The organism is Actinomadura sp. 9N215, assembly GCF_044326345.1.
Classification (GTDB): domain Bacteria; phylum Actinomycetota; class Actinomycetes; order Streptosporangiales; family Streptosporangiaceae; genus Spirillospora.
Genome location: NZ_JBIRBA010000016.1, coordinates 1 through 55370 on the forward strand (window position 1 = coordinate 1; position 55370 = coordinate 55370).

Annotated in this window: 54 protein-coding genes, 1 rRNA gene and 1 pseudogene; 25 read left to right on the forward strand and 31 right to left on the reverse strand. The window is 72.0% G+C overall.

The window, feature by feature from the left end:
- The first annotated feature begins 196 nt into the window (after window positions 1–196).
- Window positions 197–313, forward strand: a 5S ribosomal RNA gene (gene rrf, locus ACH34T_RS24910).
- Window positions 314–369: 56 nt separating this feature from the next.
- Here rrf and ACH34T_RS24915 read toward each other — a convergent pair.
- A complete protein-coding gene (locus ACH34T_RS24915; protein WP_396023325.1) occupies window positions 370–735 on the reverse strand; it encodes a MerR family transcriptional regulator in 366 nt (121 codons plus the stop codon).
- A gap of 169 nt (window positions 736–904) precedes the next feature.
- Here ACH34T_RS24915 and ACH34T_RS24920 point away from each other — a divergent pair, with 169 nt between their 5' ends.
- Window positions 905–2347 carry an MFS transporter gene (locus ACH34T_RS24920; RefSeq protein WP_396023326.1) on the forward strand — a complete coding sequence of 481 codons (1443 nt, stop codon included), beginning with the start codon at window positions 905–907 and terminating at the stop codon, window positions 2345–2347.
- A 7-nt stretch (window positions 2348–2354) separates the two neighbouring features.
- Here the strand turns inward: ACH34T_RS24920 and ACH34T_RS24925 are convergent, their stop codons facing one another.
- From ACH34T_RS24925 to ACH34T_RS24945, 5 genes are all read right to left on the reverse strand, one after another.
- On the reverse strand, window positions 2355–4007 hold the full coding sequence (locus tag ACH34T_RS24925) for a DNA repair helicase XPB (RefSeq protein WP_396023327.1): 1653 nt from the start codon (window positions 4005–4007) through the stop codon (window positions 2355–2357).
- Between the two features lie 312 nt (window positions 4008–4319).
- Window positions 4320–4694, reverse strand: coding sequence for a hypothetical protein (locus ACH34T_RS24930; RefSeq protein ID WP_396023328.1), 375 nt, complete (start codon window positions 4692–4694; stop codon window positions 4320–4322).
- A gap of 144 nt (window positions 4695–4838) precedes the next feature.
- The gene (locus ACH34T_RS24935) at window positions 4839–5306 is read right to left on the reverse strand and encodes a hypothetical protein (protein ID WP_396023329.1); all 468 of its coding nucleotides are present in this window, start codon (window positions 5304–5306) and stop codon (window positions 4839–4841) included.
- Window positions 5307–5405: 99 nt separating this feature from the next.
- On the reverse strand, window positions 5406–7901 hold the full coding sequence (locus tag ACH34T_RS24940; RefSeq protein WP_396023330.1) for a helicase-associated domain-containing protein: 2496 nt from the start codon (window positions 7899–7901) through the stop codon (window positions 5406–5408).
- Between the two features lie 223 nt (window positions 7902–8124).
- Entirely contained in the window at window positions 8125–8742 is a 618-nt protein-coding gene (locus ACH34T_RS24945) for a TetR/AcrR family transcriptional regulator (protein ID WP_396023331.1), read from the reverse strand.
- 320 nt (window positions 8743–9062) lie between these two features.
- On the opposite strand from ACH34T_RS24945, the gene ACH34T_RS24950 reads away from it, so the two are divergent.
- Window positions 9063–9545 (forward strand): GNAT family N-acetyltransferase, encoded by a 483-nt coding sequence (locus ACH34T_RS24950; protein WP_396023332.1) that lies wholly within the window; start codon window positions 9063–9065, stop codon window positions 9543–9545.
- A gap of 105 nt (window positions 9546–9650) precedes the next feature.
- On the opposite strand, the gene ACH34T_RS24955 is transcribed toward ACH34T_RS24950, so the two are convergent.
- Entirely contained in the window at window positions 9651–10031 is a 381-nt protein-coding gene (locus ACH34T_RS24955; protein ID WP_396023333.1) for a hypothetical protein, read from the reverse strand.
- 310 nt (window positions 10032–10341) lie between these two features.
- Here ACH34T_RS24955 and ACH34T_RS24960 point away from each other — a divergent pair, with 310 nt between their 5' ends.
- Together ACH34T_RS24960 and ACH34T_RS24965 are read left to right on the forward strand one after the other, a co-directional pair.
- Complete coding sequence (locus ACH34T_RS24960; protein WP_396023334.1) at window positions 10342–10965, forward strand: HAD family hydrolase; 624 nt, start codon at window positions 10342–10344, stop codon at window positions 10963–10965.
- Window positions 10966–11143: 178 nt separating this feature from the next.
- Complete coding sequence (locus ACH34T_RS24965) at window positions 11144–11542, forward strand: cold-shock protein (RefSeq protein ID WP_396023335.1); 399 nt, start codon at window positions 11144–11146, stop codon at window positions 11540–11542.
- Between the two features lie 71 nt (window positions 11543–11613).
- Here the strand turns inward: ACH34T_RS24965 and ACH34T_RS24970 are convergent, their stop codons facing one another.
- Entirely contained in the window at window positions 11614–12924 is a 1311-nt protein-coding gene (locus tag ACH34T_RS24970) for an MFS transporter (RefSeq protein ID WP_396023336.1), read from the reverse strand.
- 385 nt (window positions 12925–13309) lie between these two features.
- Between ACH34T_RS24970 and ACH34T_RS24975 the strand changes: the two are divergent.
- Window positions 13310–14035 (forward strand): annotated as a pseudogene (locus ACH34T_RS24975) (DUF3027 domain-containing protein); the annotation flags it as partial.
- A 284-nt stretch (window positions 14036–14319) separates the two neighbouring features.
- Window positions 14320–17340: a sacsin N-terminal ATP-binding-like domain-containing protein gene (locus ACH34T_RS24980; RefSeq protein ID WP_396023337.1), complete on the forward strand. Its 3021-nt coding sequence runs from the start codon at window positions 14320–14322 to the stop codon at window positions 17338–17340.
- Between the two features lie 8 nt (window positions 17341–17348).
- Here the strand turns inward: ACH34T_RS24980 and ACH34T_RS24985 are convergent, their stop codons facing one another.
- Together ACH34T_RS24985 and ACH34T_RS24990 are read right to left on the reverse strand one after the other, a co-directional pair.
- Window positions 17349–17711 (reverse strand): DUF2530 domain-containing protein, encoded by a 363-nt coding sequence (locus tag ACH34T_RS24985; RefSeq protein ID WP_396023338.1) that lies wholly within the window; start codon window positions 17709–17711, stop codon window positions 17349–17351.
- Window positions 17712–17762: 51 nt separating this feature from the next.
- A complete protein-coding gene (locus tag ACH34T_RS24990) occupies window positions 17763–18338 on the reverse strand; it encodes a TetR-like C-terminal domain-containing protein (protein WP_396023339.1) in 576 nt (191 codons plus the stop codon).
- Window positions 18339–18429: 91 nt separating this feature from the next.
- Between ACH34T_RS24990 and ACH34T_RS24995 the strand changes: the two genes are divergently transcribed.
- Genes ACH34T_RS24995 through thpR form a run of 3 tightly spaced genes read left to right on the forward strand, consistent with a single transcriptional unit; the run spans window position 18430 to window position 21377 of the window.
- Window positions 18430–18912, forward strand: coding sequence for a MarR family winged helix-turn-helix transcriptional regulator (locus ACH34T_RS24995; protein WP_396023340.1), 483 nt, complete (start codon window positions 18430–18432; stop codon window positions 18910–18912).
- 56 nt (window positions 18913–18968) lie between these two features.
- Complete coding sequence (locus ACH34T_RS25000) at window positions 18969–20693, forward strand: MFS transporter (protein WP_396023341.1); 1725 nt, start codon at window positions 18969–18971, stop codon at window positions 20691–20693.
- Between the two features lie 60 nt (window positions 20694–20753).
- Window positions 20754–21377, forward strand: a complete 624-nt coding sequence (thpR, locus tag ACH34T_RS25005) for an RNA 2',3'-cyclic phosphodiesterase (RefSeq protein WP_396023342.1) — start codon at window positions 20754–20756, stop codon at window positions 21375–21377.
- Here thpR and ACH34T_RS25010 read toward each other — a convergent pair.
- Together ACH34T_RS25010 and ACH34T_RS25015 are read right to left on the reverse strand one after the other, a co-directional pair.
- Window positions 21314–23446, reverse strand: a complete 2133-nt coding sequence (locus ACH34T_RS25010; protein ID WP_396023343.1) for a hypothetical protein — start codon at window positions 23444–23446, stop codon at window positions 21314–21316. The two genes, thpR and ACH34T_RS25010, sit on opposite strands and share 64 nt — an antisense overlap.
- A 195-nt stretch (window positions 23447–23641) precedes the next feature.
- Window positions 23642–24745 carry a hypothetical protein gene (locus ACH34T_RS25015; protein WP_396023344.1) on the reverse strand — a complete coding sequence of 368 codons (1104 nt, stop codon included), beginning with the start codon at window positions 24743–24745 and terminating at the stop codon, window positions 23642–23644.
- 205 nt (window positions 24746–24950) lie between these two features.
- Between ACH34T_RS25015 and ACH34T_RS25020 the strand changes: the two genes are divergently transcribed.
- Window positions 24951–25925 (forward strand): hypothetical protein, encoded by a 975-nt coding sequence (locus tag ACH34T_RS25020; RefSeq protein ID WP_396023345.1) that lies wholly within the window; start codon window positions 24951–24953, stop codon window positions 25923–25925.
- Between the two features lie 29 nt (window positions 25926–25954).
- Here the strand turns inward: ACH34T_RS25020 and serC are convergent, their stop codons facing one another.
- The 3 genes from serC to ACH34T_RS25035 all read right to left on the reverse strand — a co-directional run bounded on the left by serC (window position 25955) and on the right by ACH34T_RS25035 (window position 28766).
- Entirely contained in the window at window positions 25955–27091 is a 1137-nt protein-coding gene (serC, locus tag ACH34T_RS25025) for a phosphoserine transaminase (RefSeq protein ID WP_396023346.1), read from the reverse strand.
- A 10-nt stretch (window positions 27092–27101) separates the two neighbouring features.
- Window positions 27102–27491 (reverse strand): hypothetical protein, encoded by a 390-nt coding sequence (locus tag ACH34T_RS25030; RefSeq protein WP_396023347.1) that lies wholly within the window; start codon window positions 27489–27491, stop codon window positions 27102–27104.
- 162 nt (window positions 27492–27653) lie between these two features.
- On the reverse strand, window positions 27654–28766 hold the full coding sequence (locus ACH34T_RS25035; protein ID WP_396023348.1) for a citrate synthase 2: 1113 nt from the start codon (window positions 28764–28766) through the stop codon (window positions 27654–27656).
- A 201-nt stretch (window positions 28767–28967) separates the two neighbouring features.
- On the opposite strand from ACH34T_RS25035, the gene pdxH reads away from it, so the two are divergent.
- Window positions 28968–29606 (forward strand): pyridoxamine 5'-phosphate oxidase, encoded by a 639-nt coding sequence (pdxH, locus tag ACH34T_RS25040; protein WP_396023349.1) that lies wholly within the window; start codon window positions 28968–28970, stop codon window positions 29604–29606.
- Window positions 29607–29694: 88 nt separating this feature from the next.
- Complete coding sequence (locus tag ACH34T_RS25045) at window positions 29695–31020, forward strand: MFS transporter (RefSeq protein WP_396023350.1); 1326 nt, start codon at window positions 29695–29697, stop codon at window positions 31018–31020.
- A 4-nt stretch (window positions 31021–31024) separates the two neighbouring features.
- Here the strand turns inward: ACH34T_RS25045 and ACH34T_RS25050 are convergent, their stop codons facing one another.
- On the reverse strand, window positions 31025–31732 hold the full coding sequence (locus ACH34T_RS25050; RefSeq protein WP_396023351.1) for a UdgX family uracil-DNA binding protein: 708 nt from the start codon (window positions 31730–31732) through the stop codon (window positions 31025–31027).
- A 174-nt stretch (window positions 31733–31906) separates the two neighbouring features.
- On the opposite strand from ACH34T_RS25050, the gene ACH34T_RS25055 reads away from it, so the two are divergent.
- The 3 genes from ACH34T_RS25055 (at window position 31907) to ACH34T_RS25065 (ending at window position 36263) form a co-directional block, all read left to right on the forward strand.
- Window positions 31907–32608, forward strand: coding sequence for a metal-dependent transcriptional regulator (locus ACH34T_RS25055; RefSeq protein WP_396023352.1), 702 nt, complete (start codon window positions 31907–31909; stop codon window positions 32606–32608).
- A gap of 279 nt (window positions 32609–32887) precedes the next feature.
- On the forward strand, window positions 32888–35263 hold the full coding sequence (locus tag ACH34T_RS25060; protein ID WP_396023353.1) for a SpoIIE family protein phosphatase: 2376 nt from the start codon (window positions 32888–32890) through the stop codon (window positions 35261–35263).
- A gap of 4 nt (window positions 35264–35267) precedes the next feature.
- A complete protein-coding gene (locus ACH34T_RS25065) occupies window positions 35268–36263 on the forward strand; it encodes a zinc-dependent alcohol dehydrogenase family protein (protein WP_396023354.1) in 996 nt (331 codons plus the stop codon).
- Between the two features lie 12 nt (window positions 36264–36275).
- Here ACH34T_RS25065 and ACH34T_RS25070 read toward each other — a convergent pair whose 3' ends face one another.
- Entirely contained in the window at window positions 36276–37103 is an 828-nt protein-coding gene (locus ACH34T_RS25070) for a class I SAM-dependent methyltransferase (RefSeq protein WP_396023355.1), read from the reverse strand.
- A gap of 234 nt (window positions 37104–37337) precedes the next feature.
- Complete coding sequence (locus tag ACH34T_RS25075) at window positions 37338–37499, reverse strand: hypothetical protein (RefSeq protein WP_396023356.1); 162 nt, start codon at window positions 37497–37499, stop codon at window positions 37338–37340.
- Window positions 37500–37605: 106 nt separating this feature from the next.
- On the opposite strand from ACH34T_RS25075, the gene ACH34T_RS25080 reads away from it, so the two are divergent.
- The 4 genes from ACH34T_RS25080 (at window position 37606) to ACH34T_RS25095 (ending at window position 42419) form a co-directional block, all read left to right on the forward strand.
- Window positions 37606–38025, forward strand: coding sequence for a hypothetical protein (locus tag ACH34T_RS25080; protein ID WP_396023357.1), 420 nt, complete (start codon window positions 37606–37608; stop codon window positions 38023–38025).
- A 189-nt stretch (window positions 38026–38214) separates the two neighbouring features.
- Window positions 38215–40350, forward strand: a complete 2136-nt coding sequence (locus ACH34T_RS25085) for an MFS transporter (RefSeq protein ID WP_396023358.1) — start codon at window positions 38215–38217, stop codon at window positions 40348–40350.
- A 108-nt stretch (window positions 40351–40458) separates the two neighbouring features.
- On the forward strand, window positions 40459–41604 hold the full coding sequence (locus tag ACH34T_RS25090; RefSeq protein ID WP_396023359.1) for an acetyl-CoA C-acetyltransferase: 1146 nt from the start codon (window positions 40459–40461) through the stop codon (window positions 41602–41604).
- Window positions 41601–42419, forward strand: a complete 819-nt coding sequence (locus tag ACH34T_RS25095; RefSeq protein WP_396023360.1) for an enoyl-CoA hydratase/isomerase family protein — start codon at window positions 41601–41603, stop codon at window positions 42417–42419. The genes ACH34T_RS25090 and ACH34T_RS25095 overlap by 4 nt, the downstream gene beginning before the upstream one ends.
- 4 nt (window positions 42420–42423) lie before the next feature.
- On the opposite strand, the gene ACH34T_RS25100 is transcribed toward ACH34T_RS25095, so the two are convergent.
- From ACH34T_RS25100 to ACH34T_RS25125, 6 genes are all read right to left on the reverse strand, one after another.
- Window positions 42424–42978 carry a YcxB family protein gene (locus ACH34T_RS25100; RefSeq protein WP_396023361.1) on the reverse strand — a complete coding sequence of 185 codons (555 nt, stop codon included), beginning with the start codon at window positions 42976–42978 and terminating at the stop codon, window positions 42424–42426.
- Between the two features lie 123 nt (window positions 42979–43101).
- Entirely contained in the window at window positions 43102–44055 is a 954-nt protein-coding gene (locus ACH34T_RS25105) for a helix-turn-helix domain-containing protein (RefSeq protein WP_396023362.1), read from the reverse strand.
- A 64-nt stretch (window positions 44056–44119) separates the two neighbouring features.
- Window positions 44120–44983, reverse strand: a complete 864-nt coding sequence (locus ACH34T_RS25110; RefSeq protein ID WP_396023363.1) for an SDR family NAD(P)-dependent oxidoreductase — start codon at window positions 44981–44983, stop codon at window positions 44120–44122.
- Window positions 44980–45996: a 2,3-butanediol dehydrogenase gene (locus ACH34T_RS25115; RefSeq protein WP_396023364.1), complete on the reverse strand. Its 1017-nt coding sequence runs from the start codon at window positions 45994–45996 to the stop codon at window positions 44980–44982. The genes ACH34T_RS25110 and ACH34T_RS25115 overlap by 4 nt, the downstream gene beginning before the upstream one ends.
- Window positions 45993–47285 carry an MFS transporter gene (locus tag ACH34T_RS25120; RefSeq protein ID WP_396023365.1) on the reverse strand — a complete coding sequence of 431 codons (1293 nt, stop codon included), beginning with the start codon at window positions 47283–47285 and terminating at the stop codon, window positions 45993–45995. Before ACH34T_RS25120 ends, ACH34T_RS25115 begins: the two co-directional genes overlap by 4 nt.
- Before the next feature lie 3 nt (window positions 47286–47288).
- A complete protein-coding gene (locus tag ACH34T_RS25125) occupies window positions 47289–47822 on the reverse strand; it encodes a 2,4'-dihydroxyacetophenone dioxygenase family protein (RefSeq protein ID WP_396023366.1) in 534 nt (177 codons plus the stop codon).
- Window positions 47823–47958: 136 nt separating this feature from the next.
- On the opposite strand from ACH34T_RS25125, the gene ACH34T_RS25130 reads away from it, so the two are divergent.
- Together ACH34T_RS25130 and ACH34T_RS25135 are read left to right on the forward strand one after the other, a co-directional pair.
- Window positions 47959–48432 carry a GNAT family N-acetyltransferase gene (locus ACH34T_RS25130; RefSeq protein ID WP_396023367.1) on the forward strand — a complete coding sequence of 158 codons (474 nt, stop codon included), beginning with the start codon at window positions 47959–47961 and terminating at the stop codon, window positions 48430–48432.
- A 100-nt stretch (window positions 48433–48532) separates the two neighbouring features.
- Window positions 48533–49087, forward strand: a complete 555-nt coding sequence (locus ACH34T_RS25135) for a TIGR03086 family metal-binding protein (RefSeq protein WP_396023368.1) — start codon at window positions 48533–48535, stop codon at window positions 49085–49087.
- Here ACH34T_RS25135 and ACH34T_RS25140 read toward each other — a convergent pair.
- From ACH34T_RS25140 to ACH34T_RS25160, 5 genes are all read right to left on the reverse strand, one after another.
- Window positions 49068–49856, reverse strand: a complete 789-nt coding sequence (locus ACH34T_RS25140) for a GNAT family N-acetyltransferase (protein ID WP_396023369.1) — start codon at window positions 49854–49856, stop codon at window positions 49068–49070. The genes ACH34T_RS25135 and ACH34T_RS25140 overlap by 20 nt on opposite strands.
- Before the next feature lie 4 nt (window positions 49857–49860).
- Window positions 49861–50358 (reverse strand): SRPBCC family protein, encoded by a 498-nt coding sequence (locus ACH34T_RS25145; RefSeq protein WP_396023370.1) that lies wholly within the window; start codon window positions 50356–50358, stop codon window positions 49861–49863.
- Complete coding sequence (locus tag ACH34T_RS25150) at window positions 50355–50729, reverse strand: ArsR/SmtB family transcription factor (RefSeq protein ID WP_396023371.1); 375 nt, start codon at window positions 50727–50729, stop codon at window positions 50355–50357. Before ACH34T_RS25150 ends, ACH34T_RS25145 begins: the two co-directional genes overlap by 4 nt.
- Before the next feature lie 67 nt (window positions 50730–50796).
- Window positions 50797–51225: a MerR family transcriptional regulator gene (locus ACH34T_RS25155; protein ID WP_396023372.1), complete on the reverse strand. Its 429-nt coding sequence runs from the start codon at window positions 51223–51225 to the stop codon at window positions 50797–50799.
- A gap of 67 nt (window positions 51226–51292) precedes the next feature.
- A complete protein-coding gene (locus ACH34T_RS25160) occupies window positions 51293–52114 on the reverse strand; it encodes an endonuclease/exonuclease/phosphatase family protein (protein WP_396023373.1) in 822 nt (273 codons plus the stop codon).
- A gap of 160 nt (window positions 52115–52274) precedes the next feature.
- On the opposite strand from ACH34T_RS25160, the gene ACH34T_RS25165 reads away from it, so the two are divergent.
- Together ACH34T_RS25165 and ACH34T_RS25170 are read left to right on the forward strand one after the other, a co-directional pair.
- The gene (locus ACH34T_RS25165) at window positions 52275–52907 is read left to right on the forward strand and encodes a class I SAM-dependent methyltransferase (RefSeq protein WP_396023374.1); all 633 of its coding nucleotides are present in this window, start codon (window positions 52275–52277) and stop codon (window positions 52905–52907) included.
- A 42-nt stretch (window positions 52908–52949) separates the two neighbouring features.
- Window positions 52950–53363, forward strand: coding sequence for a DUF4259 domain-containing protein (locus tag ACH34T_RS25170; protein WP_396023375.1), 414 nt, complete (start codon window positions 52950–52952; stop codon window positions 53361–53363).
- 105 nt (window positions 53364–53468) lie between these two features.
- On the opposite strand, the gene ACH34T_RS25175 is transcribed toward ACH34T_RS25170, so the two are convergent.
- A complete protein-coding gene (locus tag ACH34T_RS25175) occupies window positions 53469–53948 on the reverse strand; it encodes a MarR family winged helix-turn-helix transcriptional regulator (protein ID WP_396023376.1) in 480 nt (159 codons plus the stop codon).
- Between the two features lie 120 nt (window positions 53949–54068).
- Here ACH34T_RS25175 and ACH34T_RS25180 point away from each other — a divergent pair, with 120 nt between their 5' ends.
- Window positions 54069–54938, forward strand: coding sequence for an MBL fold metallo-hydrolase (locus tag ACH34T_RS25180; RefSeq protein ID WP_396023377.1), 870 nt, complete (start codon window positions 54069–54071; stop codon window positions 54936–54938).
- Window positions 54939–55004: 66 nt separating this feature from the next.
- Here ACH34T_RS25180 and ACH34T_RS25185 read toward each other — a convergent pair whose 3' ends face one another.
- A complete protein-coding gene (locus tag ACH34T_RS25185; RefSeq protein WP_396023378.1) occupies window positions 55005–55292 on the reverse strand; it encodes a DUF397 domain-containing protein in 288 nt (95 codons plus the stop codon).
- Between the last annotated feature and the right edge of the window lie 78 nt (window positions 55293–55370).

Consider the following 55370-nt stretch of genomic DNA (forward strand, 5'->3'; position numbering starts at 1 on the left):
CGCAAGGTGTGGAGTCGACCGGTACTAATAGGCCGAGTGGCTTGAACACACACAACGTTCAAACCAAACCGCTGCACGAGCTTGTTCGCGTCCCTGTGTGGTTCCCAGAAAACAACCGGAACCCACAACACAACACAACAAACGCAATGCGACGCCCCAAGGATTTGCCCACCCCGGTGGGGTGGTGCGTTGGGCGTTCGGTGGTTTTGGCGGAGGGGAAACACCCGGTCCCATCCCGAACCCGGAAGTTAAGCCCTCCAGCGCCGATGGTACTGCACGGGAGACTGTGTGGGAGAGTAGGACACCGCCGGACACACATTATGGGGAAGGCCCCGCCGACAACGGCGGGGCCTTACTCATTTCTGGGCTTCAGCCATTGCGGTCTGCGGCCGTGTCGATGACCTCGTTCAGGACGTCCCGGGAGCGGACGAGGTCGGTGATCATGCTTTCGATGCGGTCGCGTTCGGCGGTGAGGTCCGTGACCAGCCGCGGAGTGGCGATCTCGGACGGGCCGCCGTCCGCGTCCCGCATGCAGGGGAGCAGGACCGCGATCTTTGAGCTGTGCAGCCCGGCGGCGAAGAGCTCCTGAATGCGAATGACCCGGTCGACGGCACTTTCGGGATAGTCGCGGTGGCCGCCGGGTGTCCGCTCGGACGTCAGCAGGCCCTGCTGTTCGTAGTAGCGGAGGGAGCGTGTGCTGACGCCCGTCCGCTGTGCGAGTTCACCGATCCGCACGACCCCACCTCACATCACGGGCACGGACTTGAACCTGACACCAATGGCAACTTCTACGGTAGCGGCCTGACGTACTCGTTCATATGACCGTTTCGAGGTGCTCATGTCCGTCCAGCCGCCGCCTTTGAACGTGCCGCGCAGGCCTCGCCGCCCGGGGTGGGTTCTGGCCTTGCTTGCGTTCGCGCAGTTCATCATCGCCGCCGATTACAACATCGTCTATGTCGCGTTGCCCGAGCTGGGGCGGGATCTGGAGTTCTCCGGCCAGACCCTTCAGTGGGTCGTCAGCGCGTACGCGGTCGCGCTCGGCGGCTTCATGCTGCTGGGCGGACGTGCCGCGGATCTGCTCGGACGGCGCCGCATGTTCATCGTCGCGCTCGTCCTGTACGCCGTCTCGTCGCTGATCGGCGGGCTAGCCGACGATCCGGGGCTGGTGATCGCGGTACGGGCTGCGCAGGGGGTGGGCGCGGCGCTGCTGTTCCCGTCCACGCTGGCGTTGCTCAGCACCATGTTCGCGGAGGGGCCCGAGCGAAATCGTGCGCTGGCCGTGTGGGCCGCCATGGGGGGCGGTGGCCTTGCCGGTGGTGCTCTGCTCGGCGGTGTGCTCACCGATGCCTTCGGGTGGGAGTCGGTGTTCTATGTCTTTGTTCTTTTGGCTGGTTTGGCGTTTCTGGCGGCGCTTTTGTTGCTGCCGCCGGATGCCGGAGTGGACGTCAAGAGAGGTCGCCGGTTCGATCTGCCTGGGGCGCTGACCGCAACTGCCGGGGTCACGTTGCTGGTCTTTGTGCTTGCGCAAGGTCCGGTGTGGGGATGGACGTCGTCGTCCATTCTCGTGGCGTTGGGGCTGGGGGCCGCGCTGGTGGCCGTGTTCGGGGTGATCGAGGTTCGGAGTCGTGATCCGCTCATGCCGCCGCGGATGTTCGGCAATCGCAGCCTGCTCACGGCGATGGCGATCACGGCGGTGTTCGGGGCGGGACTGGGCGCCCAGTACTACCTGCTGACCGTCTACCTCCAGGACGTCCTCGGCTACGACCCGCTGCGGACGGGCCTTGCGTACCTGCCGCTGACTCTGCTCAACATCGCGGGGACGAAGGTCGCCGAGCGGCTAGTGACCGGTGCGGGCATGCGCGCCGCGCTGTCCGTCGGGCTGGTGGCCGGCGCGGCCGGGATGGTGCTGCTGGGGGCCGCTCTGTCGCCCGATTCGGCGTTTGTCGTCGTGCTGCCCGGCATCATGGTCACCGGGTTCGGGATGGGCATCGTCTGGACGTCGATGTGGATCGCGGCGGGCAACGGCGTCGGGGCGGGGGAGCAGGGTGTCGCGTCCGGGATGGCGTCCGTGACCCATCAGACGGGGCTGGCGGTCGGGACCGCGGTCATGGTCCTCGTCGTCAACGCCGGGACCGGGAGCTTGGGCGATGGCGCTCTGCGGCGGGAACTCGCCGAAGGGCTCGGCACGGCGTACTACATGGCGGCCGCTGTGACCCTACTTGGGGCGCTGATCAGCGTCGTCGCGCTCGGGCGGCGTAGGGCGGGAAGCGCGAGCAGGGTGAGCGGCGTGCGGGCGTCCGGGTCCGGTGGTGAGGTCGAAGGGGCCTGCGTCGGGCGGGCCCTCTAGGAGGGCTCTAGAAGTCGTCGCCGGCGAGGACCGTGTCGGCGTCCACGATGCGGTACGCGTAACCCTGCTCGGCGAGGAAGCGCTGGCGGTGGGCGGCGTAGTCCTGGTCGAGGGTGTCGCGGGCCACGACCGCGTAGAAGCGGGCGCCGTGGCCGGACGCCTTCGGCCGCAGGAGCCGTCCGAGGCGCTGGGCCTCCTCCTGGCGCGAGCCGTAGGCGCCCGACACCTGGACGGCGACGGACGCCTCCGGCAGGTCGATCGAGAAGTTCGCGACCTTCGACACGACCAGGACGTCGAGCTCGCCGGAGCGGAAGGCGTCGAAGAGGCGTTCCCGCTCGCGGACGCGCGTCTCGCCCTTGATGACGGGGGCGTCCAGCAGCGCGCCGAGCTCGTCGAGCTGGTCGATGTACTGGCCGATGACGAGGGTCGGCTCGCCCCTGTGCCGGTCGACCAGCGCCTGGATGAGCTTGGTCTTGGTGTCGGTGGTGGCGCAGAAGCGGTACCGCTCGTCGGGCTCGGCGGTCGCGTAGGCGAGGCGTTCGGCGTCGGTGAGGGTGACGCGGACCTCGACGCAGTCGGCGGGGGCGATCCAGCCCTGCGCCTCCATGTCCTTCCAAGGCGCGTCGTAGCGTTTCGGGCCGATGAGGGAGAACACGTCGCCTTCGCGTCCGTCCTCCCGGACGAGGGTGGCGGTGAGGCCGAGGCGGCGGCGGGCCTGCAGGTCGGCGGTCATGCGGAAGATCGGCGCGGGCAGCAGGTGCACCTCGTCGTAGACGACGAGGCCCCAGTCGCGGGCGTCGAAGAGTTCGAGGTGCGCGTAGGCGCCCTTCCGGCGCGTCGTCATGATCTGGTAGGTGGCGATCGTGACGGGGCGGATCTCCTTCTTCGCGCCGGTGTACTCGCCGATCTCGTCCTCGGTGAGGGACGTGCGGCGGAGGAGTTCCTGCTTCCACTGGTGCGCCGACACGGTGTTGGTGACGAGGATCAGCGTGGTCGCCTCGGCGCGGGCCATGGCGGCGGCGCCGACGATGGTCTTGCCGGCGCCGCACGGCAGGACGACGACGCCGGAGCCGCCGTGCCAGAACGCCTCGGCGGACTCCCGCTGGTAGGAGCGCAGCTCCCAGCCGTCCTCGACGAGGGAGATCGCGTGGGCCTCGCCGTCCACGTAGCCGGCGAGGTCCTCGGCGGGCCAGCCGATCTTCAGCAGCGCCTGCTTGAGGGCGCCGCGCTCGCTCGGATGGACGGCGACGACGTCGTCGCCGACCCGCGCGCCGATCATCCCCTTGATCTTCTTGGCCCGCAGGACCTCCTCCAGCACGGACCGGTCGGACGACGACAGGACCAGCCCGTGCACCGGGTCCTTCTCCAGCCGCAGCCGCCCGTACCGCGCCATCGTGTCGGCGATGTCGACGAGCAGCGCGTGCGGGACGGGATAGCGCGAGAACCTGATCAGCGTGTCGACGACCTGCTCGGCGTCGTGGCCGGCGGCGCGGGCGTTCCACAGCGCGAGCGGCGTCACCCGGTAGGTGTGGACGTGCTCGGGCGCCCGTTCGAGTTCGGCGAACGGGGCGATCTCCTTGCGGCAGGCGGCGGCCAGGTCGTGGTCGACCTCCAGGAGCAGCGTCTTGTCGGACTGGACGATGAGCGGACCGTCGGTCACGGAAAGCAGCCCCCGTCGGGAATCGGTGTTCGGAATCGGGAATCCCCGCTGGTGCACGGTACCCGAGGACGCATGCGGCGGCGTCCTCGTCGTCGGGCGGAGCGCGTCCGGCCCGAGCCGGGCGGAGCGCGTCCGGCCCGAAGGTTCGACGAGTCGTCGGGCGGGTGCACGTCCGGGGCCGACGGGTTCGACGAAGGTTCAACGGCTGCGGGCCGCTGGGTCTTCCCGTCGTCCGTGGCTGTCCGCAGGAGTCATCCGGTGGTGGTCCCGCAAGGGTCGTCCGGTGGCGGATCCGGTGGGAGCCGTGGCTGGTCAGGAGTCTGCGCCGATGGTGAGGAAGAACACGACGACGGCGATTCCGATCACTACGGACAAGGCGAAGAGCGACCAGCTCCAGATGGTCAGCTTCCAGGCGGAGCGCGGATCGGTGGTGATGCGGCGCTGTGCGTGCAAGGCGGTGATGACGCCGGCGACGGCGGCGATGTTGAGGCACAGCACGATCGCGATGGAGTTGCAGACGAGCGCGGCCGTGATGGTGCCGTTGCTCACCGTCCGGGGCGGCACTCCGGGAGGCCCGTAGCCGTAACCGGGTCCGGGTTGCCCGCCCTGGCCGCTCGGGTCCCAGCCTGGCGTCCCGCCTTGGGGGCTCTCCCAGTTCGGCGGCGAGCTCCCTCCGTGCCCGCTCATCGAACCTCCTCGAAACCCGTTTTGTGCGGACATGCTATCGGTGCGAAAGGTCAGCGGGAGACGGTGTTTCGGCGTTCCGGTGGTCGTGTCCAGAGCCCGCTCAGGGCCCGCTCAGAGCCCGTTGAGAGCCCGCTCAGGCCAGGCTCAGATCCCGCCGGACGAGTCGTAGTCGGGGTCGGAGGCGGCGCCGATGAGGATGTAGATCACGAGGAAGATGATCCCGATCGCGATGGCGGCGCCGAAGAGCGACCAGCTCCAGATGGTCAGCTTCCGGGCGGAGCGCGGGTCGGTGGTGTTGCGGCCCAGGGCGATCGCGGCGGTGATGACGCCGGGAATCGCGACGATGTTGCAGCACAGCACGACGGCGATGGAGTTGCAGACGAGCGCGGCGATGGTGGAGCCGTTGCTCGGCGTCCCGTACGGAACACCCGGGGGTCCGTAGCCGTAGCCAGGGCCGTAGCCGGGGGGTGGGTAGCCCTGGCCGGGGCCGTACTGCGGCCCGTACTGAGGTCCGTGCTGGGGACCGTACGCGCCGCCTGGGTCCCAGCCTTGCGATCCACCGCCGTAGGGGTCCTCCCAGCCCGACGGCGGACCCCCTCCGTACCCGCTCATCGGGAGCCTCCTCACGTTCGCCCGGACACGCTATCGGTCCGATGGGTCACTGGTTGGACCGTATGTGAGGTTCGCCGGTTCCGGGCACCTGCCGAACGGTCAGGGTGCCGGGTCGTCGGTGAGTTCGGCGACGCCGGTGATGCGGTGCAGCGCGAAGCGGTGCACGGCGGCGCGGGTCGCGTCGTAGCCGGTCAGGAAGCCGCCCTCGACGCGGACGGGCTCCACGATGCGGCTGGACGCCTGGCCCTGCTGGTCGAGGTAGCCGATCCAGACGCGTCCGCCCCGGTCGACGGCGGTGCGGAGACGGTCGACGGTGGCCATCGCGGGAGAGCGGGGCGGTTCGCCGGGCGGGGCGTCCGCCCGCAGCCGGGCCTGCTCCGCGCCGTGCATGGACGCCTCGTCGCCCGCGCGCAGCGCCCGCACCGCCGCGGAGATCATCGAGGCGTCGGTGCGATCGTCCGGACGGAGCCGGACGATCTCGGCGGTCGGCGGCGGGTCGGCGCGCTGCGCGTCCGGACGGGTCACGATCACGCCGCCGCCCGGGGACTCGGCGACCGGTGCGAGGCCCATGGCCCGCAGGCCGTCGAGGAGGTCGGCGCGCTGCAGCCCGGACGCGAGGACGGTCGGCGCGAGGCGGTGCAGCCGCAGCGGGTCGGAGCGCCGGTCGGCGAGGATCTCGTCGAGCGTGGCGGACGAGTCGGTCCGGACGTAGGACGCGAGCGCGCCGACGCGCAGGTGCCCGTGCCGGCGGGCGACGTCGTCGATCAGGTAGGTGAGCGGCTGTGGCAGCGGCGTCGCCGAGTGGCGGGTCAGCAGGCCGGTGACGTCGGCGGCGGTGCGGCCGGCGTCGAGGGCGCGGCGGATCGACTCGGGGGTGAAGCGGTACACGGTCGCGGCGCCGGTGGACTCGACGTCGGCGGCGAGGGCGAGTTCGCGGGCGAGCTCGGTCACCAGCGGGCCGGGCGCGATCGCGGTGAGGTCGGCCTGGATGAGGATCTCGTCGACCGGGGCGGGCAGGTGCTTCTCCAGGGCGGGCTCAGGGTCGGCGCCGGTGAGCAGGTCGCGGGCGAAGGGGGCCGGTTCGCCGAAGCCGGTGAGGCCGAGGGCGGCGGCCTCGCGCAGCGTCCAGCCGATGATCCGGTCGCGGGTACGGCCGCCGCGGCGGGGGCTGAGCCAGGCGAGCCGGTCGCGGAGGGCGTCCTCGCCGACGGCGCCGCGGCCCGCGGCGACGAGGACGTCCAGGGTCGCGCGGCGGGTGGCCGGGGCGCTGCCGCGCACCATCGCCTCGCTGAGCGCGTTGATGAGCCGGTCGCGGTCGTCGCGCTCCCCGGCGAGGCCGGCGGCCCGGTCGGACTTCAGCCAGCCGCGGGCCAGCTCCGTCCAGCGGCCGGCGGCGTCGCGCATGAGCCACAGGTCGTAGGCGGGGGTCGGGAGCCATTCGCCGTCGAGGTCGCCGCTGCGGGTCAGCAGCCCGGCCGCGTACGCGACCTCGACGAGCAGCGCGGCCTTCCATTCGGGGACGTCCAGCAGCACGGCGGCGGCGCGCAGGTCGCGGACGGCGAGGCCGCCGCTGCGCAGCACGGGCGGCGGCTCCAGGCCCCAGCGTTCGAGCAGTTCCTCGGTGAGCCGGACGGCGTTGAACGCCTCGCCCGCGGCGGCCCGGATCACGACGTCCTCGCCGCGCGGCTCGCCTGGCGCGGGCGTGAGCGGCGGGGGCTCGGCGGGGGCGTCCCGGAAGAGGCGTCCGCCGCGCAGATGCAGCGCGACCTCGCGCGGGAGGGTGACCGTGCGGTCGTCCTCGGCGGCGAGGAGGCCGCGGGCGAGGAGCCGCTCGATCGGGGTGGCCGCCGTGTCGACCCGGACGGGACGGCGCGCGTCGGCGACCCGTCCGACCGGCGGGCCCCAGGCGAGGTGGTCGAGGGCGGCCAGCGCGTCGGGGCCCGCGTCGTCGATCAGCGGGCCGGGATCGCCCAGCAGCTCGGCGAGCCGCCGCAGCAGGCGCGCCGAGTCGGCGAAGCCGCGCGGGGCCTCGCCGTCCAGGTCGGTGATCAGGTCGGCGAGCCGCTCGCGAGTGTACCCGGCGAAGGCCTCCTGGACGGGCGGGCCGAGCCCGGCCGGGTGCGGCAGGGCCTGCCGGACGCCGGGCGCCGGGTTCAGCGTCCCGTTCCCCCAGGCCAGGCCGTACCGGTGCAGCGTCGCGAGGGCGTCCTCGACCTGCGCGGGCGTGGCGCCGAGCGCGCTCGCGAGCGCACCGAGCCCGACCGCCGCGGTGCCGGTCGCGCTGGGCTCGGCGGCCGCGGTGCCGGTGGTGTCGTGCTTGGCGGGCGAGGGTGCGGTGGCGTCGTGCGGCGCGGGTGCGGGTGCGGGTACGTCGGGCCGGGCGGGCGCGGGCTGGACGAGCAGCGCCTCCAGGACGGCGAGCGTGAACCGGTCGAGCCGGTCGAGGGCGCGGGAGATCGCGGCGGGCGTCGCGGCGCGGGCGGCGAGCGCCGTCAGGTCGGCGGGGACGGGGGCGAGCAGCTCAGGGCGTGCGGACAGCAGCGCGCGAAGCTCGTCGTCGCCTCGCTCGCGCAACCAGTCCGCGTACGTTTCCATGCCGTTCCTCAACCTTAGGTGGGCCGAGCAAGCTCGTCGTTCTGATCGGTGGTGGGTGGGGCTGGAGGGGCGTGGGCGGCGCGCCGCCCCGAATCGGGCCCCTCAAGAGTAGGAGCCTGCACGGCACACCATCTAGGACGAACATGCCGTGTGCTGGACGAACGCGTGCCAAGCCGCGAAGGACGCGGACGTTCCGAGCCGTAGGGCAGGGCTCCGGGACGGGTCAGGGTGCGGGGGCGCGCTCCAGGCGGACCAGTCCGAGACCGAGCCGCGCCCAGCTCTCCACGAAGCGCTTCTCGTCGATGCGGGTCGGCGGCTCGTACATCGCCTCGTTCGCCAGCCAGTAGTTCACTACCGCGCCGCCGAGGATCGCCGCGACCGCGGGCCAGTCCTCGTCGGTTCCCTCGAACTCGGGCTGCGCGGCCAGCCAGGTGGCGATCCCGTCGTACAGGGGGTTGACGATTCCCTCGCGCATCTCCGCGACCAGGTTCGGGAACTGGTCGAGGTCGCGGAACAGCACCCGGATGAGGTCCTGCTCCTCGCGCATCTTCGCCAGCCCGGTCTGGCACGTCATCCGCAGCCGCGTCTCCAGCGGACGGTCCTCGTAGACGGTCGCCTGGTCGAGAACGTCGTTGATCTGCTTGCGGGTCCGCTCGATGTGCTCGCGGATGGCGGAGGCGAGGACCTCCTCCTTGGACCGGAAATGCCGGTACAGGCCGCCCGCGCCCGGCGAGAGACCCGCGGCCGCCTCGATCTCCGCCACCGAGGTCGCCGTGTAACCCCGGTCGGCGAACAGCCGGAGCGACTCGGCCACTATCCGCTCGCGCGTGGACATCGACATCTGTCATACCTCCATGGACCCGCCGCACGATTCGAACATACGTGCTAATGTGCGGGTGCCCGGTCGGCGGGAACCACGCTGATCGAGCCTACCGCCGGGTCGCCGGACCGGCGGGAAGTGAGGTCCGCGGAGCCTCGGACGGGGGACGAGGTCCCGATGACGAGGTCCTCCGCAAGGCGGCGCTTTGCGGCGGCGACCTGCGGGCTTGGTCGCGGCGGGGCGTGTTCACAGTGTGTTACGCCTCGTCGCGGCCCCGGGGCCGCTAGAGTTTCGATGCCCGCGCCCCGTCGTCGGAAGGGGCGTCGTCGGAAAGGTCGGCGATGTTCAAGTCTCCGCGGAAGGCGGCCGACGGAGCCTTCCTGCCCGAGGACTTCGTGGTGCCCACGCTGGTGGCCGGCTCCCGGTTCCAGATCCGTCCGATCACCGTGCACGACGTGGTCAAGGACTACGCCGCCGTGATCGGCAGCCTGGACCGGCTCGCCGGCCGGTTCGGTCCCGAGTGGGGCTGGCCGGACAGCGAGTTCACCTTCGAGCAGGCCCTGATCGACGTCGCGTGGCTGCAGAAGCAGGGCCAGCTGCGCCGCTCGTTCAGTTACGTCGTGATCACTCCGGACGGTGACCGCCAGCTCGGCCGCATCCATGTCGCGCCGTCCGACACCCCCGGCGCGGACGCCGTCGTGGTGTTCTGGGTCCGCGCCGACGAGGAGGACTCCGCCCTGGAGAAGGAGCTGGAGGAGTTCGTCCGCGAGTGGGTCGGGACCGCCTGGCCGTTCGACGCGGTCCGCTTCCCCGGGAGAGATTGAGAAGCCCCGTCAGGCGAGGCGGCGCCCGGTCAGGCCAGGGGCGTTCGGTCAGGCCAGGGGCGTTCGGTCAGGCCAGGGGCGTTCGGTCAGGCCAGGGGCGTCCGGTCAGGCCAGGCGGCGGATCAGGGATGTCACGACGCGGCCTATCACCAGGTAGACCAGGGCGGCCAGGCCGTAGTTGACGGCTACCTCGGCCTTGGGGTTCTCGGGCTGGAAGACGTCCTTGAACTGCCAGCCGAGGTCGCCGGCCCGGTCGCCGAACCAGCGGACGAGGTCGTTCGCCGTGTTCGCCTCGAACGCGACGAAGAAGATGTGCACGGCCAGGATCAGGACGACGACCGTGGTGACGGCCGACACAGCGGTGGCGGCGACGCCGACGGCGCGGCGGCGGGCCGCGGCGGCGCCGGACGTGAGCGAACGCCGTTCCCCCGCGGCGCGGCGGCCGCCGCGGGACTCGACGCGGGTCAGGTCGGGGTCGTCTGCCATTGCGGCCTCCTTCAGCGGCCCGTTCACCGAGGGACCTTGCCGGGGCGGACGTCGGGGGTGATCGTCCTTTTGCTCGGGGTGGTGTGTTCGAGTCCCGTGTTTTCCCTGGTCAGATGGTTTGTGATCGAGGGCTCGGGTATATCGCCAGCACGGGCGGCCGTTCCCGGTGGACCGGGCACGCAAGTTCCGGTCACAACAGAACGGTTCCCGCGCGAAAGTTCCCGCGCTCTCCTACTCGGATCCCGTCGCATCGCCACTACCAGGAGAGCGCGGGTACGCGCATGTGTCCAGGCCCCTTAACCTGTGGGACGTGCGCGATCTCCCTGTCCTGGACTCGGTCGGCTTCGACCTCGACCTCACGCTGGCCGATACGCGGGCCGGGATCAGCGCGGTGTACGCCGCCCTCGCCGCGGAGACCGGCGTCGCCATCGACACCGACCTCGTCGTCCGGCGTATCGGACCGCCGCTGGAGGAGGAGCTCGGCTACTGGTTCCCGGCGGACGAGGTGCCCGCGATGGCGGCGCGCTACCGGGCGATCTACGCCGACATCGCGGTCCCGGCGACCGTGCTGATGCCGGGCGCCGCGGCGGCGCTGGACGCGGTGCGCGGCCAGGGCGGACGGGTCATCGTCGTCTCGGGCAAGAACCAGGCCGACACCGAACGGACCGTCCGGTTCCTGGGCCTGGAGGTGGACGTCGTGGTCGGCGGCCTGTTCGGCGCCGACAAGGGCGTCGCGCTGCGCGAGCATGCCGCGGGCGCCTACATCGGCGACCACACCGGCGACGTGGACGCGGCGCGGGCGGCGTCGGCGGTCGCGGTGGCGGTCGCGACGGGCGCGTACGACTCGGCGGCCCTCACGGCGTACGGCGCGGACGTCGTCCTGCCCGATCTGCTGGCGTTCCCCGAATGGCTCGGCGGGTTCCGGACGTCCTGAACCGGCGGTCCGCGTCCTGAACTGCGGCGCGATATTCGGGTGCCGTTGTCGGACGGTCAGGATAGCTTCTGATCGACGGCCTGCACGGGCTTCGCGGCGGGTACCGGTGTGTACATCGGCCCTTGGCGAGGCACTAATCTTGGGGTCGATTCAGGACGATTACCGAACGAGGTCTCCGGTGCCGACTGGCAAGGTCAAGTGGTACGACTCCGACAAGGGGTTCGGCTTCCTCACGCGCGACGACGGCGGTGAGGTCTTCGTGCACTCATCGGCGTTGCCGGGCGGGGTCACGACGCTCAGACCGGGCCAGCGCATCGAGTTCGGTGTGGTCGAAGGGCGTCGCGGTCAGCAGGCGCTCCAGGTGAAGGTGCTGGACACCCTGCCGTCGGTCGAGAAGACCATCGCGAAGCAGCGGCGCAAGAAGCCGGACGAGATGGTCGTCATCACCGAGGACCTCATCAAGCTGCTGGACGGGATCTCCAACATGTACCGGCGCGGGAAGCATCCGGCCCCGGCGGAGGCGAAGAAGATCGCCACCGTGCTGCGGGCCGTCGCCGACGACCTGGCCGCGTCCTAGCAGCGGCTAGGCGCGTCCTGTCTGCGCCTGGCCGCGTCCTAGCCGCCAGGTTCTGCTCTGCGCGGCGGGTGTCAGGTGTGCATCTCTGGGTGCGCGTCCTTGATCGTGGACGGGCGGTGCGGGCGGCGGCGCTCCCGGCGGCGGGTCACGGCCCGTCGCCGCAGCAGCAGGGCCAGCGACACGGCGAGCGCCGCGGACACGATCGCGAGCGCGAGGCGCCCGTCCGCGACGATGGACATGCCGAGGCCGAGCAGCCCGCCGAGCACCCAGACCAGCTGGTGCAGCGTCTCGGAGACCGCGAACGTCGACGACCGCATCTCCTCGCCGATCTCGCGCTGCACGACCGCGTCCATCGACAGCTTCCCGAGCACCTGCCCGAGGCCCGCCGCGAGCGCCACCGCCAGCGCCGCCCACAGCCCGAAGAACGCGGCGCTCACGGCGGCGACGGCGGTCACGGACGCCAGCGTCGCCGAGACGATCAGCTGGGGCGCCCGCGCCTTCATCCAGGCGCCGAGCGACGTGCCGATCAGTCCGCCGGCGCCGGCGGACGCCGCGAGCATCCCGAGCGCGACGTTGTTGGACACGGGGTCGAACCGCTCCTGGCGCAGCAGGAACGCCAGATAGAGGATCAGGAAGCCGGAGAAGGCGCGCAGTACCGCGTTGGCCTGCATCGCCTCCGCGACGACCGGGCCGACGCGCGGAAGCGTCCGCCAGTGCTTGGCCTTCGGCTGCTCGGCGTCCTCCGATTCCGGGTCGGGGGTGCGCGGCGCGGGTTCCGCTTCGGGGACGTCCACGCTCTGCGGCAGCCGCATGGTGAAAACGATGCCCAGCAGGAACACGACCGTGCCGATGCGCAGGACCCAGTCCGCGCCGATGAGCCATGCAAGGCCCGCGCCTACCGGCGCGGTGATGGACGCGGCGATCAGACCCGCGAACGAGGCCCGCGCGTTCGCCGACACCAGCGTGACCTCGTCCGGCAGGACGCGGGGCGTCACCGCGGCGCGCAGTACGCCGAACGCCTTGGACAGCACGAGCACGCCGAACGCGGCTGGCAGGAACGTGACCTGGTCGCCGTGCGGCAGCGCGCTGGCCATCGCCCAGCACAGCAGTGCGCGCATCACGAACGTGCTGGAGATCGCGTACCGGCGGACGTGCCGCGCCCTGTCCAGCGCAGGGCCGATCAAAGGCGCGACCAGCGCGAACGGTGCCATCGTGACGACGAGGTAGAGGGCGACCTGGCCGCGCGCCTGGTTGACGTCCAGGCCGAAGAACAGCGTCCCGGCGAGGGCGACGGTCACCAGGGCGTCACCGGCGGAGTTGACCGCGGACGCCTCGATCAGGCTGCCGAGCCCGCTGCGTCCCGCGCCCTGGGCGTGCGTCATGCGACGCGTCAGCCGTCCTGTGCCCGCCATCGCGGAACGCGCGCCGCGCACCGTCCGCGCCACAGCTCCTGCACCGGCGCGTGCGGATCGCCCGAAACGTGTCCGGTCACCCATGCGCCCTGATCTCTCCCCTGCGTCGTCCAGCTTCCCGCTGGGGCACGACCCCTGATTGAGGGTACGTTCCCCGCTGAGAGAGGGGCTCACCAACGGGTTCCCGGTGGTTGTTTTCCACTGGGTGGACCGGTGGGGGACCCGGCCACGCCGTTCCATGGGCGAGAATTGGTGTGTGAGCTCACAGCCTCAGTCCAGCCCCGCGCGCTCCGCGCCCGCGCAGCCCGCCCCCGGGGCCGCCTCCGGGGTCGCCCCCGGGAGCGCCCGCAGGGGCCGTACGCCCGCCGTCGACACCGCCTGCGCCGAGGCCGTCGACCTCGCCCGCGAGGCCGCGGCGGACACCGCCTGGCCCGGCGACGCGGGCGAGCATCTCGGCCTGCGCGCCGAGGGCGATCGCGTGGTCACGCACTATTTCGAGTGCCTCGACCCCGCCTACACGGGCTGGCGGTGGGCGGTGACCGTGACGCGGGCGTCCCGCGCCAAGGTCGTCACGGTCAGCGAGTGCGTGCTGCTGCCCGGCGACGACGCGCTGCTCGCGCCGCCGTGGGTGCCGTGGCTGGAGCGGCTGCGTCCCGGTGACCTCGGCCCCGGTGACCTGCTGCCGACGGCGCCCGACGACGTCCGGCTGGTGCCCGGCTACACGCAGGTCGACGACTCCACCGATCGCGAGGCGCAGTGGGAGCCGGGGCTCGGCCGCGTCCGGGTCCTGTCCCGGGAGGGACGGGACGAGGCCGCCGCGCGCTGGTACGACGGCGTCGGGGGGCCGCGCGCGCCGATCGCCGCGTCCGCGCCCGCGCAGTGCTCCACCTGCGGGTTCTACGTGACGCTTGCGGGCGAGCTGCGGACGATGTTCGGGGTGTGCGCCAACGAGTACGCGCCCGATGACGGACGCGTCGTCTCCGCCGACCACGGCTGCGGCGCGCACTCGGAGGCGGTGTCCCTTCCGGCCGTGTCCGAGCACAGCCCGCCGGTCATCGACGAACTGGGCTACGAGGTCGTTCCGTCGCCACCGAGAGTGGTTGAGGACGCGGTGTCCTTGGCCGAAGACGAGTCGCCCGCGTCCGTGGACGAAGTGTCTGCTCCTGTGGACGAAGCGCCCGCGTCCCCCGACGAAGAGCCCGCGTCCCTGGACGAAGAGCCCGCGTCCCTGGACGAAGAGCCCGCGTCCCTGGACGAAGAGCCCGCGTCCGTGGACGAAGCGTCTGCTTCTGTGGACGAGGTGGTCGCGTCCGTGGTCGACGACGCGGCGACCTTGGACGAAGAGGCCCTAGGCCACGGCTGACGATGCCGGAGTTCGGGACGCGGGCCCTGCGGGAGCGGGTGCTGCGCGCCTGGAATGAGTCGCCCGCGCGTTTCCGTGAGGACGCCAACACCGAGGAGGATTTCGCCCTCGGCGGCTACCGCGACCGTGTGGTGATCGAGCTTGCGCAGAACGCCGCTGACGCCGCGCTGCGCGCCCCCGTCCCGGGACGTCTCCGGTTGACGCTCCGGTCGTCGGCGTCGGGCTCCGTGCTGACCACCGCCAACACCGGGGCGTCGTTGGACGCGGCGGGCGTGGAGGCGCTGTCGACGTTGCGGGCGTCGTCCAAGCGCGACGACGCCGGTACGGCGGGTGCGGCGGGCATGGCGGGACGGTTCGGGGTCGGATTCGCCGCCGTGGTGGCCGTCAGCGATACGCCCTCCATCGCTTCCGGTGGGGGCGGTGTGATGTGGTCGCGGTCCCGGGCCAGGGAGCTGGTGGAGGGAGTACCGGCGCTCGCAGATGAGCTGGAGCGGCGCGGCGGGCATGTTCCGCTGCTTCGGTTGCCGTTCGCCATGGACGAGCCGCCCGAGATACCGGCGGGGTTCGACACGGTGGTGCGGCTGCCGTTGCGCGAGGACGCGGTCGAGCCCGTCCGGCGGCAGCTTGAGCGTGCCGGGGCGGCGCTGATGCTGGCCTTGCCCGCGCTGGAGAGCGTTGAGCTCGATGTGGACGGGAACGTCCGCGCACTGACCGCTGAGCATCGTCCGCCGGGCGAGGTGGTCGTCAACGGGGCCGTGTGGCGGACGGCCGAGGCGCATGGGGAAATTCCGGCGGCGCTCTTGGAAGACCGTCCCGTGGAGGAACGGGCACGGCCGTTCTGGCAGGTGCGGTGGGCCCTGCCAGAAGACGGGCTACCGGAGGACACCCCCGCCGTTGTGCACGCGCCCACGCCCAGCGACGAGCGGCTGGATCTGCCCGCGTTGCTCATAGCGTCGTTCCCGCTCGCACCAGACCGGCGGCATGTCGCGCCCGGTCCGCTGACCGACTTCCTCGTGGAGCGGGCGGCCGAGACCTATGTGCGGTTGCTGGGCGGGCTTCCGGTCTCGCCGCGCGTGCTCGCGCTGGTGCCCGGGCCGGTAGGGGCCGGGGAACTGGACGCCCGGGTACGGCGCGGCATCCGCGAACGTCTTCCCGACGCCCCGCTTCTGCCGCACCGGACGCGCGGCCGGGACGCGGTCGCCGTGGACGCCCCGGCGGAGTTCGTCGAGCTCCTCGGCGGCGAGGACGGCGTCGTGTCCGGACTGCTGCCGCCGGAGTGGCCCGCGCGGAGCCCGGCGCTCGCCGCGCTCGGGGTGCGGCGGGTCGAGCTGGCGGACGTCATCGATGAGCTGGCCGCTGTGGACCGCGCACCGGCCTGGTGGCATCGGATGTACGGGACCCTCGCCGCGGCCGCGACAGACGCTCTGGGGGCCGTCCCGGTACCGTTGGCGGGCGCGTCACCGGATGCGGCGGCGGGCGGCGGCGTGCGGATCGTGCGCGGTCCGCGGGGCCTGCTGATCGCGGACGGCGTCGATCCCGGGGGCCTGGACGTGCTGGGCCTGCGGTTCGTCCACCCGGACGCGGTGCATCCGCTGCTGGCACGGCTGGGGGCCGTCGAGGCCGGGCCGCGGGCCGTCCTCGCCGACGCCGCCGTGCGAGCGGCGGTCGAGGAATCGTTCGACGCCGAAGACCCCGATGCGATCGCCGAAGCCGTCCTGGGGCTCATCGCGGCCGCGCGGCTCGACCCCGGTGACGAACCCTGGCTGGCCGAGTTGGCCCTGCCCGATGACGACGGTGACTTGTATCCGGCGGGCGAGCTGCTTCTGCCGGAGAGCCCACTGCGGGCGCTCATGGCCGATGACGCGCCGTTCGGGGTGGTCGACGCCGAGCTGCTGGAACGGTGGGGTGCCGAGACGCTCACGGCCGCCGGTGTCTTGGACGGATTCGCTCTCGCCAAGGGCGAGGACGTGAACCTCACAGGGCTCGCCGCCGAAGCAGAGACCCTTGAGCTCGACGACGAGGACCTGTGGGCGGAGGACGTGCTGCGGCGAATCGGCCCGCAAGACCTCCCGCCGCTCGTGCCGGAGTTTCTGGCCGTCCGAGATCTCGAACTGGTCGACGACTCGGCTGGGGCGCTGCGCGTCCTGGCGCAGCCGCCGTGGCGGGCCGCGATCGTCGATCCCGTCCATGTGGCCTTGCATGACGGTCGGCGCGTTGCCGTCCCGTCGTACACGGCGTGGTGGCTGAGCCGTCACCGTGTCCTGGACGGCCGTAGACCCGGCGAATTCCGGCTGAGCGGGGACGAGGCTCTGGCAGGGCTCTACGACGTCGCGCCAGCGGGCTTTGACGAGCGGCTCCTGCTCGCCTTGGGCGTCCGGACGTCGCTGGCCGACCTGCTGGACGAGCCCGAAGGCGCCCAAGAGCTGCTCGACCGGCTCGGTGACCCAGGACGGTCCGTCACCCGTGCGCAGTTGGGCGGGCTGTGGACGGCCCTCGCCGACACCCCGCCGGACATGGCCATCGACCCGCCCGACCACGTCCGGACGGTCGTGGACGGCGGCGTCGAGGTCGTGGACGCCGCCGACGCCCTCGTCCTTGACGCCCCGGACGTCCTCCCGCTCCTCCAGGGCCAGCCGCTCGTCATCGCCGCCCAAGGACGGGACGAACGCCTCGCCGAACTGCTCGACCTGCCCTTGGCCGGGGAGGAGATCCCGGGCGTCGTCCAATCGGAGGGCGAGAAACGTCCGGTACCGGACGCCGTCAGGGCCGTCCTGCCAGATGCCCCAGCCGACTACCTCGCGCATGAACGCCTCGTCGTGGACGGCCAGGACGTGCCGTGGTGGACGAGAGACGGCGAAGTGCACGCGAGCGGAGTGAACGGCCTTGCCCGCGCACTCGCGTGGTCGGCCGGGCGGTGGGCCGACCGGCTCATGGTCGAAGCGGTGCTACGCACCCCCGACGCGCTCCCCGACCTCTTGGCCGAGGCAGACCTGGAGCCCTGGCCCAGCCCTAGAGAGCTCTAACCCCAGCCTTAGTCAGCGGGCCTACCCTCAGCCGCTTCCGCCGCCTCCGTGCCCTCCGCTGAGCGGGCTGGACCCGTCTCGTCCGCGGGCCCGGTGCTCTCGCCGACGGGCTGGGCGTCGGCCTCGTGTTGCTTGGCGCGAGCGGCCTCCTGACCGGCGCGGCGGGCCTGCAGCCGCGGGACGTACCAGACGCCGAACACGCCGCTCGCGAAGCCCGTGACGCACACCCACAGCCACCAGCGGTCCTCGGACGGCAGCCCGACGATGAGCAGCACGACGAACGCCACCGCCCAGGCGCCCGCGCCCGCGGCCGCGATGCGGACGTCATTGGTCTGCATGGGCGGCGGGTCCGGGCGGCGCGGTCGGGTCATGCGATCAGGTTACCGAGCAGGTCACCGAGCGAGTCACCGAGCACGGTCCGCTCACTGGGCGCGGTCAGCGCGGGCGCCCGGCAATCCTCCGATGACCATGGTGATGAGCAGCTCGTAACTGGCCTCCAGATCCTCGGGCAGGCCGAAGCCGCCCGCGGCCTCCAGGACCGCGAAGCCGTGCACGGCCGAACGCAGGCAGCGGGCCGCGTGGACGAGTTCCGAACCCTCCAGGGCGTAGCCGCGCAAGGCCGCGAAGACGATGGCCAGGAGACGCTCGCCCGCCGCGTTGTCTTCCGGCGGGGCGTCCGCGGACTGGTCCATCGCTGCGTACCGTCCTGGATGCTCCACCACGTACGACCGGTAGGCGCGCATCAGGGCGCGGACGGCGTCGTCTCCGGAGCGTCCCAGCGCGGCCTCTCCGAGCCGTTCTGTGAGTTCTTCGAGCACGCGTACGGTGACCAGTTGTCGCAACTCCGCCAGGTTGCGGACATGCTTGTACAGGGAGGGCGTCGCGACCCCGGCCCTTCCCGCCACCGCGGCCAGTGTGAGGGCACCGGGGCCCTCGGCGTCCACGATGGCGACGGCGGCGTCGACGACCGCCGGCGGAGACAGTCCGACACGGGGCATTGCCACCCTCCTCTAATCTAGATAGCTCACAGGCTAATAAGCCTAGCCGCAATGTCAAGGTACGGCGTGGCAGCATGGGAGACCAATGACGATGACAACGCCACCCACCCCAAGCCGTGCCGCGTCCGTGCCCGGGCTCGCCGAGGAACTCCGCATCTCGATCGCCCGGCTGTCGCGCCGGCTGCGCACGCTGCGTCCCGCGGGGGAGACCGGCGAGCTCGGCGCCGGCGGCCGGAGCCCGCTGTCGCTCACGCAGTTCGCCGCGCTGGCCGCGATCGAGCGGCACGGCTCGATGACGCCCCGCGAGCTGGCCGACCACGAGAAGGTGCAGCCGCCCTCGATGACCCGCGTGATCGCCTACCTGGAGGAGCGGGGCCTCGTCGTGCGGAGCCCGCACCCGACGGACGGGCGCCAGGTCGTGCTGAACGCCACCGAGGCGGGCGCCGCGCTGCTGGCCGACGAGCGGCGCCGCAAGGAGGCGTGGCTGGCCAGGAGGCTCGGCGAGCTGACCGAGGGCGAGCGGGAGATCCTCCGCCGAGCCGCGCCGATCATCGACAAGCTCAGCCGCTCCTGACCCGTACGGGCGGATTTGCCGGAATGCCGGGGTCGCGATTATCGTTAGCCCTGTTAATGACTTCCGCTAATGAAACCCCCCGTGAGCCCGAGGGGACCGCGACGCGCGGCCCCCACGGCCGCCGGTCCGCGCGCACCGCCCGGGCCGCGACCGTCCTCCCCCTAACCCCCAAGCCCGCCTCCACGCCCGCCCCCGCGCCCGCCGGGCGGAGCCGCCGCCGTCCCGCCGCCCGCCCGGCCGGACGCGCCAGAGCCGCGAGCCCGTCCCCGTCCACCTGCGAACCCCCTGACGCCGAGACGTCCCCGAAGAAGATCGCCACACCCCCGGCCGCCGCCCCCGCAGACGCCGAGCTTGACGTGCCCGTCGCCCCCGAGGGGCCACGCGCGCCACGTGATCTTGACGACCCCGCCGAACCCCGCGAGCCAGGCGAGCCAGGCGAGGCCGACGGATTCGGTGGGGACGGCGAGCCCGGCGAGCCGCGCACCGGAGGCATGTTCCGGTCGCTGCGGAACCGCAACTACCGGCTGTACGCGGCGGGCCAGGTCGTCTCCAACACCGGGACGTGGATGCAGCGCATCGCGCAGGACTGGCTCGTCCTGGAACTCGCGCACGGCAGCGGCACCGCCCTCGGCATCACCACCGGCCTGCAGTTCCTGCCGATGCTGCTGTTCGGCCTCTGGGGCGGCGTCATCGCCGACCGGTATCCCAAGCGCCGCGTCATGATGCTCGCGCAGGCGTCGATGGGCGTGCTCGCACTCATCCTGGGCCTGCTCGCGGTGACCGGCGCCGCGCAGGTGTGGCACGTGTACGTGCTCGCGTTCGGGCTCGGCATGGCGACCGTCATCGACAACCCGACCCGCCAGTCGTTCGTCGTCGAGATGGTCGGCAATCGCGACCTGCCCAACGCGATCGCGCTGAACAGCGCCTCGTTCAACGGCGCCAGGCTGGTCGGCCCCGCTGTCGCCGGGGTGCTGATCGCGCTGATCGGCACCGGCCCGGTGTTCCTGGTCAACGCGGCGTCGTTCGGCGCCGTCCTGTTCGGCCTCTACGCGATGCGGGCGGACGAACTGCACCCGGCCGACCCCGTCAAGCGCGCCAAGGGGCAGCTCCGCGAGGGCCTGCGCTACGTCCGCGGGCGCCGCGACCTGATGCTGGTCCTGATCCTCATCGGGTTCCTGGCCATGTTCGGCATGAACTTCGCCACCACGGTCGCGCTCGTCGCCAAGGAGGTCTTCCACACGGACGCGTCCGCGTTCGGGCTTGCGTCCAGCATGCTCGCGCTCGGCGCGCTCAGCGGCGCGCTGCTCGCCGCCAGGCGGGTGACCAAGCCGCGGCTGAGATTTCTGGTGGCGGTGGGTCTGCTGTTCGGCGCGCTGGAGGTCGCCACCGGCCTGATGCCGACGTACTGGTCGTTCCTTGTGTTGCTGGTCCCGACCGGCATCGCGATGATGACGATCATGACGGCGGCGAACGCGACCATGCAGCTGACCGTCGCGCCCGAGATGCGCGGACGCGTGATGGGCCTCTACATGTTCGTGTTCCTCGGGACGAACCCGCTGGGCGCGCCCGCGATCGGCTGGCTGTCCGAGCACTTCGGCGCCCGGACGGGCCTCGTCGGCGGCGGCCTGATCTCCGTCGTCGCGGCGTTCGCCGTCGGCGTGCTGGCCGTGCGGAGCGCGCCGGGACGGCTGACCGGAGAGGACGGCGCGATCCGTCCCGCGCTCGCCCGCCTCAGGGGCCGCGCCGCCGCGTCGGCCGGTTCGGGGGCACGTTCCGCCTGACGGCGTGACAACGGGTGCCATCTGCTGAAATGCTGGTCTGGTGGCCCTCCGGACGCTCCCATGAGGCTTTTTGTGGCGCTCGTGCCGCCACCGGACATTCTGGACGAGCTTGAGGAGGCCGTCCGACCGCACCGCGACGCGGTCCCCGAGCTGAGATGGACGCGGCGCGAGCTGCTGCACGTCACGCTCACGTTCCTCGGCGAGGTCGACGACCGCACCCTGGACCGGCTGCTTCCCAGGCTGGAGCGCGCCGTCGCCCGGCACGAGCGGATGTCGCTGTCGCTGGCGGGCGCGGGCGCGTTCCCCGGCAGCGGCACACACGCACGCGTCCTGTGGACGGGCCTGTTCGGCGACCGCCGCCGGGTGGCGCGGCTCGCCGCGTCGACCACGGCCGCCGGATGCCGCGTCGGGACGCTGCCCGACAAGCACCGGGGCTTCCGTCCGCATCTCACATTGGCGCGGTCCAGAAGGCCGGTGGACGTGCGTCCGCTCATGGAGTCGCTGTCGGCGTTCGCCGGCGCGCCGTGGACGGCGGGTTCCGTCCACCTGATGTGCAGCCACCTGCCCGGCAAGGACTACAGCCAGCTGACGTACGAGTCGCTGAAGACGTGGTCGCTGCGTCAGAGTTCGGGCGGCGGGGGCGCGGGACGGTCGGCGTCCGGCGGCCCCCAGGGCAGGCCGTAGCGTTCGCAGGCGCGGCGCAGCTCGTCCAGGTCGGGCGGGAACGTCACCTGGCGCAGCACCCGCCCGGCCGGGCTCCACACCACCAGGCGGGGCATCCGCTCGGTCGCCTCGTCGATGCCGACGCCGCCGACTCGGTCGCGGCCCAGGTCCCATTCGACCTTGCCGCGCCGGGTGACGACCGCGAGCCCGGCGGACGACACGCGAAGCTGCGAACGGTTGCGGTCGTACAGCCAGTAGCCGACGAGGCCGATGACCAGCCCCGCTGGCACCGACCAGGACGCCGTGGCGTTGAACCCGCCCAGCTCAGGGCCGAGCCACACCGCGCCCAGCAGCGCCACCGCCTGGCATAGCAGGACGCTCATCCCGTACGTCCCGACACGGGAGCGGCGGGTCGCGTCCAGGAGCGTGCCCGGCGCGGTCACCGGGCCGGGTGGTGCGGCGACGGAGAACGTGACGTCATGCTCGTCCGGACGGTCCGGCTGGGGCGGCACCGAAGCCTCCGGCCCGGCGGCGCCCTGCGAGGACACGGACGCGGTGGCCGGTTCGGAGTCGGTCAGCGTGGACACGGCGGAATGGAACGCGGCGCTGAGGTAGGCGTCGTACTCGGCGTCGTTGACCGGCAGCCCGGCGCGGCGGGCGGCGTCCCGCAGGTCGGTGCGGGAGATCCGCAGCGCCGACAGGGGTGCGGCGAAGAACTCGTCGCCCTCGGTGTCGTAGAGCCGGACCCAGGCGTGCCCGGCGATGGTCAGCAGCTCGATGCCGCCGATGCGGTCCTCCGGCATCTTCAGGACGACGTCGCCCGCGGCGTCCGCCCAGCCGAGCCCGCCCTCCGCGACGACCAGCCGCCCGCCGGGGACCTGCGCGAAGATCTCGGGCAGCCCCTCCAGGCCGTACTGCGGACGGCGTGGCGCCCGCGCCCCCGGCGTGATCACGCGGTAGCCGTGGTCGTCGAGGGCGTGCGCGAGCTGGAAGCCGTCCAGGCCGTGCGCGGGCAACCGGGCGACGAGCTCAAGGCGGTGCCCGAACGCGAGCGCGGCGAGGTCGGCGCGGCGCGGCTCGCCGCTCACCGGGTCGAGCCGCAGACCGGGACCGACGACGACCGCGGCGACGTCCCCGGCCCGCAGGTCCTGCACCTCGCGGCGGCGGCCAGGACGGGCCCGCACCAGCAGCCGCTCCGCCGTGATCGTCCAGCGGACCTGCGCGGCCCGCAGCAGCCGGCGGCGCGCCGCGAGGACGCCCGTGATCGCGGCGAGCGCCCAGCAGCCCGCGGCGAGTCTCGCGCCGAACTCGCCGGTGCCGTCCACCGCGATCCTGACGATCATGACGGTGCCGAGCAGGGCGGTGAGCACGCCGAGGAGGACGACCCGGCGGCGGCTGGGCAGCGGCTCGGGCGTGTCAAGCCGCTGCTCCTTGCCTTGCTCCCTGCGCGTCCCGACCTTGTCGGGGCTTTTATTCGATGTGGACGAGGGCGGCTCGTGGGCGGCGGCGAGCAGGGCGGCCTCCTGGTCCAGCAGGCGCTTCTCCGCCGCGTGGTCGCGTGGCAGAGGGCCGCCTCCTGGGACGTCGTCGTCCGGCGCTGGGACGCGCAGGGCCTCGTCCAGTGCCGGGTCCAGCAGATCGGTCGCCTCGCCGTCCAGCACGTGCATGGGTATGCCGAGGCGCCTCGCCGTCACGAACACGGCGAGCGGCTCCAAGCCCATCCCGGTCATCCCGCCCACCGCGGTACGGCCGAACCGGTGGAACACGGTCAGCACACCGTCGCCGGTCGTGATGGCCAGCCCGTCGATCCGGGACCGCTCGTAGGAGTCCATGCTCAGCCCGCCGGGCCCGATCCGTTCCAGACCTTCCGCGGACAGCCGCCAGTACGGCCGCGGACGGCGCCGTCGCGCCTCCGGCGCCGCGCCCAGCAGCCACGGGATCGCGGCGACGGCGCCGATCAGCCCGGCCCACAGCCACACCGGACGGATCGGCAGCAGCGCCAGCGCCACCGCGAGCAGGGCGAACGGTCCGGCGGCGACGGGACGCCACCGGCCGCCGGGCCCCGCCAGCCCCACCAGCTCATGCTCCACAGTCCGCATCCTCACACGGGTCCCCGCGGGCCCGTCGCCTCCTTCCGCGATCCCTCGCCGTCCGGAACCGACTTCCATCGTGCCGGTCAGGTCGGCCTGTCCACGCCGTCCGCTCGCCGCTCGCCGCTGTCCGTTCGCCGCTCGTCTCTGTCCGTTCGTTGCTGCTCGGCGACCGCGCGCCGTCGCCCGCCGCTGTTATCCGCCGCCCGACGACCTCCCGCGTCTGCGCAGCAGCCCGTAGCCGACGGCCGCCGCGATGGCGAGCGCGAGGAACAGCCCCATCTTGGTGTTCCTGGTGTCCGGTTCAACGTCGCCCGACGCTCCCGCGTTCTTCGGGCCCTTCTCACCGGACGGCGACGGGCGCGCTTCGTCCGGCAGTGGCAGCCGGTAGACCGGCTGGTTCTTGCCCTCGGACCCCACTAGCAGGGATGTGCCGTCCGCCGTGTAGGTCAACGATTCGCCTTGCGTCTGCAGTGGGATGTCGAGCGATTTCAGGGTCTTGCCTGGGCGTCCGTCCGGGCCCACCGAGTAGAGGCGCGCACCGAAGTAGGACCGGATTACGCAGGTGCGCCCGTCCGGGGAGAACGCGCCGTCGGTCGCCATGGCCGGTGCGTCCGCGACCTTCTGCATCGTGTTGGTTCCGCTGGTGCGGAGCTTCGCGGGGGCCTCGTACACCTTGCCGCCGAACAGCTTGCTGGCGATGTAGAGCCGGTTCGTCCGCGGATTGATCATGAACGTCTCGGCGTTGCGGGGGCCGTCCTGGTACTTGATCTTGAACGCGGTGGCCTGGATCGTCTGGCTCCTGAGCCGGGACGGCTCCCTGATCCGGTACACCGTCACGTACGGCCACGCGCCGCCGAGATTGTCGCCGATGTCCGCCACGAAGATGGCCGGGCGGCCGCGTCCGTCCTTGCCGAGCGCGATGCCCTCCCAGTCGCGGGCGCCCGCGCCGGCGAGCGTCAGCACGGCCCGGACCTCGCCGTCCCCGCCGAGCGCGTAGATCTTCGGGACGCCGCCCGAGTCGTTGTGCGTGTAGACGACGCCGGGATGCCGCCTGCTGGCCGCGAGCCCGCTGGACTCGGTGACCCGCGGGTCGCTGATCGTGAACGCCACCTTGTCGTCCCGCGCCGAACCCGCCGCGGCAGGAGCGAAGACGCAGACCGACGTCCCGGTGAGCACGAGGGCGGCTCCGGCGCGGACGGCGCGGACGGCCCGCCCTGAACGTCGTCCTCCATCCGGCCTGCCCGCGGAGGCTTCGCCCAGGCGGAGGCTCCGAGGATGAAGAACGTTCACTGGCATGCCTTGATCATCCCCGTTTCGCGCCCCGTCGATCATACGACCCGCGTCAGTTCAGCAGCGCACCGACGACCACGGCCAGGACGAGCGCGGTCAGCACGGTGGGAAGCAGCCAGCGGGGCGCGCGGTTCACGCTCCGAGCCTATTCGGCGCCATCGGCGGCCCGAACCGTCCGCCCATGAAATGCATCTCATCTGGCATGTGCGGATTGTTCGGGATAGTGCGCTCGCCGTTCGCCGACGACCCGGGGCCCGCCTCGGACGTGTTCATCACGCTGGGCGCGCTCGCTGAGGAGCGCGGCACGGACTCGGCCGGGCTGGCGCTCCTCGGCGGCTGGCCGGGGCTCGGCGGCTGGCCCGGCCTCGGGGGGCCGGGGGTCGGGGGGCACGAGAGCGGCTGCGGAGCCGCACCCGCGGTGGGCTGCCGCGTGGTGAAGGGACGCGGCCGCTTCTCGGGGGTCTGGCGGCCCGAGTTCCTCCCCGAGCTCGACCGCGCGCCGGTCGTCCTCGGGCACACGCGCTGGGCGACGCAGGGCTCGCCCGCCGAGGCGGACAACGCCAGCCCGATGGTCGTCCTCGGGACGGCCGCCGCGGGCGGCCCGTCCGCCGGTGTCGTCGCCACCCACAACGGCGACATCGACGTCGCCGACCTCCGGTCGCGCTTCGCGCTGCCGCCCGCCGCCGGAGCCACCGACAGCGAACCGATCTTCCAGCTCCTCGCGGGCTGCGACGGCCCGTCCGACGTGACCGCGGTACTGGAGGCCCTGGTCGGACGGGCCGCGCTCGTCTGGGTCGACCGCGACCGTCCGACCGAGGTGCATCTGGCCCGGGCCGCGCTCAGCCCGCTGACCGTTGCCGTGGACACCGCCCAGAACATCTACTGGGCGTCCAACCCGCGCTGGTTCCGGGAGGCCGAGCGGCACACGCGGGTGGAGTTCGCCACCGTCGTCATGCTCCGCGAAGGCACCTACCTGAAGGTCGGCATGGAACGCCGTCCAGGACGCCGCGACCTGCCCGAAGTGCTCGCGACGGCCAACTTCCAGCCGACGGCACGCGACACCGACCTGGACGACCGCGTCTGGACGGGCTTCACCCACGCCGACGAGGAATGCGACCGCGCCGGCCTGATCCACAGCGTCGTGGAACGTCTCGGCGGCACCGGCGGCCTACTCTCCGTCGCCTGAACCGCTCATGGCTGCGGGCGCCGGTGTGGTCAGAGGCGTTCGACGACGTAGTCGACGCAGGCGGTGAGCGCCTCGACGTCGTCCGGGTCGATCGCCGGGAACATGCCGATGCGGAGCTGGTTGCGGCCGAGCTTGCGGTACGGCTCGGTGTCGACGATCCCGTTGGCGCGCAGCGTCTTGGCGACGGCCGCCGCGTCCACGTCGTCGGTGAAGTCGACCGTCCCGACCACCTGCGAACGCTGCGCGGGGTCGACGACGAACGGCGCCGTGTACGACGTCTTCTCCGCCCACGTGTAGAGCCGCTGGGACGAGTCGGCCGTACGGGACGTCGTCCACTCCAGGCCGCCCTGGCCGTTCATCCACTCGATCTGCTCGGCGAACAGCAGCAGCGTGGCCACGGCTGGGGTGTTGTACGTCTGGTCCTTGGCGGAGTTGTCGACGGCGGTCTTCAGGTTGAGGAACTCAGGGATGTACCGGTCGGACATGGCGATCTCGTCGATCCGCGCAAGCGCCGCCGGTGACGCGAGCGCCACCCAGAGGCCGCCGTCTGCCGCGAAGCACTTCTGCGGAGCGAAGTAGTAGACGTCCGTCTCGGTCACGTCCACGGGGAGGCCGCCCGCGCCCGAGGTGGCGTCGACGAGCACGAGCCCGTCCCGCGCGATGGTGCCCGCCGGGCGCGCGATCCTCATCGCGACGCCGGTCGAGGTCTCGTTGTGGGTGAGGGCGTAGGCGTCCACGTCCTCCTCGGCCGACGGCTCCGGGTGCGTCCCGGGCGGGCCGGTGATGACGGTCGGGTCGCCCAGCCACGGCGCGCTCGTGGTGACCTTGGCGAACTTGCTGGAGAACTCACCGAACGTCAGGTGCTGCGACCGCTGCCGGACGAGCCCGAACGCGGCCGCGTCCCAGAACGCGGTGGTGCCGCCGTTGCCGAGCACGACCTCGTACCCCTCGGGCAGCGAGAAAAGCTCACCGAGGCCCTCCCGGACGCGACCGACGAGAGACTTCACCGGCTTCTGCCGGTGCGAGGTCCCGAGGTACGTCGAGCCGGACTCCGCGAGCGCCGCGAGCTGCTCCGGCCGGACCTTCGACGGACCGCATCCGAATCGGCCGTCCGCAGGCTTCAGATCGGCGGGAATGTCAATGGTGGGATTAGCGCTTTCGGTCACTCACCAGAGGCTACTTCACCCGTCGCACGGCCCAGGCAAGGAGGGTCACCAGCGCGATCGCGCAGGTGACGGCGATCACCGCGGGCGGGTAGATCCAGTCGTCGCCCCGGCCGTGGGCCTCCACGGCGGTGTCGACGGAGTCGTAGATCAGGAAGGCCAGGAAGAGCGCGGTGGCCGCGGCGGCGATCCGTCCCGACACGGCGTCGGTGCTGCGCCGCCGCTCCTCGCGCTCCGCCTCGTACCGCCGCGATTCCGCGGCGGCCTCCGGCCCCGCCGCCGCACTCATCGACGCCCTGCCCGACGACGCCGTGCCCGAAGGTTCCGTGCCCGGGAAAGGGGCGGGACGGGACGCGGCCGGGCCGATGTCGCCCTCCAGCGGCTCGTCGTGCTCGTCACCCATGGCGCCCATGATGGCAAAGGCGGCCGGGTCCCACGCACGGCCGCACGGCGGTCGGAGCCCGGAACGGGCCCGAAAGGGCAAGGCCCCCGGATCGAACCGGGGGCCTCGGGCTTGCTCGGAGGGACGAAAAAGGAGGGACGGGGGGACAGACGAGAGAGGGGGTCAGTGGGCGTGCCGCTTGAGGACCTCGGCGGCCCCAGTGACGTCGTCGATCGAACGGGTTCCAGGCCCGGTGTACCTGGCGCTCGGCCGGACGAGACGTCCCGTGCGCTTCTGCTCCATGATGTGCGCGGCCCACCCGGCGGTGCGGCCGCAGGTGAACATGGCGGGCATCATCGCGGTCGGGACCTCGGCGAAGTCCAGGATGACCGCGGCCCAGAACTCCACGTTCGTCTCGATCGGACGGTCGGGACGGCGCTCGCGCAGCACGGACAGGGCGGCGTCCTCCAGCGCCTTCGCGGCCTCGAAGCGCGGCGCGTCCAGCTCCCTGGCGGTGCGGCGCAGCACGCGGGCGCGCGGGTCCTCGGCGCGGTAGACGCGGTGGCCGAAGCCCATCAGCCGCTCGCCGGAGTCGAGGATGTCGGTGACGACCTTGCGGGCGTCGCCGATCCGCTCCACCTTCTCGATCATCGGCAGGACGCGGGCCGGGGCGCCGCCGTGCAGCGGTCCCGACATGGCGCCGATCGCGCCGGAGATGCAGGCCGCGACGTCGGCGCCGGTGGACGCGATCACCCGCGAGGTGAAGGTGGAGGCGTTCATGCCGTGCTCGGCGGCGGAGACCCAGTACGCGTCGATGGCCCGGACGTGCTTCGGATCGGGCTCACCGCGCCAGCGGACCATGAACCGCTCGGTGATCGTCCCGGCGGCGTTGATCCGCTCCTGCGGGACCATCGGGACGCCGATGCCGCGCGCCGACTGCGCGACGAACGACAGCGCCGTCACCGACACGCGGGCGAGGTCGGCGCGGGCCTCCTCGTCGGAGATGTCGAGCAGCGGCCGCATCCCGTACGCGGGGGCGAGGGTGGGGAGGGCGCTCTGCACGTCGACGCGCACGTCGCCGGACGTGACCGGCAGGACGTGCGGTTCGGCGGGGGTCAGGCCCGGGTCGAAGCTGTCGTCGACGAGGAGACCCCACGCGTCACCGAAGGAGACGCGGCCGACGAGTTCCTCGATGTCGACGCCCCGGTAGCGGAGGGCGCCGCCCTCCTTGTCCGGTTCGGCGATCTCGGTCTCGAAGGCCACGACCCCCTCGAGACCAGGTTTGAAGTCGGACATGTCGTCCTGCCTTTCGTCTCCAAGAGTGATAAGGCGGTGCCGTGCCATTGAACCCTGCCTGCCTTACCGTGCAGTACCCAGGGGTCCTGGGTGTTGCACAAGGACCAGGTGAGAGGGTCTGAGTCTGTGGATTACCCAACGCCCGACCCAGCCCGGACGCCCGATCCGGCCCGGCTCCGCAGATCCTACGAGGGGGGCGAATTGTCCGAGTCGGCGCTCCCCGCCGATCCGCTCGCGCTGTTCGCCGGGTGGTTCGCCGACGTGCACGCGTTCGGGCTGCCCGAACCGAACGCGATGGTGCTCGCGACGGCGTCCGGCGACGGCGTCCCGAGCGCGCGGACCGTCCTGCTGAAGGGGTACGGGCCGCAGGGGTTCCGCTTCTTCACGAACCTGACGTCCCAGAAGGGCCGCGACCTTACGGAGAACCCGCGCGCGGCGCTCGTGTTCCCGTGGCACGCGATGCACCGGCAGGTCCGCGTCGCCGGGCCGGTGGAACAGCTGTCGCGGGACGAGTCGGCCGCCTACTTCCGGACGCGCCCGTACGGCTCGCAGCTCGGCGCGTGGGCGAGCGAGCGGCAGTCGGGCGTCATCTCCGGACGGGACGTCCTGGAGCGCCGCTTCGCCGAACTGGCCGAACGCTGGCCCGAGGAGCCGCCGGACGCGCCCGCGCGGCCCGCGGACGCCATCCCGCTGCCGGACTTCTGGGGCGGCTACCGCCTCGTCCCGGAGTCGATCGAGTTCTGGCAGGGCCGCCGCGACCGCCTGCACGACCGCGTCCGCTACCGGCGGGCCACCCGGGGCGAGCAGGGGGAGTGGGTGAGGGAGAGACTGTCTCCGTGACACCGGAACAGCAGTCAACCCCCACCCACGCTCCTGACACCTCCGAACCCCCCAAGCCGCGGACCCCGCCGCGGACCCCGACCACCCCGTGAAGGCTCAGCGGAAGGCGCGGCACGGCGGCCGGCGCGGGGGGCTGCGCGGGCTCGCGATCGACACCCGGCCGCTGGCGCACCCCGCCTACCGGCGGCTGTGGGTCGGGCAGGGAGTGTCCTTCGTCGGATTCCAGGTCACCGCCGTGGCCGTCCCCGTCCAGGTGTACGACATGACCGGGTCGTCGTTCTGGGTCGGCGCGCTCGGCGTCGCCAACCTCGTCCCGCTGATCGTGTTCGGGCTGTGGGGCGGCGCGGTCGCCGACCACATGGACCGGCGCAGGCTGCTGTTCGCCTCGTCCTGCGTCATGTGGGCGGCCACCCTGCTGCTGTTCGCCCAGGCGCTGCTCGGCATCGAGAACCTCGGACTGATCATGGCGGTGGTCGCGGTCCAGGCCATCGGGTTCGCGGTGTCGTCGCCGGCCCGGAGTGCGATCATCCCCCGGCTGATCGAGGCGCCGCTCGTCCCGGCGGCCAACACGCTCAACTACACGGTCCTCATGGCCGGCGGGCTGGCCGGGCCGCTGTTCGCGGGCGTGATCCTCGCCCGCTGGGGCTACGGGGCGGCGTACGCGCTGGACGCCGTGCTGTTCACGGTCGCGCTGTACGCGGCGCTCCGCCTTCCGCCGATACCGCCGCTCGGCGACGTCGCCGGCGCGCCGGGCGTGCGGGCGGTGTTCGACGGCCTGCGCTACCTGGCCGGGCAGCCGGTCCTGATGATGTCGTTCGTCGTGGACGTCATCGCGATGGGGATCGCAATGCCGCGCGCCCTGTTCCCCGAGGTGGCCGAGACGCGCTTCGGCGGTGAGGGCGCGGTCGGGTACCTGTTCGCCGCGATAGCGGTTGGAGCGTTCCTCGGCGGGCTGTCGTCCGGCTGGATTGGACGCGTCCGCAAGCAGGGCATCGCGCTCGTCGTGTCCATCGTGGTCTGGGGGCTGGCGGTGGCCGCCGCCGGGCTGACCGGACGGCTGTGGCTCGCGGTGGCGCTGCTCGCCGTCGGCGGAGCGGCCGACCTGGTGTCGGCGGTGTTCCGCCAGTCGATGCTCCAGACGTACGCGCCCGACGAGATGCGCGGCCGTCTCCAAGGCGTGTTCACGGTCGTCGTCGCGGGCGGGCCGCGGCTCGGGGACGTCCGCGCGGGCGCGACCGCGAGCGTCACCGGCGCGACCGCGTCCTGGGTGGGCGGCGGGCTGGCCTGCGCGGTCCTGGTCGTCGTGGCGGCGTTCGCCGTCCCCGCGCTGCTCCGCTACGACACCCGCACGACCGAGAGCGTCGCAGGAGACCTGACGTCTCACCGAAGCCCCGAAGTGTCACCGGAGCGCTGACGTCTCAGCGCAGAGCCGATGCCGCCACCTTGAGATCGTCCAGGAGGCCGGTGTACATCGCGTCGCGGTCCTCGGCGCGCAGCACGGCGGACGGGTGGATCGTCGCGACGATCTGCACGTCGGCCCGGTCCGGCGGCTCGTCCCCGAGCTCCCGTCCGGCGGCCGGGGTGCCGATCGTCTCCAGGTCGGGGAGCGGGAGCAGGCGCCCGCGCAGCCTGGTCACGCGGAACGACGAGCCGAACAGCGCCTTGCCCGCCGTGGCGCCAAGCACGACCACGACGTCCGGGTCCACGAGCCGCAGCTCCGCCAGCAGCCACGGACGGCACGCGCGGACCTCGGCCGCGCTCGGCGGCTCGTGGATGCGCCGCTTCCCGCCGCCCTCCCGCCGCTTGAACTTGAAGTGCTTGACGGCGTTGGTGACGTAGACGTCGCCGCGCTCGATCCCCGCGTCGGCCAGCGCCCGGTCGAGGACGCGTCCGGCCGGGCCGACGAACGGACGGCCTTTGCGGTCCTCTTGGTCGCCGGGCTGCTCGCCGACGAACATGACCCGTCCGCCCGGAGAGCCCTCGCCGAAGACGGTCTGGGTGGCGTTCTCGTACAGCCCGCAGCCGCGGCAACCGGCCGCCGCGTGGCGCAGCTCGTCGAGATCGGACCGCCCCTCCGGGCTGTCCGGCAGGAAGGGTTCGGCGTCCTGGGAAGTTTTCGCGTTCATCTTGCGTTCCCACTACCCGGCTTCAGGGGGATATTCGCTGGGCCAGGCGATGAGAGGTCCAAGCAAGTAGACTCCTGATCATAAGACTGAGCACTTTTCCCGTCCGGCCTGTCCGCAGGAGAGCTGCCACGTGCCGGCCGGACGAGGACGCAAGGTGTTCACAAGGAGGGAGCTGTGACCTCACACGGCCTGATCGATACCACGGAGATGTACCTCCGGACGGTTTTCGAGCTCGAAGAAGAGGGGATCATTCCTCTTCGCGCGCGCATCGCGGAGCGGCTCTCGCAGAGCGGCCCGACGGTGAGCCAGACGGTCGCGCGGATGGAGCGCGACGGCCTGTTGCGGGTCGAGGGCGATCGGCATCTCGAACTGACCGAGAACGGCCGCGGCCTCGCCACCCGGGTGATGCGCAAGCACAGGCTCGCCGAATGCCTGCTGGTCAACGTGATCGGGCTGCCCTGGGAGGACGTCCACATCGAGGCGTGCCGCTGGGAGCACGTCATGTCGGAGGACGTGGAGCGCCGCCTCGTCTCCCTGCTCGACAACCCGACCACCTGCCCGCACGGCAACCCCATCCCCGGCCTGGACGAACTGGGTGGGCACGGCGACGACAGCGACTCCGCGCTGCTGTCGGTGATGACCGCCATCGCCAGCCCCGCCGGCGCCGGCGCCGTGATCCGGCGGATCAGCGAGCAGGTGCAGAGCGACAGCGACCTGATGCTTAGACTCAAGCAAATAGGGATACAACCGGGACGAGAGGTGACGCTTCGGGCGACCGATGACGGGGTGCAGGTGATCAGTGACGACGAGGCCGACAGTCCCGCGACGGAACTGCCGCGCGACATCGCCGAGCACGTCTTCGTCAGCAGGCGCTGACACGGTCGGCGTGCGTGCGGCGGGGGTGCGCGCGGGCGCACCGGCGGGTGCGGGAGCGGGCGTACGGGGCGCCGTACCGAAGGTCTATACCGAAGATCTCCATAGCAGCGGGCCTTTCGGGCGTATCCCGACGGCGGGTTCGTCGTTCAATACGACGGAAGACGTACACGCGGCAGCCGCGCCGCGACGCCCGGTGATCATCGCGCGGGGCGGCGGCGGATGGCCGTGCCGGGAGAATGCGGTCACCGGCGGGCCCGCTACTGGTATCGGGATGGGGAGATGAAGCACTGGGGGGAAGCGCCTGACGAGGCGCATCTGCCACCCGAGACCGTCCTCAACCAGATGGAGATGGCGGTCATCGTCTGCGACCGCTTCAGCAACGTCATCTACGGCAACGCCTTCGCCCGCCAGCTGTTCGGGTTCGGCGGCGACGACATCATCGGCCACTCCATCCTCTCCCTGGGCATCGCCGAAGAAGACCACGAGCAGGCCACCGAGCTGGCCAAGCACGTCCTCAAGGGCGGTGTGTGGGAGGGCACGTTCTGCAACCTGCGCATCGACGGCACCACCGTCTACACCCGCGCGCACGCCGTTCCGCTGCGTCACCCGTCCGGCGCCGTCGATGGCGTCGTCATCTTCGCGCGCGAGGCGCTCCGCTCCAACCAGCGTGAGCAGGACCGCTACGGCCTGATGGAGCGCATCGGCGAACGGCTCGCCGGGTCACTTGAGCTGGAGAGCACGCTCCGCCGCGTCGCCGACACGCTCGTCCCGCAGTTCGCCGACCACTGCTTCATCGACCTCTACAGCGGCGACCGGCTCTACCGTCGCGTGTCGCGGCACGCGGGCGGGTGGGAGCCGCCTCCCGGGACGTGGGCGGAGGTCGGCGAGCCCGTCCACTACCCGCCCGGGCACTTCAGCGAGAAGGCGATGAGCCGGCGCGACGCCGTCCTCGTCGAGGACATGGTCCAGCACCGGTTCTCCGCGCCGACGGAGTCGTCCAAGCGGCTCGGCGACGCCATGGGCATCACCTCGGTGATCTCCGCGCCGCTGCTGGTGCGCGGTGAGCTGCTCGGCGTGATGAGCCTCGCGCTGTCGAACCTGTCCAAGCGGCCCGACCCGCACTACGACGGCTTCGACCGCGACCTGCTCGGCGCCATCGCCAGCCGCGTCGCGCTCGCCGTCGACAACGCGCTGCTGTTCGAGGAGGAGCGCGACACCGCGCTCGCGTTCCAGAAGCACCTGCTGCCCGGCGACCGTCCGCCCCGGCTGGACGGCCTTCAGATCGCCTGGCGGTACGAGCCGGCCCGTCCGCTGGAGTCGCACGGGCACGGCATCCAGACGCAGGTCGGCGGCGACTGGTACGACGTCATCCCGCTGTCGGCGGGCCGCGTCGGCCTCGTCATCGGCGACGTCGAGGGCCGCGGCGCCCGCGCCGCCGCCGTGATGGGCCAGCTCCGCGCCGCGCTGCGCGCCTTCGCGCAGGACGACAAGCCGCCCGCCGACATTCTCCGCAAGCTGGACGAGTGGGTCCGCACGATGACGCGGCCCGAGCGGATGCGGTCCGGCTGGAACAGCGACGACCTCGTCCGCCCGCCGCTCGTGTCCTGCACCTACTTCGTGTACGACGCGTGGTCGCGGGTGCTGGAGTTCGCCAACGCCGGGCACGACCCGCCGATGCTGATCGTGGACGGCCAGGTCAGCGAGCTGTCGTTCGAGAGCCAGGGCGGCATGCTCGGCCTGCGCGCCCCCGGCATGGGCGGCGAGATCCTGTTCAACGAGGAGACGACGGAGCTGAAGCCCGGCTCCACGCTCGTCCTCTACACCGACGGGCTCATCGACCGCAGGCCCAAGGACGACGGCGACTACTACACCCGCGAGGAGTCGCGGGAGCGGGTCCGCGCGGCCGTCGCGAAGGTCGCGCGCGGCGGCGTGGAGACGATCGCGAACGCCGCCTACGACGCCGTTCCCGGCGACATCGCCGACGACGTCGCGATCGTCGTGATCCGCACCGCCGGCGACGAGCTGGCGGTCGAGGAGCGCACCTTCACCGCCGAGCCGATCATGGTGTCGGAGGCCCGCCGGATGGCCGCCGACGCGTTCGCGTCCTGGGGGATGCTGGACGAGCAGTCCGAGCTCGCCTGCCTGCTCGTCTCCGAGGTCGTCACGAACGTCGTCCTGCACGCCACCGCGACGCCCGCGCCGCGCCGCGAGATGGTCGTCCCGGTCCCGGCCGGGCAGCCGGGGCGCGGCGGGGAGCCGCTCAGCGCGCCGCCCGCCGTGCAGTTCAACACCGACTTCGGCGCGGGTTCGCTCGACGGCGATCCGTTCGAGGGTGGTTCGTTCGACAGCGGCTCGTTCGACCGGGGCTCGTTCGACGGCGGCGCTTTCGACGAGGACGACTGGAACCTCGGCGCCGGTCTCGGCCGCCGCGAGCCGCCGACCAAGGAGTTCCGGCTCCGGCTGCGCCGCGGCGCGGACGCGATCTGGGTCGAGGTGTTCGACGCCGACATGCGGCTGCCGCGCATCCGCAGTGCGGGCGAGACCGACGAGGGCGGGCGCGGGCTCTACCTCGTCGACCAGCTCGCGACCCGCTGGGGCGCGCGGCCGACGTCCGACGGGAAGGCCGTCTGGTTCGAGCTCCCGCTGACGCCCTGACGTCATGCGGGCGTGGTCGGTCGAGAGTCCCGCTCCGATCTCGTCGGGCCCGCTCCGGCGTGCCGACCGCGACGTGCCGTCCCCTGGGCCGGGGGAGCTGCTGGTGCGCGTCCTGGCCTGCGGCGTCTGCCGGACGGACCTGCACGTCGCCGAGGGCGACCTGCCCGTCCACCTGCCCGGGGTGACGCCTGGCCACGAGATCGTCGGCGAGGTCGTCGCCGCGGGCGCCGGTTCGCTGCACGGCGCCGGAGACCGCGTCGGCGTCGCGTGGCTGCGTGGGACGTGCGGCGCGTGCCGGTTCTGCCGTCGCGGCGCCGAGAACCTGTGCCCGTCGTCGGTGTACACGGGCTGGGACGCGCACGGCGGCTACGCCGAGTACGCCCTGGCCGTCGACGCCTACGCCTACGCGCTGCCGTCCGAGCTGGACGACGTCCGCGCGGCGCCGCTGCTGTGCGCGGGCATCATCGGCTACCGGGCGCTGCGCCGCGCCGACGTCCCGCCGGGCGGGCGGCTCGGTATCTGGGGGTTCGGCGGGTCCGCGCACCTCGCCGCGCAGATCGCTCTCGCGGAGGGCGTCGACGTGCACGTTTTCACGCGCAGCCAGGCCGCTCGCGAGCTGGCCCGGGAGCTCGGCGCGTCCTGGGCGGGCGACTCGTTCGACGCCACTCCCGCGCCGCTCGACTCGGCGATCATCTTCGCGCCGGCGGGGGAGCTGGTCCCGGCGGCGCTGGAGCGCCTCGACCGCGGCGGGACGTGCGCCATCGCGGGCATCCATCTGAGCGACGTGCCGTCCCTGGACTACCAGCGGCATCTGTTCCAGGAGCGTCAGGTCCGGTCGGTGACGGCGAACACCCGCGCGGACGGTGAGGAGTTCCTGACGCTGGCCGCCCGCCTGGACGTCGCCGTCACGACCCGCGAATACGCGCTGGACGACGCCGACCGCGCCCTCGCCGATCTGGCCGCCGACCGTTTCACCGGCGCGGCCGTCCTGGTTCCGTAGGCTCTCGGCCCGTCAGGGGATGGGTTCGGCGGCGACGTGCGCCCACGACTGGGTGAACCACAGTTCGCCGCCGATGATGCGGGGTTTCGCGCCCGTCCTCGGTCCGCCGTCCACTTCGGCGACGAGGGCCTCCCGGATGCGGTCGGCGGTCGCGTCGTCGCACGCGCCCGCGAGCCACGGCTCCACCGGACGCTCCACGGTGAACACGTCCAGGCGGCGGATGCTCCCGCCCGCCGAGGTGATCATCTCGGTGAGCCGGGCGATGGACGGGGTGCCGGGATGGTCGGGGTCGCGGAGCCGCTCGATGCGGTCCCGGTCGGGGCCGGTGAGGTTGCCGCGGACCAGATCGGCGATGACCACCCGCCCGCCGGGGCGGCACACCCGCAGCAGCTCGCGCAGCACATGGTCGGGGTCGCCCAGGTTGTAGAGCGAGAACCGGGCCGTCACCAGGGAGAACGTGTTGTCCCTGTACGGCAGGGCGGTGGCGTCCGCCTTGATCGTGGGGCGGTCGGGGTCGGCGGGACGGGGCCGCGGGTCCTCGCGGGTGGTGGCCGCCGGGGGCGGGGAGTCGCCGTCGGTGATGCGGACCGGTCCAGTTCCGAACTCGACCGTCGCCATGCGGCGTGACGTGCCTGGCGCCGGCTCGGCGGGGGCGGGCATCGCGTCGACGGCGGTCAGGTGGCGTACCTGCGGGCTGAGCGCGGCGGGCATCGGGCCGTGGCCGCGCGCGACGTCCAGGCACACGTCGTCCTGGGCGGGTTCGACGAACTCCAGCAGGCGTCTCAGATGCGGGGCGATGGCGCCGCCGGCGCCGTGCGCGGGGGACGCGGGATGGTGCACCGGCGCTGAACCTTTTTCATCCTGCCTGTCCGCGGTGGCCTGGCTCGCGCCTGCCTGCCGTGGATGAAAAGTGTTCACCTGTGCGCTCCCTCGCTCGGGCCGGCCTCGCCGGACGGGGTACCGCTCGCGTCCGGCGGGGACGGCGAACGGGCGTGAAGCCGGTTTCGCCAGTTATGACTCTCTGCCGGGGCGGTAAGTTCGGTGCGCGCCGGACGCAATTCGCAGGGCGTTCACTCAAGTGCGCAGGTGGTCGCCGTAGAGCGTCAGCACGACCAGCACGAACACGGTGATCACCGCGATCCTGGTGGGCATCGGCAGCCGGAGCCGCACCGCGGCCCAGCGCACGCAGAACGCGGCGAGGAGTGACACGACGACGAGGGCGAGGATGCCTTCCATGGTCACCTTCCGTCCGAGGGGAGTGCCGCCTCCTTGAACCATAGACGTGTAAGGAGAGGGTTACCCGGGTCTCGGCGGTGCGGGACGGTCCGGATAATCTCCATTTGTGGCAGATGCGATGGAAGTAGACGGCAGGGGCGAATCCGGCGGCGGGGAGAGGCTCGACGGCCTCATGACCAACCTGGCGCGCGGCCGGATCGCCGTCGGACTCGCGGCGCTGGCCGTCCCGAAGCTGACCGTGCGGCTGATGGGCCTGGGTTCGGGCGCCGACGCGGGCCGCGACTACCTGGTCCGGGCGTTCGGGGCCCGGGAGATCGCGCTCGGCGCCGGCTACCTGCTCAGCGGCGACGACTCCGGACGGCGCCTGTGGACGCGGCTCGGCCTCGCCGTCGACACCCTGGACGTGCTGAGCGCCGCCAAGACCCGTCCCGGCCTCCCGCTGTGGGTCACGGCGGGCGCGGTGGGTATCGCAGGCGGGGCCGCGGGGATCGGCGCCGCGAAGACCGCCCGCGACCTTCTCGGCTGACGACCGGGGCCGGTTTCGACACCGGCCGTGAGGCCCGCCACGACCCCGCCGGTGCGGGTGATCCCGCCGGGCACGTGGGTACACCCCTCTCCGTTCATCCGGGGGTGGCCCGAAGACCGCAGCGAAGCGAGGATCTTCGGGCCACCGGCCCGGGGGTCTGGGGGTCGCCCCCCAGGAAGGTAGGGCGGCATGACGGCTGGGGCGGAGCGTGCGGGGCGGGTGGCGGACGAGCGGGCGATGCCGAAGGGCAGGGACCTCTACGTCGTCCTCGGCGCGCTCATGCTGGCCATGCTGCTCGCCGCGCTGGACCAGACGATCGTGTCCACGGCGCTGCCGACGATCGTCAGCGACCTCGGCGGGCTGAACCACCTGTCGTGGGTCGTGACGGCGTACCTGCTCGCGGCGACCGCGTCGACGCCGCTGTGGGGCAAGCTCGGCGACCAGTACGGGCGCAAGCGGCTGTTCCAGACGTCCATCGTCATCTTCCTGATCGGGTCGGCGCTATGCGGCATCGCGCGGGACATGACGGAGCTGATCGTCTTCCGCGCCCTGCAGGGCCTCGGCGGCGGCGGGCTGATGGTGCTCGCCGTCGCGATCGTCGGGGACGTGGTGCCGCCCCGCGACCGCGGCCGCTACCAGGGGCTGTTCGGCGCCGTGTTCGGCGTGGCGAGCGTGTGCGGGCCGCTGCTCGGCGGCTGGTTCGTCGACAACCTGTCTTGGCGCTGGGTGTTCTACATCAACGTGCCGATCGGGATCGTCGCGCTGCTGGTGATCGCGGCGGTGCTGCACGCGGCGGGCGAGCGCGAGCGGCACCGCATCGACTACCTCGGCACGCTGCTGATCGTCGGCTGGGCGGTCGGGCTCGTCCTGATGACGACGTGGGGCGGGACGACCTACGACTGGCTGTCCGCGCCGATCATCGGGCTCGCCGCCGGGTCGGTCGCGCTGATCGCGGTGTGGCTGCTGGTGGAGCGGCGCGCCGCCGAGCCGATCATGCCGCCGCGGCTGCTGGCGAACCCGGTGTTCTCGCTGGGCGCGGCGATCAGCTTCGCGGTCGGCTTCGCGATGTTCGGCGCGCTGACGTTCCTGCCGATCTTCCTTCAGGTCGTGCACGGGGTGTCGCCGACGCTGTCCGGCGTGCACCTGCTGCCGATGATGCTCGGGATGCTGGTCGCGTCGATCGGGTCCGGGCAGCTGATCAGCCACTACGGCCGCTACAAGCTGTATCCGGTGGTCGGGACGCCGCTGATCGCGCTGGCCCTGTACCTGTGCTCGCGGCTGGACGAGGACGCGTCCACCCTCACGATGAGCCTGCGGTTCGCCCTGCTCGGCTTCGGGCTGGGGCTGGTGTTGCAAGTGCTGGTCATCGCCGTCCAGAACGCCGTGTCGTACGAGGACCTGGGGGCGGCGACGTCCGGTGTCACGTTCTTCCGGCAGATCGGGGGGTCGTTCGGCGTCGCGGTGTCCGGCTCCATCTTCAGCAACCAGCTGGCCGGGCATGTCGAGGATCTGGCGCGGATGCTGCCGCCGGGGTTCGATCCGTCCGCCGTCCAGGGGAACCCTGGGCTGCTCGACCGGTATCCGGCCGAGGTGAAGGACGGCGTCCTGCACGCCTATGCGCAGTCGATCGATTCGGTGTTCCTGTGGGCCGTCCCTGTGGCGGCGGCTGCGTTTGCTCTGAGCTGGTTCTTGCGTGAGGTTCCGCTGCGGGCTACCTCGCAGACGCGCGACTACGGCGAAGGGTTCGGCGCTGCGCCTACCGTCCGGTCGTCCAGGCATGAGATAGAGCGTGCGCTGAGCCAGCTCATGCGGAAGGACCCGAAGGCCCTCGAACTCTACGACCGGCTGGGTTCGCTCTCGGGCGTCGCGCTTCCGGCGGGCAGCATGTGGGCGCTGTGCCGGATCGCCAAGGACGGGACGGTCACCGGCCAGGAGCTCGCCGAACGCGCGGGTGTCAGCGTCGAGCACGGCCGCCCGTTCGTCGACCGGCTCGTCGACTCGGGGTACGTCCGGCGCGTCGACGGGACGCTCGCCATCACCGGCTCTGGGCAGGCCGTCGCCGAGCGGCTGTTCACCGTCCGCCGCGAGGGCCTGGCCCGCCACCTGGACGGATGGTCGCCCGAGGAGCATCCCGAGCTGACGGTCGTCCTCCGCGACCTCGCGGAGGCGTCGCTCGGCGACGAGGCGGACGGCGAGCGCTGCCTGCGCCCAGCCGCCGGGACCGGCGCGGGGTCCGCCGGGGGCGGAACGGCGGGGTCCGCCGGGGGTGGAACGGCGGAGTCCGCCGGGGGCGGGACGGCGGGGTCCGCCGGGGGTGGGACGTAGCGTGTCGCGCCTCATATCGCTTTGGACGCCCCGCGATGTAACCTCGTAATCGACTAACCGAATCTCGCTCGGTTTCGGGACGGTACCACCCCACAACTTGGAGGCGCAGTGGCCGAGGCGTACATCGTCGGCGCGGTCCGGACCCCCGTCGGCACCAAGAAGGGCGGCCTGAAGGACGTCCACCCCGCCGACCTCGGGGCCCACGTGCTCAAGGAACTCGTCAACCGCACCGGCGTCGACCCGTCCGCGGTCGAGGACGTGATCATGGGCTGTGTCATGCAGGTCGGCCCGCAGTCCCTCGACATCGCCCGCACGGCGTGGCTGTCGGCGGGGCTGCCGGAGTCGGTGCCCGGCGTGACCATCGACCGGCAGTGCGGGTCGTCCCAGCAGGCGATCCACTTCGCCGCGCAGGGCGTGCTGTCCGGCACCCAGGACCTCGTCGTCGCGGCCGGCGTCGAGCAGATGGCGATCGTCCCGATCGGGTCGTCCGTCGCCATGGCGCTGGAGAAGGGCATGCCGTTCCCGTTCGGCGAGGGCTGGGTCGAGCGGTACGGCATGCAGGAGATCTCGCAGTTCCGCGGTGCCGAGATGATGGCGGAGAAGTGGGGCTACAGCCGCGAGGACCTGGAGAAGTACGCGCTGGAGAGCCATCAGCGCGCCGCCAAGGCGATCGAGGCCGGCTATTTCGACCGGGAGATCGCGCCCATCGCCGGCGTCACGAAGGACGAGGGCGCCCGTCCCGACACCACCCTGGAGAAGATGGCGGGCCTGAAGGCGCTGCGCGACGGCGGCCGGATGAGCGCCGCCGTGGCCTCGCAGATCTCCATCGGGTCGTCCGCGGTGCTGATCGCGTCCGAGGAGGCGGTCAGGCGGCACGGCCTCACGCCGCGCGCCCGCGTCCACACCCTCGCGGTGTGCGGCTCCGACCCCGTCTACATGCTGACCGGCCCCATCCCGGCGACGGAGAAGGCCCTGGACCGCGCCGGGCTGAAGATCGGCGACATCGACGTCTTCGAGGTCAACGAGGCGTTCGCGCCGGTCCCGATGGCGTGGGCGCACGACACCGGCGCGTCGCTGGAGAAGACCAACCCCAACGGCGGCGCGATCGCGCTCGGCCACCCGCTCGGCGCCACCGGCGGCGTGCTGATGACGAAGCTGCTCCACGAGCTGGAGCGCACCGGCGGCCGCTACGGCCTGCAGACGATGTGCGAGGGCGGCGGCCAGGCCAACGCCACGATCATCGAACGCCTGTGACGACCTCGCCTCCGCGCCCGGGCGGGTACGAGACGATCCTGTACGAGGTCTCCGACCGGGTCGCGCGCGTCACGCTCGACCGGCCGGAGGCGCGCAACGCGCTCAACGACCAGATGATCGGCGAGCTGCTGGACGCGTTCGAGCGGGCGAAGCGCGACGACGCCGTGCGGGTGATCGTGCTGACGGGCGCGGGGGACAGGGCCTTCTGCGCCGGCGCCGACCTCGGCGCTGGTCTGGGCGGTTTGGGCGGGCTCGGCGGGCTCGGCGGCGGGCCCGGTGTCGGTGGGCTCAGCGGGCCCGGCCGGAGCGGGCCGGACGTGGACGAGATTCGGCAGAGCGCGCCGTTCCGCCTGTTCACGGCCTTCCCCAAGCTCGGCAAGCCCATCATCGCGCGGCTCGCCGGGCACGCCGTCGCGGGCGGCCTCGGCCTCGCGGCAGCCTGCGACCTGGTGATCGCGGCGGACGACGTCAAGCTCGCCACCCCCGAGGTCAACGTCGGGCTGTGGCCCATGATGATCATGGCGATCATCGACCGGAACGTCGCGCCGAAGCACGCGTTCAAGCTGTACTACACCGGCGCCCGCGTCACCGCCGCCGAGGGCCGCGACATCGGGCTGGTCACCGAGGTCGTCCCGCGCGCCGACCTGGACGCCCGCGTGGACGAGCTGGCCGGTGCGATCGCGTCCAAGAGCCCGCTCGGCCTGCGTCGCGGGCGCGACTCGTTCTTCGCGATCGAGGGCCGTCCGCTGGAGGACCAGATCGCCCACCTGCTGTCGGAACTGGTCGGGCTCGCCGGCACCGAGGACGCGAAATAAGGCATCACGGCCTTTTTGGAGAACCGTCCACCGGATTTCCGAGGCCGCTGACCCGACCCGGCCCTCGGCGGGTATCGGCGTGGGCTCGGGCGGCGAAGAAACCGTTGACCTGGGCCTGTTGCTCGGCGTCGAACGCGCTCTTCGGAATGAACGTTGCGGGGTGCCCGCCCAGATAGAACAGCCAGAATTCCCGCGTGCTCTTGATTTCGGAGAACAGGGACCATGAGGTTGTGCTCGTCGTCAGATCGGTTCGGTATTCGCATCCGTCGGCGGTCAGCCGCATCGTCGTGGGCACGCACATGTACACGGCCAACTTGCGGAGGCGCAGCCGGAGCGACCAGGCCGATCCCAGTGGAACCGCGACCGCCAACACCAGCATGGCGGCGCCCAGCCACGGGTACTCGACGGAGAAGCAGAAAACCGCGGCACCGATCAGAAACAACGCCTTCAGTGCATAGGGCCCCGCGAGTTGCTCATTGAGGCCGTGACAGTACGCGCGCGCCGCCTCGTCGGGCGTGGGCTCATAACTGACCGTGATTCCACCGTCGCCGATATTCACTTCGCTCTGTCCACTTTCCGGGTCGTCCAGCGCGGGGAATCATCATTCAGCGCTTCGTCCCAGCGCGCAAGCCCGCGCCAGCCCACGCAAGCCGACGATCCCGGCCGAGCCCGTGCGAGCCGGTCAGCGGGTGGTGGCGCGGGTCTCGGTAGGGGTGCGGCCGAAGCGGGCGCGGAAATGGCGGGCGAAATGGGCCTGGCTGGAAAAGCCCCAGCGGTAGGCGATGTCGGCGATGGTGGTGCCCGCGGCGCCGGGGGCGGTGAGGTCGTCGTGGGCGCGCTGGAGGCGGCGTTCGAGGATGTGCCGGGACGGCGTCGTCCCCGCCGACTCGAAGATCCGGCCGAGATGCCGGACGGACACGCCCATCACCCCCGCGACCTGGCCGGGCGTGAGGCAGGCGTCGTGCAGGTGCCGGTCGATGTAGTCCTCGGCGACGATGAGCTGGGTCTGGTAGGCGGCGGGCGCGGCGCGTCCGCCGGAACGCTCGGTGGCCAGCAGCCGGATCAGGTCGAGGACGGTCCCGCGGGCGCTCTCCGGCCCCGCCGCGCCCGGGTTCTCCAAGACGGACCGCAGCGCCACGACCAGTTCGCCCTCGCGGGACGTCCCGCGCCCGAACAGCATCGGCCCCTGGACGCCGCCCGCCATGCATTCCTCGACGAACCGGTCGCGCGGGATGTCGACCAGGAACTGCCGCATGGACGAGGAGAACCCGAACAGGTACGGACGGCGCGTGTCGTACACGACGAGGTCGCCGGCGGTGGCGGCGAGGCAGCCGTTCTCGTGGAGGAAGACCGCCTCGCCCTTGAGCAGCAGCGTCGCGAACACCGAGTCCTTCGGCGTGGACCTGGCGACCTTGGGGGTGCGTTCGACGGCGTGCGCGTTCCCGCTGATCTCGGCGAGCCGGACGTCCCCGAGCCGGAAGTTGGCCTGCCGGGCGAGCAGCCCCCGCTCGGAGTAGGAGGAGCAGGACAGCCCGACCAGCGCCCTGCGGTTGTAGTCCTCCCAGAACTCGATGCGCTCGCGCGGGTCGACGTCCTCCGTGCTGGCCTCGGAGATCATCTGGGCTGGTGCCGGCATGGTGCGCTCCTCCCCGGGTCGGCTGGGTCCTCCTGCCTGGTGAGAGCCTATGTGGTGAGGGGCGTCATACCGCCAGATATCCTCCGTCCACCGGAAGGATCGCGCCGGTGACGTAGGACGCGGCGGGCGAGCACAGGAACGCCACCGCCGCCGCGACCTCCCGCGGGCGGCCGTACCGTCCGGCCGGGATGCGGGCCCGGACGGCCTCCGCGGCGGGCGGGTCGTCCAGCAGCCCGCGGGCCAGCGGCGTCACGACGAAGCCCGGCGCGACCGCGTTCACCCGGACGCGGTCGTCGGCGTACTCGGCCGCCAGCGAGCGGGTGAGCTGCGAGATCCCGCCCTTGCTCGCGCTGTAGGCGGGCCGGTCGCGGCTGCCGGAGTAGGCGAACATCGACGACACGTTGACGATCGCGCCCCCGCCGCGCGCGAGTCCGTCCGCGCCGCCGCGCGCGAGGCCGGGGCGGGCGGCCTGGCAGGCCACCATCGTCGCGGTCAGGTTGATCTCCAGGACGCGGCGCCAGCGTTCGAGGTCGTACTCGTCGCGGTCGTGGCTGACGCCGGCGCAGTTCACCAGGGCGTCCAGCGGGCCGGCGTCCCCGATCAGCTCGGTGAGGCCGCCACCGTCCAGCACGTCGTGCTCCACGACGCGGACGCCGGGATGGTCCGGCAGCTCGCCGGCGTCGTCGGGGCGCAGGCCGAGGGCGATGACCTCGGCGCCGAGGTCGGCGAACAGCACCGCGGTCGCGGACCCGATCCCGGACGTGCCGCCGGTCACGAACGCGCGCCGCCCGGCGAACAGCCCCGCCGCGAACCCCTCGGCCCCTGCCGCGAACCCCCCGGCCCCGGCCCCGAACGCACCTCCGCCCGCCGCGAACCCACCGGCGCCCGCCGCGAAGCCGCCGGGTCCTGCCGCGAAGCCCTCGGTCATGGCCGCACCAGCACCTTGATCTCCTCCATGGTGTTCATCAGCGTCTCGAACCCGTCGCGGACGACCTCCGCCAGCGGGACGACCGAGGTGACGATGGACGTGAAGTCCATGCCCTCCTCGGCGGCGAGCCGGATCAGCTCGGGATGGCAGTCCCGGTACCCGACCGACCCGATGATCGACTGCTCGTTGTTGACCAGGGTGAACGCGTCCACGGTGACCATGCCGCCGAGGCCGAGCAGGACGACCCGGCCCCCGCGGCGGGTCGCGTCGAGGCAGTCGCGCAGCGTCCGCTCGGCGCCGACCGCCTCGAACGCGACGTCGGCGGCCCCGGGCGGCAGCTCCCCGGCGTCCACGGCCCCGACCGCGCCGAGACGGCACGCGAGGGCGCGGCGGCTCGGCGACGGATCGCATGCGATCACCCGTCCCGCCCCGTACCGGACGGCCAGCTGCACGACGAGGAGCCCGATCGGGCCGAGCCCGACGACCGCGACCGTCTCGCCGTCCTGGAGCCCTGACCGGCGCACCCCGTGCAGCGCGACCGCCGCCGGCTCGAACACGGCCGCCTGCTTCAGCGAGACGCCGTCCGGCAGCCGGTGCAGCATGTAGGACGGCAGGACGGCCCGTTCCGCGAGCCCGCCGTCGCCCATCAGCCCGGCGAACCCGAAGTGGCGGCACAGGTTGTACTCCCCGGCGAGGCAGCGGGCGCAGTCGCCGCAGCGGTAGTGCGGCTCGACCGCGACCCGGTCGCCCGGACGGAACCCGGACACGCCGGGCCCGACCTCGGCGACCGTCCCGCTGAACTCGTGCCCGAGCGTCAGCGGCGCGGCCCGTCCCGACTCCGGATGCGGCTCGCCGACCGGGATGGCGTGCGGGCCGTCCGCGTATTCGTGCAGGTCGCTGCCGCAGATCCCGCAGTACGCGACCGTGACCATGACCTCTCCGGGGCCCGGGGCGGCCGGCGCCACGTCCTCGACCCTGACGTCCCGCGCCCCGTACCAGACGGCCGCTCTCACGCGGTCACCCCTCTCCGCCGCAGGACGGCGGGGGCCGTCTCGCGGAGCCCGAACGATAGCGCCACGACGATCGCCGCCCCGCCGGCCGCGATGAACATGGCGGCCTGCAATCCCCAGACGTCGGACGCGCGGCCCGCCACCAGCGGCCCGAGGAACCCGCCCGCCAGCTCGCCCACGCCCATGATCACGCCGAGCGCGGTGGCGAGCGCGGCGCGCGGGACGGTCTCGGCCGGGATCGTCGCCATGAACAGCGTGAAGCAGCCGAGGCCGGTGTAGGTGAGGATCATCAGGGTGCCGAGCAGCACCGGGCTCTCCACGTACACGACGGCGATCGGGCAGAACACGGCCAGCACGGTGAAGCCGGTCAGCGCCTTCCGCCGCCCGATCCGGTCGGAGATGCCCGGGGTCGCGAACCCCCAGAGCACCCACGCGACGCCCAGGCACGTCATGACGGCGCTCATCGTCCCGGAGCCCCAGTCCTTCTCGTCCGTGAGGTACTTGGGCGTGAACGTGATCAGCGTGACGAACCAGGTCAGGTAGCAGGGCGCGATCAGCATGCAGATCACGACGTTGCGGAGCCGCAGCACCTCCCTGACCGGGACCTTCGGCACCTTGACCGCCTCGGCGTCCGTCCGCCGCGCGGCGTCCGCCCGCCGCGCTCCCGGCGGTCGCTCCATGCCCGGCGGTCGCTCCAGGACGAGCTTCGCGATCAGGCCCGCGATGATCAGCCCGGGGACGATCGTGACGAAGAACGCCGTCCGCCAGCCGAACGTGTCCGCGAGCCACACCACGACGACCGGCGCGACGATGCCGCCGAGCAGACCCGCCGACGACCCCTGCAGAAGCCCCATGTTCAGCCCGCGCCGCGACTCGCGGGACGCCTCCACCATCAGCGACTGCGACATCGGCAGCACCGCGCCCTCCGCCGTGCCCATCAGCGCGCGGGCCGCCAGCAGCCCGGCGAACCCGGTCATCAGCCCGGACGCCGACGAGAACAGCGAGAACAGCAGGACGGCGACGATGAGGATGGGTTTGCGCCGTCCCAGCCGGTCCGACAGGCTCCCGGCGAACATCCCCGACAGCGCCCACGTCAGCGCGAGCACCCCGGACAGGACGCCGAGCTGCGAGTTCGACAGCCCGAAGTCGTCGTCCATGTACGGGGCGAGGAAGGCCAGGGCCTGCCGGTCGAAGAACACGAAGCCGAAGGCCAGGAACAGGACGGCCAGCAGCCGGTTCTCGTACCGGTCGGCGGTGACGGCGGGAGCGGTCCGCTTGAGCAGGGTCGTCATGGGTCAGCGGAACAGCGCGTTGACGTAGTCGGCGCCCAGGCCGACCTTGTCGTAGTGCTTGCGGCACATGTCGATGTAGTCGTGGACGTCAAAGAACCCCTCGGGGTCACCGTTCTCGTCCAGCCAGACCAGCGGGCCCTTGACGATGAACAGCGTCTTCATCGGCTCCTCGTGCTCGTAGGCGACGAGCGTGTGGCCCTCGCCGGGCGCTTCGTAGATGAAGTCGCCTGCGGTGGCCGTCCAGGGCCGCTCCAGGTAGCCCCACTTGCCGGAGATCGTGTAGGCGAACACCTCGTGCGGGTGGTAGTGCCGGTTGACGAGCCCGGCCTCCTTGGACCGCAGGATGTCGGACCACGTGTTGTCCTTCACGTTGATCCACAGCGGGCGGGACCCGACCGTCTCGGTGAACGGCACGTAGTACCGGTCGTCGTCGGTGGCGACCTTGGACAGGTACACCTCCGGCAGCGCGTCCGGCTTCTGCGAGTTCTCGATCGGCTTGAGGTCCTTCCAGAACTCAGAACCGGGGGTTTCGGGCATGTGAACGGCTCCTCTCACGTCGTGCTGCCGCGAGTGAACCCTCTGCTCACCGCCCCCGTCTTTCTTGTGGCGGACGCCACCCTTTGCAGATCTCAGACATCGCGCCCCGGCCGGGGTGATCGTCCAGGCTGGTGCCATGGCGTTCGCGATCAGACCGGCCGTGGCGGGTGACTCGCCCGGCATCACCGTCCTGCTCGACCAGCTCGGCTACCCGGCGGACGCGGACGACGTCGCGACCCGCGTGGCGCACTGGCTGGACGAACCGAACAGCGCCCTCCTGGTGGCCACCGCGGACGGCGACGAGGCGGATGCCGGGGCGGGCGTTGGGGCGGGTGTCGTGGCGGGTGTCGCGGCTCTGCACGCCCTGCTGATGCTGGATCGTTCCGGGCGCCGCGGCCGCCTGGTGGCCCTGGTGGTGGACGACGCCGTCCGCGGCCAGGGCATCGGACGCGCCCTGCTCGAAGCGGCCGAGCGCAGCGCCCGCGACCTCGGATGCCGCGACATGGAGATCACCAGCTCCCGCCGCCGCGTCGCCGCCCACGCCTTCTACACCCGCCTCGGCTACGCCGACATCTGCGACCGCTCGGCCCGCTTCGTCAAGGACCTCTGACCGCGGCGCCCGCCTCACCGATGAGTCTCGGCCGTTTCGCGGGTCGGTACGTCGAGGCCGCTTCGCGGCCTGCGCCGACCTGTCGAGAGAAGAGGCTTCGATGATCGACCTGACGCCCGCCTGCGACCGCATGGTCGGGATTCTGGCCGCGGTCGCCCGCGACCAGCTGTCCAACGCCACGCCCTGTACCGGCTACAGCGTCGGTGACCTGATCGACCATGTGGATCTGGTCGCCGAGGGGGCCGCCGCGCTCGCCTTGAAGGAGACCAGTGAGTCCGCCGGTCGCGAGCCCAGCGCGGCGAACCTCGGCGACGACTGGTGGGACGGCGTCGCCGCGCATCTGTGGGCGCTCGGCGCGGCCTGGAAGGATCCGGCGGCGTGGCAGGGCAGTACCGACGCGGGAGGTCTGGAGCTACCGAACGACGTGTGGGGCAAGATCGCGCTGACCGAGGTGGTGGTGCACGGCTGGGACCTCGCCAAGGCCACCGGCCAGCCCGTCGACATGCCCGAGGAGGCGGTGCGGGCGTGCCTCGATCATGTGGCGGTGTTCGTCCCGAACGCGCCCGTCCCCGCCTTGTGGGGCCCCGCCGTCGAGGTTCCCGCCGACGCTCCGCTGATCGATCGCGTGGTCGGCATCACCGGCCGGACGCCGTAGCGGTCCGATAGTGGTAGGCGCTGACCTCGCTGAATCCCGACCGCTCGTAAAGCCGGATGGCCGGGCCATTGCCGTGCTCGACCTGTAGGTACATGCGGTCGGCATTCTGGGATTCGCCCCAGCCTGCCAGCGCGGCGAGGACGGTGCGTGCGGCGCCTTTTCCGCGTGCCGCGGGAATGGTGGCCATGTTGAACACTCCGGTCCAACCGGTGTCGGCGACCGCGCGGCCGACCGCGACGACCTCGTCCCCGGTCATCGCGCAAACATAGGCGGACGGCCCTTTCACCCTGGCGAGCATGTCCCGCTCGGAGCGGAGGTCGCCGCCGTGCACGGCGTGCCAGGCGTCGAACCATGCGTCTGTCGGACGATCGTCCAACCGGACCCGCGGGGTGCCCGGCGCCAGCCCCAGAACGCGCTCGACCGGCACCAGCCCCAGGACGCGCTCAACCGACGCTACCTGCAACGACACGGAGTCCTCTCGCCGGTAGCCGCGCCCTTCGAGAACGGCGTCGAGCCCTTCCGGGCATACGTCCGGAGTGATCTGGAACCGCGCGTCCGCGCCTCGTCCGCTGTAGAACTCCTCTGCCTGGACGACCCTGCGCACCAATTCGCCGGGCCTGGTTTCGCCGTGGGGAAGAACGGTCCCCACCCACCAGGAACAGTTTGGGGCATGGCGCAGCCACCATCCGTCAACGTCCCGGACGTGCTCCGCCGGAAGTGCGCGGGCCGCCCTCTCCTGCAGGCTCCGCACCATTTCTTTCCCGCTCATGAGTTCAGCCGGTCGCGAGGTTGCCGTAGTACTCGACTTGCGCGGGATAGTAATCGTTGAAGTTCGGCTCGGGGCCGTCCGTGATGGAGGCGGTGAGGCGGTCGAGGTAGTACTCCCAGCCCGGGCCGGTCGTGGTGACGTCGGTGTCGGGGTCGAGGTGGTGCAGGAAGGTCAGCGTCGTCACGCCGCCGGCTTCGTCCAGGCGCGCCTCCAGGTGCCAGCGCCCGTACTCGTCGACGGTCTCGACCTCAAGCCGTCGCGGCGGCTCGCAGGCGATGATCGTCATATCGCTCTCGGGCTGGCCGTCCTCGTGCGTCAGCGTGAGCCGGACCGTCGCGCCCGGCCTGCCCTCGCCACTCCAGTGCGCGAACCAGCGGGCCGTCCGTTCCGGCTCGGTGATGCTGGCCCAGACGTCCTCGATCGTGGCCTTGTACTGGCGTGTCATATGCAGGTCGGTGCCGGTCGCCGTGGCGAGCAGCCGGCCGGTGGGTGTCGGTTTCATCCCGCGCTCCTCGAATCGGTGGGTGGTTCGTCTGCGGTGGCCCGCGGCTCCGCCGGACGGTCGCGGCGCGTGCGGTGGACTTCCGTCCCCAGGGCGTCGATCCGCTGGTCCCACGCCTGCCTGCGGACGGTCGCCAGCCACCGGTCGATCTCCCGCAGCGCGCCGTGGTCGGCCCGGTAGTGGCGCTCGCGTCCCGCCGTCTCGGCCGCGACCAGCCCCGCTTCGCGCAGCACCCGCAGGTGGCGGCTCACCGCGGGACGACTGATGCCGGGAAACGCGGCCGCCAGCGCGCCGGCGGTCAGCGGGCCGTCGCCGAGCAGCACCACGATGCGGCGGCGCACCGGGTCGGCCACGGCGGTGAAGACGTCCATGCCAAGATATGTAACCTATGTGTTACGCGTTTGTCCAGCCCGGCAGGCGGGCGCGGCGCGCCGAGGTTCAGTGCCGGTGAGCCTCTTCGAGGGACGCCCCGGCAAGGCGGGCCGCGACCCCGGCGGTGAAGTTCGGGCAGTCGAGAAAGTTCGCGTGGGGGCAGGACAGGCCATGGGCGACGGCGGTCCGCGCCGCCTGGGCCTGGGCGATCCGCTCGTCCAGCTCGGTGAGCTTGCGCCGGAGGATCTCCTGGCGGCATTCATCGGACGGCGGCGAGGGGACGAGGAGCGCCTTGAGATCGCGGAGCGTGAATCCGGCGTCCCGCATCAGCAGGATCGCGCCGACCACCCCGACCGCCGACGGCGGATAGCGCCGCTGCCCCGAGACCCGGACCTGCGGCGTGAGCAGGCCCAACTCTTCCCAGTACCGCAGCGCGGAGGTGGCGACCCCGGTCCGGTGAGCCACCTCGCCGATCGTCAACAGGTCATCCGGCATCGTGGCTCCGAGCGTACTCGCCCCCGTCGCGCCGCCTCGCCGCCTCGCCGTCGCGCCGCCGCTCGGCCTACGGTCCGGCCAGGTCGGCGAGGACGGCCGCGTGGTCGGACGGCCACACGCCGTCCACGGGCCGATCACCGGCGCGGCGAACCGACCGGACGTGCCCGAGCCCGCCCGGCCCTGGCAGCCCGACGTGGACGTAGTCGATGCGCCCCGGCGGCTCAAGGGTCCGCGCCGCGTAGGGGTTGGCGACCGGGTCCCAGGTGAGGGCGGGTGCGGCCGGGTCGGCGTACTCCCAGGCGTCCAGCAGGACCTGGCCGGGGACGGCGGGCGCCGTCAGGTGTCCGCCGAACAGCCGCATCTCGTCCGAATGCGGAACGGCGTTGTAGTCGCCGGTGACGACGGGCGGGAACGGGCTGCGATCTCGCCGGGCCGCGACGAATCCGGCGAGCGCCGTGACCTGGGCGCAGCGGACGGCGGATTCATACGGCGCCGAATTGAGATGAACGGTGAAGAACGGAACCGGATGGACGGGCGCGTCCACCAGCGCGAACAGGGCCCGATGGCCGTCGTCGCGGCCGCCTTCCGTGGGCAGCCGCAGGACGTCCCGGTCGACGATCGGCCATCGGCTGAGGACGGCGTCGCCGACGTCGGCCGCCGACCCGCCGAGGCGGTCGTGCCAGCGGCCGGGCCGGTCCGAGGGCGCCCACGTCCAGTGCATGCCGAGCCGGTCGGCGAGCCATCCGGCCAGGTTTTCGCCGTCCTCGGCCCAGACCTCCTGCAGCCCGACGACGTCGGGGCGAAGCTCCGCGAGGGTCGCCGCGATCGCCTCCCTGCGGGCCTCCCACGGCCCGAACCGCCACCACACATTCCAGGTCAGGACCCGCATCGCTCGCCCCCCGCTCAGCGCCCCACGGCATGGCCGCCGACCACACCGAACCGAAATCAGCCATTAGCCGGGACCATTTTGGCGTACCGCCCATTCCACCCCGCGGTCAGGCTCCGGGCCGCTTGACTTCAAGCCCACTTGAAGCCGTTGACTCGTGCCCGTGACGACTTCGGATCTCAAACAGCGTCTGATCATGGCGGGCGTGCGCCAGTTCGCCCACCCGCGTGGCCTCGCCGGCCGCGTGGTCGGCCAGATCATGGCTCATCGCGGTTCCAACGTGGAGCGCGGCGCGTGGGCGGTGTCCTTGCTGGACGTGCAGCCCACCGACCGGGTGCTGGAGATCGGCTTCGGCCCCGGCCTCGCCATCGCCGCGCTCGCTGAGCGCGCCACGCAGGGCCGGGTCTACGGCATCGACCATTCCGCGGTCATGGTCCGGCAGGCCACCCGCCGCAACGCCGCCGCCGTCCGCTCCGGCCGCGTCCGCCTCACCCACGCCTCCGTGGCCGAACTCCCGGCCTTCGACGAGCCACTGGACGCAATCTTCTCCGTCAATTCCGTGGGTTTCTGGCCCGACCCGGCAGAACGGCTCCGCGCTTTGCGGGGCCTGCTCCGCCCCGGCGGACGAATCGCACTCGTCAGCCAACCCCGCTGCCCCGGCGCCACCCGCGACACCACCACCCGCGCCGCCGAAGAACTCCAGGACCTCCTGACCCAAGCAGGTTTCGTCAAGCCCCGACTCGAAACCCTGGACCTCGACCCACCCGTAGCCTGCGTCCTGGCCACCACCCCATAACCGCGTCGCCACCTCATAGAGTGCGGGGACCTGGAGGTGGAAATGGGAACCTGGGACGCGAGCCCGTTCGGCAACGACACCGCCGCGGATTTCGCGGGCGACCTCGATGACCTGCCCTTGGACGAGCGACCGTCCGCCATCCGAGAAGCCCTGGAGACCGCGATCCGCGAAACCAACTACCTGGACCGCTCGGAGGGCGATAAGGCGGTCGCCGCAGCGGCATTGGTGGCAGCGCAATGCCCCGGAGGCCCGCCCGCCGACACCATCTACGGACCAGAAAAGCCCGTGCCAGACCTACCCGACGACTTCCGCGCCCTGGCACTGGCGGCCCTGGACCGAGTAGCAGGCCCAGATTCGGAATCACAGGACCTCTGGGCCGAAACCGGCAACGGCCTCCAGGAATGGCACACCGAACTCGACAACCTCCGAAAGGCCCTCACGGCGAATCCGAAATAACCCGACGGCGGCTGTTCGACCGCGCCAACTTCGATCTTCTACGGGTCCAGTACTCCACTACCGCTGACCCGGCCGTCAGATTCGGTCGCCTTGAGCGGCACATGATCACTCGGCGGCCGCGGCGGTGGACCGCAGTCTCGCGACCTCCGCGGCCGTGTCGTCGAGGGCCGTCTGGACAAAGTGCAGCAGCACGCGGAGCTGCTCGTCGTCCAGCGAGTCGAGGTTCTCACGCGTGCGCACGGTCAGGCCGGCGTAGTAATCGGCGACCCGTTCCAGCCCCTCGGGCGTCGGCTCGATCAAGATCTTCCGCCGGTCGTGGGGGTCGGGCACCCTTCTGACGCAGTCCGCCGCCTCCAGCCGATCGATCATGCGCGAGACCGACCCGGCCGTGAGGCCGACCCGGTCGGCCAGCGAGCTCGCCGTCGCCGGGCCGCCGCGGTTGAGCTCGTGCAGGCAGTGGAAATCGGTCACCACCAACCCCATCCGCTCTGCGATCAGGCCGTTGAGCTGCACGAGGGCGGTGAACCAGTCCGGCAGCGCGTCGATGATCCCCTCGGCCGCCACCTTCCGCCGCGTGGTCGTCATGTTGACATCACCCGCTCACCCTATTAGCTTGCGCCGCACAATCATTGTGTCACACAACAACTGTGTGGCGCGCGTACCACGCGACGACACCGCGACCTGATCGCGACGAAGGGGCCTGCCATGGACGACGGGTGGTTTGTCGACACACGCTGCACCAACTGCGACGTGGCCCGGCAACTCGCTCCCGGGCTGATCGGTGAGCGCGAAGGCCGCTCGGAGCTGCTGCGGCAGCCGCGCGACGAGACCGAGCGCGACGCGCTGCACGCTGCGGCCTTCGCCTGCCACATGCGGTCCGTCCGCCACTCCTCGCAGCGGCCGAATCCGGCACTCGATCCGTTCCCCATGCGCCTGGACGATGGCGTCTACCTGTGCGGGCACAACTCGCAGCACACCGCGGGGGCCAACTCCTACCTGGTACGCCGTCCGACCGGCAACCTGTTGATCGACACCCCGCGCTGGGCGGAGCCGCTGGCGGCCAGGCTCGCGGAGCTGGGCCGGGTGAGCGACGTCCTGCTCACCCACCGGGATCATGCCGCCCACGGCCGCCGCTTCGCCGACCGGTTCGGGGCCCGGCTCTGGATACACGAGGGCGACCTCGATGCGGCCCCGGACGCCGACCGGGTCATCCGCGGCCTCGAACCGATGGAGATCGCAGAAGGGGTGATCGTCCATCCGCTTCCCGGGCACACCGAGGGCAGCGTGCTCTACGTGGTGGACGAACGGTTCTGCTTCAGCGGCGACAGCTTCTACTGGTCGCGGACCACGGCGGACATCGAAGTGGCCGAGAGCGTCACCTGGTACTCCATCCAGGAACTGGCCGCGTCATTGACCCGGTCGGCCGATCGGCTCCGCTTTGAATGGCTGCTGCCGGGACACGGAGACCGCAAGCGCCTTCCACCGCAGGAGATGCGCCGACGCCTCCACGGATTGGCCGAGCGCACCCGGGCACTGCGTCCCCGGCCCGTGGACTTCTCCGCCGTGCGCTGGTGAAGCCCGAGGGGAAGTGGCTCAATGTCGCTGATGAGCCCCGTGGACACGACCCAGCGAGACCCACGGCTAATGGTCGAGTTCACCGGCCTTGATGCGATCGACGAGCCCGGCGACAGCCGGACGGCTGAACCTGAGTGCTGGCCCCTCCGGGTTGGTGCTGTCCCGAATGACCACGTCCCACTTATGGTCGGCCAGCTCAACGCACGTAGTGCCCTCTTGGCCGCTGTAGCTGCTCTTTCGCCATGTGAAGTTGCCGGGCTGGAACTGGTGGACGAGCCTGGCGAGCTCGATGCAAGCGCCGCCCTCTTGGGTGCTGTAGCTGCTTTTTCGCCATGCGGTGTGGTCAGGTCTCATGGCCCGATGCTCCTCCTACACAGGACGGTTGGCGATGGTGCGCTGTGTGGCTGAGCGGCCGGAATATGAGTAAAGCCC

Coding starts and splice junctions, on each gene's coding strand:
- ACH34T_RS25135 (WP_396023368.1), top strand. CDS start 48,533: ATGATCGACCTGACGCCCGCCTGCGACCGCATGGTCGGGATTCTGGCC.
- ACH34T_RS24980 (WP_396023337.1), top strand. CDS start 14,320: ATGCCGGAGTTCGGGACGCGGGCCCTGCGGGAGCGGGTGCTGCGCGCC.
- ACH34T_RS25035 (WP_396023348.1), bottom strand. CDS start 28,766: ATGTCCGACTTCAAACCTGGTCTCGAGGGGGTCGTGGCCTTCGAGACC.
- ACH34T_RS25060 (WP_396023353.1), top strand. CDS start 32,888: ATGAAGCACTGGGGGGAAGCGCCTGACGAGGCGCATCTGCCACCCGAG.
- ACH34T_RS25155 (WP_396023372.1), bottom strand. CDS start 51,225: ATGCCGGATGACCTGTTGACGATCGGCGAGGTGGCTCACCGGACCGGG.
- ACH34T_RS25050 (WP_396023351.1), bottom strand. CDS start 31,732: ATGAACGCGAAAACTTCCCAGGACGCCGAACCCTTCCTGCCGGACAGC.
- ACH34T_RS25175 (WP_396023376.1), bottom strand. CDS start 53,948: ATGACGACCACGCGGCGGAAGGTGGCGGCCGAGGGGATCATCGACGCG.
- ACH34T_RS25075 (WP_396023356.1), bottom strand. CDS start 37,499: ATGGAAGGCATCCTCGCCCTCGTCGTCGTGTCACTCCTCGCCGCGTTC.
- thpR (WP_396023342.1), top strand. CDS start 20,754: ATGAGGCTTTTTGTGGCGCTCGTGCCGCCACCGGACATTCTGGACGAG.
- ACH34T_RS25085 (WP_396023358.1), top strand. CDS start 38,215: ATGACGGCTGGGGCGGAGCGTGCGGGGCGGGTGGCGGACGAGCGGGCG.
- ACH34T_RS25150 (WP_396023371.1), bottom strand. CDS start 50,729: ATGGACGTCTTCACCGCCGTGGCCGACCCGGTGCGCCGCCGCATCGTG.
- ACH34T_RS24940 (WP_396023330.1), bottom strand. CDS start 7,901: ATGGAAACGTACGCGGACTGGTTGCGCGAGCGAGGCGACGACGAGCTT.
- ACH34T_RS25065 (WP_396023354.1), top strand. CDS start 35,268: ATGCGGGCGTGGTCGGTCGAGAGTCCCGCTCCGATCTCGTCGGGCCCG.
- ACH34T_RS24995 (WP_396023340.1), top strand. CDS start 18,430: ATGACAACGCCACCCACCCCAAGCCGTGCCGCGTCCGTGCCCGGGCTC.
- ACH34T_RS25130 (WP_396023367.1), top strand. CDS start 47,959: ATGGCGTTCGCGATCAGACCGGCCGTGGCGGGTGACTCGCCCGGCATC.
- ACH34T_RS25160 (WP_396023373.1), bottom strand. CDS start 52,114: ATGCGGGTCCTGACCTGGAATGTGTGGTGGCGGTTCGGGCCGTGGGAG.
- ACH34T_RS25000 (WP_396023341.1), top strand. CDS start 18,969: ATGACTTCCGCTAATGAAACCCCCCGTGAGCCCGAGGGGACCGCGACG.
- ACH34T_RS25030 (WP_396023347.1), bottom strand. CDS start 27,491: ATGGGTGACGAGCACGACGAGCCGCTGGAGGGCGACATCGGCCCGGCC.
- ACH34T_RS24935 (WP_396023329.1), bottom strand. CDS start 5,306: ATGAGCGGGTACGGAGGGGGTCCGCCGTCGGGCTGGGAGGACCCCTAC.
- ACH34T_RS24990 (WP_396023339.1), bottom strand. CDS start 18,338: ATGCCCCGTGTCGGACTGTCTCCGCCGGCGGTCGTCGACGCCGCCGTC.
- ACH34T_RS25145 (WP_396023370.1), bottom strand. CDS start 50,358: ATGAAACCGACACCCACCGGCCGGCTGCTCGCCACGGCGACCGGCACC.
- ACH34T_RS24985 (WP_396023338.1), bottom strand. CDS start 17,711: ATGACCCGACCGCGCCGCCCGGACCCGCCGCCCATGCAGACCAATGAC.
- ACH34T_RS25015 (WP_396023344.1), bottom strand. CDS start 24,745: ATGCCAGTGAACGTTCTTCATCCTCGGAGCCTCCGCCTGGGCGAAGCC.
- ACH34T_RS25105 (WP_396023362.1), bottom strand. CDS start 44,055: ATGCCGGCACCAGCCCAGATGATCTCCGAGGCCAGCACGGAGGACGTC.
- ACH34T_RS25180 (WP_396023377.1), top strand. CDS start 54,069: ATGGACGACGGGTGGTTTGTCGACACACGCTGCACCAACTGCGACGTG.
- ACH34T_RS24970 (WP_396023336.1), bottom strand. CDS start 12,924: ATGACGCACGCCCAGGGCGCGGGACGCAGCGGGCTCGGCAGCCTGATC.
- ACH34T_RS24955 (WP_396023333.1), bottom strand. CDS start 10,031: ATGGCAGACGACCCCGACCTGACCCGCGTCGAGTCCCGCGGCGGCCGC.
- ACH34T_RS24950 (WP_396023332.1), top strand. CDS start 9,063: ATGTTCAAGTCTCCGCGGAAGGCGGCCGACGGAGCCTTCCTGCCCGAG.
- ACH34T_RS25140 (WP_396023369.1), bottom strand. CDS start 49,856: ATGAGCGGGAAAGAAATGGTGCGGAGCCTGCAGGAGAGGGCGGCCCGC.
- ACH34T_RS25125 (WP_396023366.1), bottom strand. CDS start 47,822: ATGCCCGAAACCCCCGGTTCTGAGTTCTGGAAGGACCTCAAGCCGATC.
- ACH34T_RS24930 (WP_396023328.1), bottom strand. CDS start 4,694: ATGAGCGGGCACGGAGGGAGCTCGCCGCCGAACTGGGAGAGCCCCCAA.
- ACH34T_RS25110 (WP_396023363.1), bottom strand. CDS start 44,983: ATGACCGAGGGCTTCGCGGCAGGACCCGGCGGCTTCGCGGCGGGCGCC.
- ACH34T_RS24945 (WP_396023331.1), bottom strand. CDS start 8,742: ATGTCGATGTCCACGCGCGAGCGGATAGTGGCCGAGTCGCTCCGGCTG.
- ACH34T_RS25170 (WP_396023375.1), top strand. CDS start 52,950: ATGGGAACCTGGGACGCGAGCCCGTTCGGCAACGACACCGCCGCGGAT.
- ACH34T_RS25120 (WP_396023365.1), bottom strand. CDS start 47,285: ATGACGACCCTGCTCAAGCGGACCGCTCCCGCCGTCACCGCCGACCGG.
- ACH34T_RS25185 (WP_396023378.1), bottom strand. CDS start 55,292: ATGAGACCTGACCACACCGCATGGCGAAAAAGCAGCTACAGCACCCAA.